Source organism: Candidatus Tisiphia endosymbiont of Nemotelus uliginosus (genome assembly GCF_964264755.1).
In the GTDB taxonomy this organism is placed as follows: Bacteria; Pseudomonadota; Alphaproteobacteria; order Rickettsiales; family Rickettsiaceae; genus Tisiphia.
In genome coordinates, this window is record NZ_OZ183481.1 from 518,706 (window position 1) to 576,376 (window position 57,671).

Annotated in this window: 57 protein-coding genes, 1 tRNA gene and 6 pseudogenes (2 of these 64 cut by a window edge); 30 read left to right on the forward strand and 34 right to left on the reverse strand. The window is 32.9% G+C overall.

Features of this window, described 5'->3' with window-relative positions:
- Together ACFELW_RS02645 and rimM are read left to right on the forward strand one after the other, a co-directional pair.
- Window positions 1-1,291 carry the 3' portion of an MFS transporter gene (locus ACFELW_RS02645; RefSeq protein WP_375330351.1) on the forward strand. 65 nt of this gene lie to the left of the window's left edge, so 1,291 of the gene's 1,356 nt are visible here — the last part of the coding sequence; its start codon lies off the left edge, out of view; its stop codon occupies window positions 1,289-1,291.
- Window positions 1,292-1,304: 13 nt separating this feature from the next.
- Entirely contained in the window at window positions 1,305-1,805 is a 501-nt protein-coding gene (gene rimM / locus ACFELW_RS02650; protein WP_375330352.1) for a ribosome maturation factor RimM, read from the forward strand.
- 139 nt (window positions 1,806-1,944) lie between these two features.
- Here the strand turns inward: rimM and typA are convergent, their stop codons facing one another.
- Window positions 1,945-3,762, reverse strand: a complete 1,818-nt coding sequence (gene typA / locus ACFELW_RS02655) for a translational GTPase TypA (RefSeq protein WP_375330353.1) — start codon at window positions 3,760-3,762, stop codon at window positions 1,945-1,947.
- Window positions 3,763-4,195: 433 nt separating this feature from the next.
- On the opposite strand from typA, the gene ACFELW_RS02660 reads away from it, so the two are divergent.
- On the forward strand, window positions 4,196-4,324 hold the full coding sequence (locus ACFELW_RS02660) for a palindromic element RPE2 domain-containing protein (protein WP_410521018.1): 129 nt from the start codon (window positions 4,196-4,198) through the stop codon (window positions 4,322-4,324).
- Window positions 4,325-4,596: 272 nt separating this feature from the next.
- Here the strand turns inward: ACFELW_RS02660 and tatA are convergent, their stop codons facing one another.
- Complete coding sequence (gene tatA, locus ACFELW_RS02665) at window positions 4,597-4,749, reverse strand: twin-arginine translocase TatA/TatE family subunit (protein ID WP_341758877.1); 153 nt, start codon at window positions 4,747-4,749, stop codon at window positions 4,597-4,599.
- An 86-nt stretch (window positions 4,750-4,835) separates the two neighbouring features.
- Between tatA and ACFELW_RS02670 the strand changes: the two genes are divergently transcribed.
- Window positions 4,836-5,369 carry an aminoglycoside phosphotransferase family protein gene (locus ACFELW_RS02670; protein ID WP_375330354.1) on the forward strand — a complete coding sequence of 178 codons (534 nt, stop codon included), beginning with the start codon at window positions 4,836-4,838 and terminating at the stop codon, window positions 5,367-5,369.
- On the opposite strand, the gene ACFELW_RS02675 is transcribed toward ACFELW_RS02670, so the two are convergent.
- Window positions 5,299-6,062, reverse strand: a protein-coding gene (locus ACFELW_RS02675; protein ID WP_375329687.1) for an IS5 family transposase whose coding sequence is annotated in 2 segments (ribosomal slippage) — window positions 5,299-5,705 and window positions 5,705-6,062 — 765 coding nt in all. Because the reading frame shifts where the segments join, the coding sequence is not laid out codon by codon here. The genes ACFELW_RS02670 and ACFELW_RS02675 overlap by 71 nt on opposite strands.
- Before the next feature lie 103 nt (window positions 6,063-6,165).
- Here ACFELW_RS02675 and ACFELW_RS02680 point away from each other — a divergent pair.
- Complete coding sequence (locus ACFELW_RS02680) at window positions 6,166-6,588, forward strand: aminoglycoside phosphotransferase family protein (RefSeq protein ID WP_375330498.1); 423 nt, start codon at window positions 6,166-6,168, stop codon at window positions 6,586-6,588.
- A gap of 59 nt (window positions 6,589-6,647) precedes the next feature.
- Here ACFELW_RS02680 and ACFELW_RS02685 read toward each other — a convergent pair whose 3' ends face one another.
- Window positions 6,648-8,147, reverse strand: a complete 1,500-nt coding sequence (locus tag ACFELW_RS02685; RefSeq protein WP_375330355.1) for an Npt1/Npt2 family nucleotide transporter — start codon at window positions 8,145-8,147, stop codon at window positions 6,648-6,650.
- Between the two features lie 286 nt (window positions 8,148-8,433).
- Here ACFELW_RS02685 and tgt point away from each other — a divergent pair, with 286 nt between their 5' ends.
- The 5 genes and pseudogenes from tgt (at window position 8,434) to ACFELW_RS02710 (ending at window position 14,008) form a co-directional block, all read left to right on the forward strand.
- Window positions 8,434-9,519: a tRNA guanosine(34) transglycosylase Tgt gene (tgt, locus tag ACFELW_RS02690; protein ID WP_341759861.1), complete on the forward strand. Its 1,086-nt coding sequence runs from the start codon at window positions 8,434-8,436 to the stop codon at window positions 9,517-9,519.
- Window positions 9,520-9,573: 54 nt separating this feature from the next.
- Window positions 9,574-10,656, forward strand: a complete 1,083-nt coding sequence (locus ACFELW_RS02695; protein WP_375330356.1) for an LptF/LptG family permease — start codon at window positions 9,574-9,576, stop codon at window positions 10,654-10,656.
- Complete coding sequence (locus ACFELW_RS02700) at window positions 10,653-12,134, forward strand: UbiD family decarboxylase (protein WP_341758880.1); 1,482 nt, start codon at window positions 10,653-10,655, stop codon at window positions 12,132-12,134. The genes ACFELW_RS02695 and ACFELW_RS02700 overlap by 4 nt, the downstream gene beginning before the upstream one ends.
- Before the next feature lie 270 nt (window positions 12,135-12,404).
- Entirely contained in the window at window positions 12,405-12,920 is a 516-nt protein-coding gene (locus ACFELW_RS02705) for a hypothetical protein (protein WP_375330357.1), read from the forward strand.
- A 324-nt stretch (window positions 12,921-13,244) separates the two neighbouring features.
- Window positions 13,245-14,008, forward strand: a pseudogene (locus ACFELW_RS02710) (IS5 family transposase).
- A gap of 23 nt (window positions 14,009-14,031) precedes the next feature.
- On the opposite strand, the gene ACFELW_RS02715 reads toward ACFELW_RS02710, so the two are convergent.
- From ACFELW_RS02715 to ACFELW_RS02740, 6 genes and pseudogenes are all read right to left on the reverse strand, one after another.
- Complete coding sequence (locus ACFELW_RS02715; RefSeq protein ID WP_341758882.1) at window positions 14,032-14,271, reverse strand: exodeoxyribonuclease VII small subunit; 240 nt, start codon at window positions 14,269-14,271, stop codon at window positions 14,032-14,034.
- 35 nt (window positions 14,272-14,306) lie between these two features.
- A complete protein-coding gene (locus tag ACFELW_RS02720) occupies window positions 14,307-15,497 on the reverse strand; it encodes an acyl-CoA desaturase (protein ID WP_375330358.1) in 1,191 nt (396 codons plus the stop codon).
- Window positions 15,498-15,577: 80 nt separating this feature from the next.
- Entirely contained in the window at window positions 15,578-16,030 is a 453-nt protein-coding gene (locus tag ACFELW_RS02725; protein WP_250311086.1) for a hypothetical protein, read from the reverse strand.
- 789 nt (window positions 16,031-16,819) lie between these two features.
- On the reverse strand, window positions 16,820-18,475 hold the full coding sequence (gene groL / locus ACFELW_RS02730) for a chaperonin GroEL (RefSeq protein ID WP_375330359.1): 1,656 nt from the start codon (window positions 18,473-18,475) through the stop codon (window positions 16,820-16,822).
- Between the two features lie 52 nt (window positions 18,476-18,527).
- Complete coding sequence (locus tag ACFELW_RS02735; RefSeq protein ID WP_341758885.1) at window positions 18,528-18,815, reverse strand: co-chaperone GroES; 288 nt, start codon at window positions 18,813-18,815, stop codon at window positions 18,528-18,530.
- Between the two features lie 182 nt (window positions 18,816-18,997).
- Window positions 18,998-19,195, reverse strand: a pseudogene (locus ACFELW_RS02740) (IS5/IS1182 family transposase); the annotation flags it as partial.
- A gap of 78 nt (window positions 19,196-19,273) precedes the next feature.
- On the opposite strand from ACFELW_RS02740, the gene ACFELW_RS02745 reads away from it, so the two are divergent.
- Complete coding sequence (locus ACFELW_RS02745) at window positions 19,274-19,615, forward strand: IS630 transposase-related protein (protein ID WP_375330360.1); 342 nt, start codon at window positions 19,274-19,276, stop codon at window positions 19,613-19,615.
- Window positions 19,616-19,653: 38 nt separating this feature from the next.
- Here the strand turns inward: ACFELW_RS02745 and ACFELW_RS02750 are convergent, their stop codons facing one another.
- Window positions 19,654-19,821 carry a hypothetical protein gene (locus tag ACFELW_RS02750; RefSeq protein ID WP_341758887.1) on the reverse strand — a complete coding sequence of 56 codons (168 nt, stop codon included), beginning with the start codon at window positions 19,819-19,821 and terminating at the stop codon, window positions 19,654-19,656.
- A 376-nt stretch (window positions 19,822-20,197) separates the two neighbouring features.
- Between ACFELW_RS02750 and ACFELW_RS02755 the strand changes: the two genes are divergently transcribed.
- Window positions 20,198-20,803 (forward strand): OmpH family outer membrane protein, encoded by a 606-nt coding sequence (locus tag ACFELW_RS02755; RefSeq protein ID WP_375330361.1) that lies wholly within the window; start codon window positions 20,198-20,200, stop codon window positions 20,801-20,803.
- An 89-nt stretch (window positions 20,804-20,892) separates the two neighbouring features.
- Here ACFELW_RS02755 and ACFELW_RS02760 read toward each other — a convergent pair whose 3' ends face one another.
- The 6 genes from ACFELW_RS02760 to ACFELW_RS02785 form a co-directional block, all read right to left on the reverse strand.
- Window positions 20,893-21,582 carry an Hsp20/alpha crystallin family protein gene (locus ACFELW_RS02760; RefSeq protein ID WP_375330362.1) on the reverse strand — a complete coding sequence of 230 codons (690 nt, stop codon included), beginning with the start codon at window positions 21,580-21,582 and terminating at the stop codon, window positions 20,893-20,895.
- A gap of 103 nt (window positions 21,583-21,685) precedes the next feature.
- Entirely contained in the window at window positions 21,686-21,922 is a 237-nt protein-coding gene (locus ACFELW_RS02765; protein WP_375330363.1) for a GapR family DNA-binding domain-containing protein, read from the reverse strand.
- A 42-nt stretch (window positions 21,923-21,964) separates the two neighbouring features.
- Window positions 21,965-23,362, reverse strand: coding sequence for a palindromic element RPE1 domain-containing protein (locus tag ACFELW_RS02770; protein ID WP_375330364.1), 1,398 nt, complete (start codon window positions 23,360-23,362; stop codon window positions 21,965-21,967).
- Between the two features lie 77 nt (window positions 23,363-23,439).
- The gene (locus ACFELW_RS02775; RefSeq protein ID WP_341748789.1) at window positions 23,440-23,955 is read right to left on the reverse strand and encodes a pyrimidine dimer DNA glycosylase/endonuclease V; all 516 of its coding nucleotides are present in this window, start codon (window positions 23,953-23,955) and stop codon (window positions 23,440-23,442) included.
- Window positions 23,956-24,075: 120 nt separating this feature from the next.
- Window positions 24,076-24,381 carry an IS4 family transposase gene (locus ACFELW_RS02780; RefSeq protein WP_341758891.1) on the reverse strand — a complete coding sequence of 102 codons (306 nt, stop codon included), beginning with the start codon at window positions 24,379-24,381 and terminating at the stop codon, window positions 24,076-24,078.
- 119 nt (window positions 24,382-24,500) lie between these two features.
- Window positions 24,501-24,689, reverse strand: a complete 189-nt coding sequence (locus ACFELW_RS02785) for a hypothetical protein (RefSeq protein ID WP_375330365.1) — start codon at window positions 24,687-24,689, stop codon at window positions 24,501-24,503.
- Between the two features lie 72 nt (window positions 24,690-24,761).
- Here ACFELW_RS02785 and ACFELW_RS02790 point away from each other — a divergent pair.
- Together ACFELW_RS02790 and ACFELW_RS02795 are read left to right on the forward strand one after the other, a co-directional pair.
- Window positions 24,762-25,525, forward strand: a pseudogene (locus ACFELW_RS02790) (IS5 family transposase).
- Complete coding sequence (locus ACFELW_RS02795; RefSeq protein WP_375330366.1) at window positions 25,522-25,704, forward strand: zinc ribbon domain-containing protein; 183 nt, start codon at window positions 25,522-25,524, stop codon at window positions 25,702-25,704. Before ACFELW_RS02790 ends, ACFELW_RS02795 begins: the two are co-directional and overlap by 4 nt.
- Window positions 25,705-25,813: 109 nt before the next feature.
- On the opposite strand, the gene nudC is transcribed toward ACFELW_RS02795, so the two are convergent.
- The 6 genes and pseudogenes from nudC to rsfS form a co-directional block, all read right to left on the reverse strand.
- Window positions 25,814-26,656 (reverse strand): NAD(+) diphosphatase, encoded by an 843-nt coding sequence (nudC, locus tag ACFELW_RS02800; protein WP_375330367.1) that lies wholly within the window; start codon window positions 26,654-26,656, stop codon window positions 25,814-25,816.
- Between the two features lie 80 nt (window positions 26,657-26,736).
- Window positions 26,737-27,481, reverse strand: a pseudogene (locus ACFELW_RS02805) (IS5 family transposase).
- Window positions 27,482-27,626: 145 nt separating this feature from the next.
- Window positions 27,627-29,183, reverse strand: coding sequence for a patatin-like phospholipase family protein (locus ACFELW_RS02810; protein ID WP_375330368.1), 1,557 nt, complete (start codon window positions 29,181-29,183; stop codon window positions 27,627-27,629).
- Window positions 29,184-29,346: 163 nt separating this feature from the next.
- Entirely contained in the window at window positions 29,347-29,823 is a 477-nt protein-coding gene (locus ACFELW_RS02815; RefSeq protein ID WP_375330499.1) for an SH3 domain-containing protein, read from the reverse strand.
- A gap of 179 nt (window positions 29,824-30,002) precedes the next feature.
- Window positions 30,003-31,742, reverse strand: a complete 1,740-nt coding sequence (locus tag ACFELW_RS02820; RefSeq protein ID WP_375330369.1) for a cation:proton antiporter — start codon at window positions 31,740-31,742, stop codon at window positions 30,003-30,005.
- 78 nt (window positions 31,743-31,820) lie between these two features.
- Window positions 31,821-32,156, reverse strand: coding sequence for a ribosome silencing factor (rsfS, locus tag ACFELW_RS02825; protein WP_341758898.1), 336 nt, complete (start codon window positions 32,154-32,156; stop codon window positions 31,821-31,823).
- Window positions 32,157-32,436: 280 nt separating this feature from the next.
- Here rsfS and ACFELW_RS02830 point away from each other — a divergent pair.
- Window positions 32,437-32,691: pseudogene (locus ACFELW_RS02830) on the forward strand (transposase); the annotation flags it as partial.
- 197 nt (window positions 32,692-32,888) lie between these two features.
- Here ACFELW_RS02830 and thyX read toward each other — a convergent pair.
- The 6 genes from thyX to ACFELW_RS02860 form a co-directional block, all read right to left on the reverse strand.
- Window positions 32,889-33,782: an FAD-dependent thymidylate synthase gene (thyX, locus tag ACFELW_RS02835; protein WP_341758899.1), complete on the reverse strand. Its 894-nt coding sequence runs from the start codon at window positions 33,780-33,782 to the stop codon at window positions 32,889-32,891.
- A 13-nt stretch (window positions 33,783-33,795) separates the two neighbouring features.
- Window positions 33,796-34,764: an FKBP-type peptidyl-prolyl cis-trans isomerase gene (locus ACFELW_RS02840; RefSeq protein ID WP_375330370.1), complete on the reverse strand. Its 969-nt coding sequence runs from the start codon at window positions 34,762-34,764 to the stop codon at window positions 33,796-33,798.
- Between the two features lie 231 nt (window positions 34,765-34,995).
- Complete coding sequence (ruvB, locus tag ACFELW_RS02845; RefSeq protein ID WP_375330371.1) at window positions 34,996-36,000, reverse strand: Holliday junction branch migration DNA helicase RuvB; 1,005 nt, start codon at window positions 35,998-36,000, stop codon at window positions 34,996-34,998.
- Window positions 35,993-36,595, reverse strand: a complete 603-nt coding sequence (gene ruvA / locus ACFELW_RS02850; protein WP_250311340.1) for a Holliday junction branch migration protein RuvA — start codon at window positions 36,593-36,595, stop codon at window positions 35,993-35,995. Before ruvA ends, ruvB begins: the two co-directional genes overlap by 8 nt.
- Before the next feature lie 447 nt (window positions 36,596-37,042).
- Window positions 37,043-37,267 (reverse strand): hypothetical protein, encoded by a 225-nt coding sequence (locus ACFELW_RS02855; RefSeq protein WP_375330372.1) that lies wholly within the window; start codon window positions 37,265-37,267, stop codon window positions 37,043-37,045.
- 133 nt (window positions 37,268-37,400) lie between these two features.
- Window positions 37,401-37,477, reverse strand: a tRNA-Arg gene (locus ACFELW_RS02860).
- 576 nt (window positions 37,478-38,053) lie between these two features.
- Between ACFELW_RS02860 and ACFELW_RS02865 the strand changes: the two genes are divergently transcribed.
- From ACFELW_RS02865 to ACFELW_RS02890, 6 genes are all read left to right on the forward strand, one after another.
- Entirely contained in the window at window positions 38,054-41,551 is a 3,498-nt protein-coding gene (locus ACFELW_RS02865; RefSeq protein WP_375330373.1) for a hypothetical protein, read from the forward strand.
- 219 nt (window positions 41,552-41,770) lie between these two features.
- The gene (locus tag ACFELW_RS02870) at window positions 41,771-41,995 is read left to right on the forward strand and encodes a hypothetical protein (protein ID WP_375330374.1); all 225 of its coding nucleotides are present in this window, start codon (window positions 41,771-41,773) and stop codon (window positions 41,993-41,995) included.
- 289 nt (window positions 41,996-42,284) lie between these two features.
- A complete protein-coding gene (locus tag ACFELW_RS02875; protein ID WP_375330375.1) occupies window positions 42,285-43,391 on the forward strand; it encodes an ISAs1 family transposase in 1,107 nt (368 codons plus the stop codon).
- Between the two features lie 241 nt (window positions 43,392-43,632).
- A complete protein-coding gene (locus ACFELW_RS02880) occupies window positions 43,633-43,887 on the forward strand; it encodes a DUF2608 domain-containing protein (protein WP_375330376.1) in 255 nt (84 codons plus the stop codon).
- Entirely contained in the window at window positions 43,872-44,414 is a 543-nt protein-coding gene (locus ACFELW_RS02885; protein WP_375330377.1) for a DUF2608 domain-containing protein, read from the forward strand. The genes ACFELW_RS02880 and ACFELW_RS02885 overlap by 16 nt, the downstream gene beginning before the upstream one ends.
- Window positions 44,415-44,435: 21 nt before the next feature.
- Window positions 44,436-44,774 (forward strand): 4a-hydroxytetrahydrobiopterin dehydratase, encoded by a 339-nt coding sequence (locus ACFELW_RS02890; RefSeq protein WP_375330378.1) that lies wholly within the window; start codon window positions 44,436-44,438, stop codon window positions 44,772-44,774.
- A gap of 342 nt (window positions 44,775-45,116) precedes the next feature.
- Here the strand turns inward: ACFELW_RS02890 and ACFELW_RS02895 are convergent.
- Window positions 45,117-45,880 (reverse strand): IS5 family transposase gene (locus ACFELW_RS02895; RefSeq protein ID WP_375330379.1). Its coding sequence is split into 2 segments (ribosomal slippage): window positions 45,117-45,545 and window positions 45,548-45,880, totalling 762 coding nucleotides; the frame shifts between segments, so codons are not numbered across the junction.
- A 263-nt stretch (window positions 45,881-46,143) separates the two neighbouring features.
- On the opposite strand from ACFELW_RS02895, the gene ACFELW_RS02900 reads away from it, so the two are divergent.
- The 6 genes from ACFELW_RS02900 to ACFELW_RS02925 all read left to right on the forward strand — a co-directional run bounded on the left by ACFELW_RS02900 (window position 46,144) and on the right by ACFELW_RS02925 (window position 51,091).
- Entirely contained in the window at window positions 46,144-46,755 is a 612-nt protein-coding gene (locus tag ACFELW_RS02900; protein WP_375330380.1) for an outer membrane protein, read from the forward strand.
- Window positions 46,756-46,776: 21 nt separating this feature from the next.
- Window positions 46,777-47,727: an SIS domain-containing protein gene (locus ACFELW_RS02905; protein ID WP_375330381.1), complete on the forward strand. Its 951-nt coding sequence runs from the start codon at window positions 46,777-46,779 to the stop codon at window positions 47,725-47,727.
- On the forward strand, window positions 47,727-48,392 hold the full coding sequence (gene lptC, locus ACFELW_RS02910; protein WP_341758907.1) for an LPS export ABC transporter periplasmic protein LptC: 666 nt from the start codon (window positions 47,727-47,729) through the stop codon (window positions 48,390-48,392). The genes ACFELW_RS02905 and lptC overlap by 1 nt, the downstream gene beginning before the upstream one ends.
- 31 nt (window positions 48,393-48,423) lie before the next feature.
- Window positions 48,424-48,846 (forward strand): LptA/OstA family protein, encoded by a 423-nt coding sequence (locus ACFELW_RS02915; RefSeq protein WP_375330382.1) that lies wholly within the window; start codon window positions 48,424-48,426, stop codon window positions 48,844-48,846.
- 30 nt (window positions 48,847-48,876) lie between these two features.
- Window positions 48,877-49,599, forward strand: a complete 723-nt coding sequence (gene lptB, locus ACFELW_RS02920) for an LPS export ABC transporter ATP-binding protein (RefSeq protein WP_341759863.1) — start codon at window positions 48,877-48,879, stop codon at window positions 49,597-49,599.
- Between the two features lie 226 nt (window positions 49,600-49,825).
- Window positions 49,826-51,091, forward strand: a complete 1,266-nt coding sequence (locus ACFELW_RS02925; protein WP_375330383.1) for a hypothetical protein — start codon at window positions 49,826-49,828, stop codon at window positions 51,089-51,091.
- Window positions 51,092-51,323: 232 nt separating this feature from the next.
- Here ACFELW_RS02925 and ACFELW_RS02930 read toward each other — a convergent pair whose 3' ends face one another.
- Both ACFELW_RS02930 and ACFELW_RS02935 read right to left on the reverse strand, forming a co-directional pair.
- Complete coding sequence (locus ACFELW_RS02930; RefSeq protein WP_341758910.1) at window positions 51,324-52,124, reverse strand: DNA polymerase III subunit delta'; 801 nt, start codon at window positions 52,122-52,124, stop codon at window positions 51,324-51,326.
- A gap of 1 nt (window position 52,125) precedes the next feature.
- A complete protein-coding gene (locus ACFELW_RS02935) occupies window positions 52,126-52,506 on the reverse strand; it encodes a hypothetical protein (RefSeq protein WP_341758911.1) in 381 nt (126 codons plus the stop codon).
- 1,201 nt (window positions 52,507-53,707) lie between these two features.
- Here ACFELW_RS02935 and ACFELW_RS02940 point away from each other — a divergent pair.
- Window positions 53,708-54,280 (forward strand): histidine phosphatase family protein, encoded by a 573-nt coding sequence (locus tag ACFELW_RS02940; protein WP_341758913.1) that lies wholly within the window; start codon window positions 53,708-53,710, stop codon window positions 54,278-54,280.
- A 291-nt stretch (window positions 54,281-54,571) separates the two neighbouring features.
- Here the strand turns inward: ACFELW_RS02940 and ACFELW_RS02945 are convergent.
- Window positions 54,572-55,754, reverse strand: a pseudogene (locus ACFELW_RS02945) (MFS transporter).
- A 525-nt stretch (window positions 55,755-56,279) separates the two neighbouring features.
- Window positions 56,280-57,043 (reverse strand): IS5 family transposase gene (locus tag ACFELW_RS02950; protein WP_375330384.1). Its coding sequence is split into 2 segments (ribosomal slippage): window positions 56,280-56,674 and window positions 56,674-57,043, totalling 765 coding nucleotides; the frame shifts between segments, so codons are not numbered across the junction.
- A 72-nt stretch (window positions 57,044-57,115) separates the two neighbouring features.
- Between ACFELW_RS02950 and ACFELW_RS02955 the strand changes: the two genes are divergently transcribed.
- Both ACFELW_RS02955 and ACFELW_RS02960 read left to right on the forward strand, forming a co-directional pair.
- Window positions 57,116-57,400 (forward strand): hypothetical protein, encoded by a 285-nt coding sequence (locus ACFELW_RS02955; protein ID WP_375330385.1) that lies wholly within the window; start codon window positions 57,116-57,118, stop codon window positions 57,398-57,400.
- 71 nt (window positions 57,401-57,471) lie between these two features.
- Window positions 57,472-57,671, forward strand: partial view of a hypothetical protein gene (locus tag ACFELW_RS02960; RefSeq protein ID WP_375330386.1) — the start only. 505 nt of this gene lie beyond the right edge of the window; the window shows 200 of its 705 coding nt (coding positions 1-200); the start codon lies at window positions 57,472-57,474; its stop codon lies beyond the right edge, outside the window.

The following is a 57,671-nucleotide window of genomic DNA, read 5'->3' on the forward strand; positions in this document are numbered from 1 at the left end:
GGCCGTTTTGTTACTCTCAATCGGTACATTCTTAGAATATTTTGATCTGATGGTATATATACATATGGCGGTAGTTCTTAATGAACTTTTTTTTCCAAAATATGATCCACATGCAGCACAATTACTTTTAGCTTTTACTCTTTGTTCCACATATTTATTGCGACCTATAGGAGGATTAGTTTTTGGATGGATTGGTGATAATATAGGACGTAAAGCAACCGTTATTATCACCACTTTTATGATGGCAATTTCTTGTCTTATCATTGCTAATTTACCAACTTATGCTGAAATAGGTATCACTGCTACTGTGATTTTATCAATATGTCGTATTATGCAAGGTATTACTTCCATGGTAGAAATAGTAGGGGCAGAACTATATTTGACCGAAACTATAAAATCATCACAACAATATTCAGTTATATCACTATTGGTTTTCTTATCTGTATTAGGGGGAACATTTGCTTTGGGAATTGCATCTATTACTATCTATTACAATTGCAATTGGCGTTATGTTTTTTGGTTTGGTACATCAGTTGCGTTAATTGGTTCAGTAGCTAGGACAACTCTACGAGAAACACCAGAATTTGTTGATGCAAAACGTCGAATGAAAAGAATTTTTGTAGACATTAATGAAGCACAAGATATACTAAAAAATGATCCTATTTGGACAAAGAAAGTTAATAAAATCACAGCCTTATCTCTTTTTTTTATAAGATGTGCTGTGCCGGTATATTTTTATTTAACATTTATTCATTGTGGAGAAATTCTTAGAAGTAATTTTGGTTATACAACTGAGCAAGTCATTCATCAAAATTTCTTCGTCTCAGTGGTAGAAATATTAGGAATCTTACCATTAATATATTTAAGTTATTATATATATCCTATAGTGATTTTAAAAATTAAACTAGTAATTTTCTGGATTTTTATTTTGATTTATCCATACTTATTAGATAATGTTAGAACCCCTTTTGATATTTTTTTACTCCAATCATTTATGGTGCTTTTTGAACCTCGTACCATTCCAGCCACACCAATTTTTTACAAATATTTCCCTATCTTTAAACGTTTTACTTATTGTGCTTTTATACATGCTATATCACGTACGGTAATGTATATTATCACATCTTTTGGGGTTATTTATTTAACTAAACATTTAAGTAATTATGGATTGCTGATTATTACAATTCCAATCATGATTGGATATAGTTTTGGCATATTGCATTTTGAAAAATTAGAGAAAGCATCTGGAAATTATCCTAAAAAGAAAAAATGGTTTCTCTTAATGAATTAGGTGTACTCAAATAATGTCTATAAAAGAAGGTTTAATTTTTGTTGGTGTAGTACTATCAGCACAAGGAATAAAGGGCAATGTTATAGTAAAATCTTTTACTATGCCAAATACTAATATCATTAAAATGAATTTAGTTGATGAATTAGGAGAAAAAATTATTCTTAAACTACTTAGTCAAAATTCTAAAGGTGATATAATATGTAGATTTAACCAAGTGAATAATAGAACCTCCGCTGAAGAATTAAAAGGATGTAAGATTTTTTGTCATAGGTCAGATTTTCCTACATTAAGTGAAGACGAATTTTACATTGAAGATTTAAGAGGTTTATTAGTGCTAGATAGCAATTTAGTCGTTATCGGAAAAATTACCAATATCTTTAATTTTAATGCAGGTGATATTATTGAAATTGAGTTTGTTAACAATAAAACATTAGAGTTATTTCCTTTTAACAAACAATTTTTTCCAGTAATTACTAAAGAACATGCTATTCTTACAAAATTCGAGTCATCCTGAAATAAATTCAATTAGAAATGAATTTTCGACCATTACATGGTCTCGCAATGACGTATTATGTACTACAATTATCATTGCGAGGAAGCGTAAGCCGACGAAGCAATCCATTCCCAACCATTTTCAAGATGACCCCAAAAAGTTAGCCCTCGCGTCGTTCCGATCTCTTCCGGTCGTTAGGATTCAACATTGCCTTACGAAGTCTAATTGATTTAGGAGTAACTTCTACCCTTTCATCACTTTCGATATAGCTGATAGATTGTTCTAATGTCATAATGGTTGGTGGGATAAGCCTCATAGCTTCATCCTTACCCGAAGCCCTAACATTTGACAATTGCTTGGCTTTTAGAGGGTTGACCTCTAGATCATTATCCCGATTATGTTCTCCTATAATCATTCCCTGATATACTAGTTCATTAGGGTTTATAAACATTTTTCCACGATCTTCAAGATTCCATAGAGCATAGGCAACAGCTTCACCATCTCCATTAGAAATTAACACTCCATTACGCCTTCCTTCAATAGCTCCTTTATAGGGAGCATAGCTATGGAAAACACGGTTCATAACACCGGTACCCCGAGTTTCAGTTAAGAATTGACCGTGATAGCCAATCAGACCACGTGATGGTCCTAAAAATGTTACTCTAGTTTTACCGTCGCCAGATGGACGCATATCAGTCATTTCTGCTTTACGTATGGCAAGTGATTTAACCACAACTCCAACAAAATCATCATCAACATCAACTTGGATTTCTTCAATTGGTTCTAATCTCTTCCCCTGTTCATCTTCTTTGAATAATACGCATGGTCTGCTGATTGATAGCTCAAAACCTTCACGTCTCATAGTCTCGATTAATATTCCTAATTGTAGCTCACCACGACCTGCAACTTGAAAAGCATCTTTTTCTTCAGTTTGGCTGACCCGTATAGCTACGTTACTTTCAATCTCTCGCATTAATCTATCACCCAGAACTCTTGCTGTAAGCTTTGAACCCTCTCGTCCAGCAAGAGGAGAATCATTTACCCCAAAGGTCATAGATAATGTTGGTGGGTCTATAGGTAAGGATGGCAGTGCTACAGTTATTTCAGGGGTACATATCGTATCCGCTACAGTAGCATCCTGAATTCCAGCAATGGCAATAATATCTCCAGCATATGCAACATCAACAGCTACACGTTCTAGTCCCCGAAATGAGAGTATTTTACTTATTCGAGCATTTTCAATTGCCATATTATCACGATTAAGCACTTTAACATTTTGGTTAGTCTTAATTGTCCCACTATGGATACGACCAGTAAGTACACGACCAAAATATGGGTTATATTCTCTAGTGGTAACAAGCATAGAAAAAGGAGCTTCGCTATCAGCGATAGGAGTAGGCACATGAGATACTATCAAATCAAAAAGTGGAGCAAGGTCTTTTTGCTCATCGTCTAAGTGACGCGATGCCCAACCGCTACGCCCTGAAGCATAGATAATAGGAAAATCTAATTGTTCATCATTTGCCTCTAATGCCATAAATAATTCGAATACTTCATCGACTACTTCACTTACTCTTCTATCAGGACGATCAATTTTATTGATAACAACAATTGGTTTTAAACCAAGTTTCAGAGCTTTTGACAACACAAATTTTGTCTGAGGCATTGTGCCTTCAGAAGAATCAACTAGTAATATGACTCCATCTACCATAGTAAGAATACGTTCTACCTCACCACCAAAATCAGCGTGACCAGGAGTATCAACTATATTGATACGGATATCTTTCCACATCAGGGAGGTGCATTTAGCTAAAATGGTTATACCACGTTCACGTTCCAAGTCATTTGAATCCATAGCACGTTCTGCTACTTCCTGGTTTGCTCGGAAAGTCCCACTTTGCTTGAGCATATTATCAACTAGAGTGGTTTTACCATGATCAACGTGAGCGATAATGGCAATATTGCGAATAGCAGACATCAAAAACCTTTAATATATTTTTTGATTTGCATTATAGAGCATAATAGATCAAAAGGGAATAGAGTTCTTATACTGTTTGTATAGTATTTTAAATTATAGATTCTATATTTGCCATCTTACAACTATTAGCTAACCCATTAATGTTTTAGATAGCTCCTTGTTAATAGACGGAAGTATAGCTAATTGAGTTAACTATATAATTTCATTTGACTTAAATAATTTCACTTGTAAAAGTTTAAAATTTGATTTATTAGATTATGAGTTTTTTGCTTTCCCCAAATTGTTTGAGTATACCCATTGTAAAAATAGCCCGCTTGCACAACTCACTTATGCTGAGGAATTTGAAGGAGACGCTTCACCTCGAACCGCAGCGTACTCTAGCATCATATCTTTGCCCATAAGTTTTTAATGAATTATAGTCAATTCAGGAGAATTGGGTAGCAGGAGCGATGGAGCAACGCCTATAAGTAACAGGCGAGCGACGAGTGACAACGTCACCAACTTCTCATCAATTGACTATATCAGAAAATTGCGATCAAATTTTCTTGAACCGTGTGTTTAATCTCTCATCTCACAAATCTACACATTCTACTTCACTTTCTATCCATTTATTCATACCAATACCAACTTTATGATTTCCTTAGTTGATATTATTACACTATTTTCCCCCTCTTGCAACTTGTGGGCAAAGATATGACATTTGAGTACGCTGCGGTTCGAGGTAAAGCGTCTCCTTCAAATCCTTGCACATAAGCGAGTTTTGCAAGAGGTCTATTATTATCTTTTTAAATCTTTGGACATCTTATCAACTGTTTTTAGGCAATGTCATTAACGTTATTCATCTTTCTTCTTATCATCTTTTATTCCTTCCTTAAAAGCTTTAAGACCTTTAGCAATATCTGACATTACTTGAGGCAATTTACCAGCACCAAACAATACTAAGATAATTAATAAGATCACTAATAAGTGACTGAAGCTCATTCCCATAATATCAATTTTGTAAGTTTTAAGTTAAAGTTATTATAGCAAATATTGTTAATTTTATCTAGTATGAAAGAATCAGATATATCAATATGAAAACATTCAAAACTAATATCATTAATATCTATGGTGATCAAGGTAAAGTTTGGTTAGATGATTTACCAAGAATTGTCGATGAATTGGCTGGAAAGTATGGTTTGTCTGACTTAAAGCCAGTTGAAAATTTGACCTACCACTATGTTCTAGAAGGTTTTCAAGGTAATCAGCCGATCATTTTAAAGTTGGGGCTAGATATTGAAGGGCTTAGGAGAGAATTAGTAGCTTCAAAAGTTTTCTGGGGATTTGGCAGTGTAAAGGTTTTGGCTGAAAACAGTGGTTTATTACTACTTGATAAGGCTATTCCTGGTATATCATTAAAATCCTATTTTCCTACTAAAGATTGTGAGGCTATTCAAATAGCATGTGATGTAATGACAAGATTACACCGAGGATATTTGTTGCCTGTAGAAGGTTTTCCTTGTATTAATGATTGGTTGTCAGTACTAGGGTATGTCGTCACGAGATTTGAGCCCACATTAGTAAAGCCCTTAAACAAAGACCCGCCATGTATGATTTTGTATTTTTAGCATATCTTGTTGCTATACCACGCCATTCTTTAAATTTTTGAAATGTATTTTCAATAATGTGCCTTAGCTTATATAGATATTTATCTATCTCTCTTTGAATCTTCCTGTTTCTTTTTGATGGTATTACAGGAATTATGTTTGCATTCACAGCCGATTCTATTATGGCGTTTGTATCGTAAGCTTTATCAGCCATAAGATGTTGTGCCTCCATATTCTGGATTAACTCACAAGCTTGAGTACAATCATTTCTGGAACCTTCTGTAACAATAATTCTGACCGGCATACCATACGCATCCACGGCCATATGTACCTTTGTATTGAGCCCCCTTTTGTGCGACTAACCGTTTGATTCCCGCCTTTCGCTCCAAGTCCTGCTTTGTGAGTTTTTACAAATGTAGAATCTATCATTAACCATTCAAAATCAGGAGCATTTATAAAAATATTTAGCAAATTCTCCCATATCCCATTATCACGCCATCTACAGAATCTTCTGTGTACATTCTTCCAATTGCCATAATCAGGAGGCAAATCTCTCCATGGAGCTCCCGTTCTAAATATCCACATCACTGCATTTATAAAAGTTCTATTGTCTCTTGCAATACCTCCCCAACAACCTTTCTGACCAGGTAAATTACTTTCTATCTTATTCCAAAGCTCATCGCTTATATCATGTCTTCTATGTGCTAAACTCATTGCTTCTTATCGCCTATTTTTATTACTACAATTATAATAACAAATCACATAAAATTATGCAATCACAATCTCGTGACGACATATCCTAGATAAAGAATGGGATATCCCAACCTATTATTTAGAAAAAGCTCAAAAATTGCGAGATAAGCTACTTAATACATCGTCAAGGTTAGTTTTATTGCATGGCGACTTACATCATGATAATATTCTGCAAAATGGTGATGATTGGGTAGTTATTGATCCTAAAGGGGTTATTGGTGAACAAGCATATGAGGTAGCAGCCTTTATTCGTAATCCTTTTCCTGAAATCCTTGCCTTAAAAGATGTTGAAAGTATTATTGCAAATCGTATCACTAAATTTGCAACTATCTTAGGTTTAGATACTCAACGAATTAGCAATTGGTGTTTTGTTCAAGCTGTACTCTCCTGGGTTTGGGCTTTGGAAGATAGTTGTGATGGGCTTATTTGGGCAGACCTTACAAAAATTTTTGATGATTTGCTTGTTAATATGAAAATCAATCAGTAGATATAGCTCACCTTTTTGGCAGGTGAATTTGGTATAATATTAGTCGGGTTAGCTACAGGTTAGACAATTTTCTTATATTCAAAGTATATTTTTCTTACCGAGTAAATCCATGCAATGCAAACAATGATAAATACTCCCATTAAAAATGGTGAAATAGAACTAAAAGTTGCTGTTGGTACTAATGTAAAAATAACTGACTGTATTAATCCGCTCGAAGATTTACCAACTTTCGAGCTAATAACGTCAACAGCTGCTTTACCTTTGGTTTTTAGCTCCTTATCTAGAGGGATATATAGCATCTCTTTAGAGGTGTCCCAAATTGAATATTTAGTACCTTTCACTAGAATGTTCTGTAAAGCACCAATTGATACCGCAAGAGCCAGTGGTGTCATAAGAATAGCACTGTCAAACAGAGACAATATTTGATGATCAAACACGATTAAAATAAAGAATAATGTACCAGTAACCATCATGATAATTGGCGAAATTACAGCCGAAACAAACCAGCTATGACTACGCATTATATTGTTGCCTATTATAGTCATTATCATGATAGTAACCCCAGTCCAAAGAATATAAAGGCTATTAAATTCTGCATAACTATTAACAGTGGGGTATAATTCTTTTATTTTTGCTTTCCATACAGCTTCTACCAAATTCATTGATAAACCAAAAGCAGCAGAGCAAATTAGCATTAACCATAAATATTTTGATCTTATGATATATCTAAAACTTTCGATTAATCCCATTCCATCTTTAGTCGATCTAGCAGATTTAGCCTTTGCATAAAATGTTGGATTGGTAAAAACATTTTTGCTAATAAATCTTACAAGTAAATATGATATAACAGCTGCAACTACCACGAAACTTGTTGATATTTTTACCAATATAGTTTTGTTGTCCGGTACGGTAAAAAAATACTTAGCTATAGTGTTAGCAGATGATAAGTTTGACATCAAAAAGCCAACAAATATTAAAGCAGAATTACCAAATAATGAAAAAAGAGTGTAAAACCTTTTTGCTTCTTCTGTTGTAGTAAGCTCATTAGCAAACTGCCAAAACAGTAAAACATAAAAGATATTGGGCCAAAGCTCAGATAATGTATAAAAAACCACATAACTCCAATTACCAATTAAAGCTATATACCATTTTAAATGAGGATAATTCCCCATAATTTGTTCCAGCGAATTTGGATTAATGTGGAAAATATGGACATTAGGATAAATGATGAAAGCAAAAACAATAAAGAAACTAATAAAAAAGGTAATTAAATATCCATAAATCTTCTCAAAACTATAATGATTAAGCATCTTAGCATAGATTATAACGAATAGAGCCGCTGCAGGTGTTACACAATAAACTTTAGTGAAACTGACTACTTCAGCACTAATCTCTGAAATTAAAATACTATCTTTTAAAATTCTTAATATATTTTGGTTAAATAAGACACAGAACATCAAACCACACATCGGTATGAATTTCCCGAGTTCATGATTATGGATAGGCCAAAAGATAGTTCTGAATTTGCTGCTAAATGAATTTGACTGTATACTAGTCATAGTAAGGGTTCCCTAAGACAAAAAAAAAACTCAATGCATGTATCAACTTAAAGAGTGATCTTTTAATGAGTTGAAAATATTCAAGAGTTCTTCCTTAATTGCTTAAGGATTATTTGTACAAAATATACAGGTTAGGAACTTATATATTATTAACCTTCATATGTCAAGCTATTTAGATTTATCTTGTATAAAAAATCAAAAATTGCTATACCAATTAGTAATACTTTGTATAGGGGGAGAGCAATAGGGTTAGATATATGTGCAAATTGATTTAGGTAAATTAGCAGTGCAAAAATTTTCATTTGATTTACAATCTCAACATAAAAAAGCCAGAACTGGTATTATAACTACTAAGCATGGTCAAATACGTACTCCAGCTTTTATGCCGGTCGGCACGAAAGGTACGGTAAAAGCCATGTTACCAGAAGCAGTTGAATCTACCGGAGCTGATATAATACTTGGTAATACTTATCATTTAATGTTACAACCAGGGGCTGAAAGAGTTGCCAAGTTTGGCGGTTTACGTAAATTTATGAATTGGTCAAAGCCTGTACTTACCGACTCAGGTGGTTTTCAGGTAATGTCCCTATCAAAACTACGTAAGATTACAGAAGAAGGAGTAATTTTTAACTCGCATATTGATGGTAGTAAGCATATGTTAAGTCCTGAGCGGGCAACAGAGATACAATATCTTCTAGACAGTACCATTACCATGGCGTTTGATGAATGTACCCCATATCCGGCAACATTTGAGCAAGCAAAATCATCGATGGAATTAACATCTAGATGGGGAGTTCGATCGAGAAAAGCATTTGTTCAAAGAGAAGGTTATGGTCAATTTGGTATTGTACAGGGAAATATCTATCAGGAATTACGTGCCGAGTCAGCAAAGAATTTGGTAGAATTAGATTTTGAAGGTTATGCCATTGGAGGGCTGGCAGTAGGTGAGGGACAAGAAATAATGTTTAAAGTGCTAGATTATGCTCCAGATTTATTACCTAAATATAAGCCTAGATACCTTATGGGGGTTGGTAAACCAGATGATATTATTGGGGCAGTTGCCAGGGGAATAGATATGTTTGATTGTGTTATTCCAACGCGTTCTGGTCGAAATGGTCAAGCTTTCACCAAATATGGTGTAGTAAATATTCGCAATAGTCAGTATAAGGATGATCAGGAGCCGCTTGAAGATGATTGCCCATGCCCAACATGTAAGGATTATAATAAAGCTTACTTGCATCATTTGGTAAAGAGCCAAGAGATTTTAGGAGCAGTACTTATGACTTGGCATAATTTGGTGTATTTCCAAGAATTAATGTCAAGAATAAGGCAATATATTCAACAAGGAAAAGACTTTGATTTTATGCATTAGTTATCGATAATTTTGCATGGTATAGATATTTGAAAGACTATAAATGATTACAGAATGTTGATATATAAACGTTATATAATAAGAAATATAGTACCATCCTTGGTAATAATTATTTTCTCAGTCACTAGCCTTGTATGGATTACTCAGATATTAAAGATGTTGTACTTAATTGATAAGGGAATAAAAGCTCAGGATTTCTTAAATTTAATTATTTTAGTTATTCCATCTTTGTTGTTTATTTTATTACCTTTTACAACTGTTATTGCTGTTATTTATACTTATAATGCTTTGAGTGAGAGACGTCAGATAATTATTTTGCAAAATTTGGGATTAAATAATATCCAACTAGCTAGTCCAGCGTTGATTGTAGCTCTGGTAGTTACGTTATTTGCTTATTATATTTCGATTAGTTTATTGCCATTATCTCATAGCAAGCTTAAATCAGATCTTATTTTTATGAGGAATAATTATGCATCCAATATTCTAGATGAGAAGACATTTAATCCAATTTCTAAAGATATAACAGTTTATTTTGATAAAAAATTACCTGATGGCACTATGAAAAATTTGATCATTTTTGATAATCGTAAGCATGATAATCATGCAATCTTGTTTTCTAGATACGGGGTGTTTAAAATATATAATAACAGCTCGTCTTTTCAGTTAAAAGATGGAGTTAGGCAGGTATATGATCATAATGGTAATTTAAATAATTTATTATTTGATGTTCTAATCGTAGAATTAGTTAGTAATAATGGTAAAAAATTGGTGAGGGAGGAATATAGCCGGGAAATCAATGAGTATTATATTGATGAATTATTAAAACCCAACAATATTTTATCAGAGCAAAGGAAGATTAAATTAATTGCTGAGGGACACCAAAGATTGATTTGGCCTATGTATAATTTTGTATTGGTCTTTCTTACATTATCGGTTTTTTTACGACAGCCTTATAATAAAAAATCTAGTTTAAGACAGATTTTAATTACGGCAGTTTCTGCCGTAATTATCACATACTTGCATTTTGTATTACAAAATCTTGCTTCAAAAGATTTAAATTTTATCTTTGCTTGTTATGCTAACATGATTATTGCTATTATTTTAAGTCTATATTTATATTTTCGTAAAATTATATGAGTTTCCAAGATTTACCACAATTTATAAAACTCCTTGAGCAAAATGGACTCCTTAAGCGTATATCCTATCCCGTATCATCTAACCTTGAAATAACAGAAATCAGTAGAAGAATTTTAATACAAGATGGTCCGGCTCTGCTGTTTGAAAATGTTATTAAAAATGATGGAACTAAGTCTAATATGCCAGTTCTAACTAATTTATATGCTAGTACTGAGCGAATCGCCTTGGGGCTTGGTTTGAAACGTAAAGAAGATTTAAGGAAATTCGGAGAATTGCTAGCTTTTCTTAAAGCCCCCGAACTACCTTCTTCCTTTAAAGAAACCTTTGCCATGTTGCCATTGGCAAAAAGAATGTTGGCTATGTCGCCAAAAATATTATCAAAAGCTCCCTGCCAGGAAGTTATAATTGATGATCCTGATGTTAATATATTACCTATACAAACCTGTTGGCCTCTTGATATTTCGCCATTAATCACTTGGCCAATAGTTGTTACTAAAGGACCTAGTCTAGAGAAGGTAGATAATTTTAACCTCGGTATATACCGAATGCAAGTAGTTGGGCGTAACAAACTTATTATGCGATGGCTTAAAATGCGAGGTGGAGCACAACAACATAAACGTTGGCAATCATCAGCAAAAAAAGAGCCTTTCCCTGCTGCAGTGGTTATTGGGGCAAGCCCTGCTGTGACTATGGCGGCTGTTATGCCGCTACCTGATAATATGTCTGAGTATAATTTTGCTGGATTATTAAGAGGCAAGTCAATTGAATTGGTAAATTGTGTTAGTATAGATATGAAAGTGCCAGCTTATAGCGAAATTGTTATAGAGGGGCATGTAAGTTTTGATGAATATCTACCAGAAGGACCATTTGGTGATCATACAGGTTACTATAATGACGTTGAATATTTTCCAGTCTTTAATGTTAAGGCTATTACCATGAAAAAGCAACCTATATATTTAAGCACTTATACTGGTAAAGCTCCAGATGAACCATCGGTACTTGGCGTGGCATTAAATGAAATATTTACTCCGATAATTCAGCAACAATTTCCAGAAATCGTTGATTTTTGGTTACCGCCTGAAGGTTGTTCTTACAGAATTGCCATTGTATCTATCCGCAAGGCTTATCCAGGTCATGCAAAAAGAATAATGATGGGGATTTGGTCGTTTTTAAGACAATTCATGTATACCAAATTTATTATTGTGGTAGATGATGATATAGATATTCGAGATTGGAAGGAAGTAGCTTGGGCAATCTCAACTAGGAGCGATCCTTCTAGAGATAGCACGTTTATTGATAATTCGCCAATAGATTATCTTGATTTTGCATCCCCTGTATCAGGACTTGGTAGTAAAATGGGGATAGATGCAACTAATAAAATATCCCCAGAGACTAATAGAGCTTGGGGAAAGAAAATAGAAATGACTAGTGAAGTCATTGAAAAAATTGATAAAATTTGGGGTATGCTGGGTACCTGAAATATCATTGCGAGGAGTCGCTTTGCGGCGACGCAGCAATCCAAAAAATGACCATGAATGGATTGCTTCGACCATTATATGGTCTCGCAATGACGAGTTATAGATACATGCGTCATTGCGAGAAGGCGTAGCCGACGAAGCAATCCAGGAAAGTGATTAGAAATGGATTGCTTCTTGGTTTATGCCTTCTCGCTAATAGACGTCTTGTACTTTTTGGCAATTTTTAAATTGCTACGAGGTTTATGTGAGTTAATTAATAGAGATATACCAATGAGTAAAAATCGAATAAACAATTCAGTGTTCAATCTTATCTATGATTCCTTCTTTGATTCGTTTACTATAGAATTCTTTAATAAGCTATCAAAAAATTCAGTATTCTCAAATCATTTAGCTAAAGTAACAGGTTCTGTACCACCAGAGTATGATGATCAAGTAAAAAAGATATTATGTGTTTTACATGAAATGAAGTTAAGAAAAATAGGAGATGAATTAGATCATATAAAACATATTATTACTATTCTGCGTAATGAACTATTACCTCTAAAATCTTTACCAGTACTTTATCTTAAGGTAATTAAGGAGGCAAATATAGCTGAGCGTAATGAGATCTTGAGTAAGTGTAAAGATAGTTCTGAACTGTCACAGATAAAGAATTTATTATACCCTATTAATCATGCTATTAACAATACAGACCTTACTACTACTCAGCTTGGACTTATACAGGAAGAAGATGTTGTTGAGATTATAGGAAATAATGATAATCAATGGAATGAAACCTCTGTATAGATTAATCATAAACCTTTGTCAATAATCACTCTGAGTTAGGACTACAATTGCAGTTTAGATATGATCGTTCACGATTTTTTTGCTATTTTTTTGTGATGAGTGAAAAAATCTGATCACCAAGAGTCATTGCGAGGAGCTGCTTTGCGGCGACGCGGCAATCCAAAAAATGACCATGAATGGATTGCTTCGACCATTATATGGTCTCGCAATGACGTTTTTATGCTGTTTATAATACTTAGGGTATGTCGTCACGAGATTGTGATTGCATAATTTTATGTGATTTGTTATTATAATTGTAGTAATAAAAATAGGCGATAAGAAGCAATGAGTTTAGCACATAGAAGACATGATATAAGCGATGAGCTTTGGAATAAGATAGAAAGTAATTTACCTGGTCAGAAAGGTTGTTAGGGAGGTATTGCAAGAGACAATAGAACTTTTATAAATGCAGTGATGTGGATATTTAGAACGGGAGTTCCATGGAGAGATTTGCCTCCTGATTATGGCAATTGGAAGAATGTACACAGAAGATTCTGTAGATGGCGTGATAATGGGATATGGGAGAATTTGCTAAATATTTTTATAAATGCTCTTGATTTTGAATGGTTAATGATAGATTCTACATTTGTAAAAACTCACAAAGCAGGACTTGGAGCGAAAGGCGGGAATCAAACGGTTAGTCGCACAAAAGGGGGCTCAATACAAAGGTACATATGGCCGTGGATGCGTATGGTATGCCGGTCAGAATTATTGTTACAGAAGGTTCCAGAAATGATTGTACTCAAGCTTGTGAGTTAATCCAGAATATGGAGGCACAACATCTTATGGCTGATAAAGCTTACGATACAAACGCCATAATAGAATCGGCTGTGAATGCAAACATAATTCCTGTAATACCATCAAAAAGAAACAGGAAGATTCAAAGAGAGATAGATAAATATCTATATAAGCTAAGGCACATTATTGAAAATACATTTCAAAAATTTAAAGAATGGCGTGGTATAGCAACAAGATATGCTAAAAATACAAAATCATACATGGCGGGTCTTTGTTTAAGGGCTTTACTAATGTGGGCTCAAATCTCGTGACGACATACCCTAGGTACTATAAACTATAGCTCTATCTTTTCTATAATAATAGCCGAATCTGCTTGCTTAGTGATTTTTTCAATCTTCAATCTAGCCGCCTGTAGCTTTTTTTCACAGTGTTCTTTTAGTAACACCCCTCTTTCAAAGCTACTAATCGATGAATCTAAGCTTTCCTCACCAGTATCAATTTTTTTTACAATTTCTTTTAATTCTGCTAAGGCAGCTTCAAAGCTCATATTTTCAATAGATGTCAAGTTTGGCATCGCCCCTCTATTATTATTTGTTGTTTCAATTTTATCTAGTTCCTAACATATTTCCTATCTAGTTCATTATATAATCTATAAATTGCCATCTCACGATCTTTAATTTTTTTACTAGCAATTTTTAGTAATCGCTCTGACGACTCTTCTGTTAACTGAATTGATGAATGTAGTTGTTCAGCAAGCTTTTTCAGTGATTCCTGAATTTCTATAAATGATTTTTGTAATTGCACTTTAATCGATATAGAAGAATTTTCAAGCTCGTTAAGTTTTACATATATTCTTTCTCCCAACTGATTAATTTTATCTTGCAGTAAACTTAATTGTTGATTTCTTCCCTCTATTAGGTACTTACTAGTCTCATTCACCTTCGCTTGTATCCTAACTTCAGGAGTAACTTCTAAATTCCAAGCCAGCCCTAATTTACTCATCACATATATTATCCATTTATGGACATCAAAATGATACCATTTAGCACCATTACGGTAATCTGATGGGAATGCATGATGGAAATTATGCCAATTTTCACCTAATAAGAATAATGCCATCCACCAAATATCCCCGGCAGTACCTTTGTAATATTTCTTGCTACCAACAAAATGACATAGAGAATTAACGCAAAAAGTTGCATGTTGTTGTAATGCTCTACCCATACCAATAAACAAGAACCCAGCATAAGCAGAGATGATAGTACCACCAATCAAATAACCTATTAATGCGGGTACTATAGTGTTCATAAATAGAGAAATTTGCCAATAATGCTTTAATTGCCATCTCAGCAATTTATTTTTACCAAGTTTAACCATAGTAACTCGGTCAATGGACTTATAGCTTCCATCAATTATCATCCATCCAATATGTGACCATAAAAACCCTAAAATTCTATTCTCAAACTTTAATGGGCTATGCGGATCTTGATCTTTATCAGTATAAGTATGATGCTTATAATGATTTGATGCCCAAGATAAAACTGGTCCTTGGAAAGTAGCGGCTGACATCATAACAAGAATAAACTCCACCACCTTATTTGTTTTAAAGGCATGATGCGACCATAGACGATGCAATCCAACACCAACAGCAATATTAGAGCCGTAATAGCCAGCTATGAACAAACTTATCTCAAATAGACCTATCTTATAGCTAGCATAGTATTTTATAACCAAGCATGAAAGTATAATTGGGTATATAATTAGAACAAAGAAAATACTCCAAACGATTCTTTTTAGCATATATCTAATCTTTTAATTAAATAAAATTCTTAGGCAGTATTGTAGCATATTATGTCACAATATACAAATAATATGTTGCATTACATTTTACGTTTCCATAATTTATTAAACATACGCTGTCCGAAATAGAAGCTAATAATGCCAGCAAAAATAGCCTGATCGTCTATATTCCATAAAACATCAAGATATTCCACAAGGATTGCCGTACTTTGTATAGTTTTATATTGCACATATTTGACATAGGCATACATAATAAAAAAACTATATGCCAGAACAGGACGAACTGAACCATTTAAGGCATCAACCCAATTAATGCCTGATTTATATGTTGAATATAAAGTATTATTCTCCGCAATGTCTTTGGAAGTGTTAAGCTCTGAGAGCAGTTTGGTATTCCCTAATTTATGGCTTTCAATTTGCCGATCTAAAAGATTAAGCTCATGTTTTTTATCATTTTGATCCTTTAGAATTTTTAAAATTTCTGGAATAATTGAGCTAATAAAGCCCGTTATTGAAGCAAGTAGTGTAATCATAAAAATCTCATTAATTCTTGTATAATATCATTATACCAAAATTTTTTCTTGCACTAATACCCGTCATCCACTTTTTTAAAAATTCTAATCAAATTATTTGACTATCAAGTATATGCAGGAAATAATACCAAATCACTATCAACTTAGCAGGATATTATCCAATTCCAGAAAGTAATTGATTACAATTTACAGATCATTACATATTTACAGACAGGCTACAAAATTGGGTTTTGAGATGACTAAAATAGAGTTTTTGCCACAAGTTTGTTAAGAGAAATAAAAGAAAAATTCTTCTACAACAAATTATTTCATTCAATGGAGGATGTGTTAAATAGAATGTCGGATGTTATATTAAAATATGAAGCAAGTCCTCAAATTGTTAAATCTATCACTAGTTGGAATTGGATTATTAATTAATTCTGTATTCAAAGATAATTAGTATCAGATTATCACTACAGACCATCAGTATATCTTTTAGTCCTATATTCTTCATCTCAGTAAAATTACCAAACCAAAATTTTGCTCCTTAATTTTCACTGATACATAATCCCAATATATTTTTTCTACCAGATACATCAATAGGGGTGGATAATAAAGCTTATTCGTAGGTAAAAGATAGGAATCTGCCTGCAATAACTAAAATAATTCTATATTTGGCTCTTTTTAGCTGCGAATAAACATGATTTTCTTGAAATAGGTACACTATTCCTTCAAAAATCATATTTATTCTCGCCGAAAAATAGCTCAAAATATAATTAATTAGTTATCGCAGGCAGACTCCTAGTGGTATTAGAAGTCCATACCGCCCATGCCACCCATACCACCGCCCATACCACCACGTGGCATAGCAGATTCATCCTTATCAGCTGGTTCATCAATAATAAATGCTTCGGTAGTAATAATCAAAGAAGCAACTGATGCTGCATCTTGCAAAGCAGTACGCACGACCTTAGTTGGATCGATAATACCAGCTTTAATCATGTCAACATAAGTCATATCTTGAGCATTGAAGCCAAAGTTTTTATCTTTGCTATCAGTAAGTTTCCCAACTACAATAGCTCCATCCATACCAGCATTCTCTGCAATTTGTCTTACTGGAGCTTGCAGAGCCTTCTTAACGATGTTAATACCAGCCTTTTGATCTTCATTAGCACTTTTTAGTGACTCTAAAGCTCTTGCCGCATAGAAAAGAGTAACACCGCCACCAGCAACAACGCCTTCTTCCACGGCAGCTCTAGTAGCATGCAAAGCATCTTCTACACGATCTTTTCTTTCTTTTACTTCAACTTCAGTAGCACCACCAACTTTTAAGACAGCTACGCCACCAGCAAGTTTAGCTAAACGCTCTTGTAATTTTTCTTTATCGTAATCTGAACTAGACTCATCAATTTGCGCTCGAATTTGAGAACAACGAGCTGCGATATCTGCCTTACTACCAGCACCATCAATTATGACAGTATTTTCTTTGGAGATAGTAACTTTTTTAGCAGTACCTAGCATTTTGATATTAACATTTTCAAGCTTCATACCAAGATCTTCACTAATAAGCTTACCACCTGTTAAAATAGAGATATCTTCCATCATGAATTTTTTTCTATCGCCAAATCCAGGAGCTTTAACTGCAGCAACTTTTAACCCACCACGTAATTTGTTCACTACCAGGGTAGCAAGTGCCTCTCCTTCTACATCTTCAGCAATTACTAATAAAGGACGTCCTGATTGCACTACGGCTTCAAGCACTGGTAACATTTGCTGTAAATTTGATAATTTCTTTTCAAATAATAAGATAAAAGGATTTTCTAATTCAGCTACCATCTTTTCGGAATTAGTAACAAAATATGGTGATAGATAACCTCTATCAAACATCATACCTTCAACTACATCTACTTCAAAACTAAAATTCTTAGCTTCTTCAACGGTAATTACCCCTTCTTTACCAACTTTTTCCATTGCTACGGCAATTTTTTCACCAATTTCTTTATCACCATTTGATGAAATAGTACCAACTTGAGCAATCTCCTCTTGGCTGCTGATTTTCTTACTAGCTTTCTTAATTTCTTCAACTATTAAATTAACTGCTGAATCTATACCACGTTTTATATCCATAGGATTCAAGCCAGCTGCTACCGCTCTGTTACCTTCCCTTGCTATTGCTTGAGTTAGAACAGTTGCGGTAGTTGTTCCATCACCAGCAACATCAGATGTTTTACTTGCCACAGATTTTACTAATTGAGCTCCCAAATTTTGGGCTTTGTCTTTTAGTTCAATGGCTTTTGCCACTGTTACACCGTCTTTGGTTAGTCTTGGTGCACCAAATGACTGTTCAATTGCAACATTTCTACCTTTTGGACCTAATGTTACTTTTACGGTATCAGCTAAAATATCAATACCTCTTAGCATTTGTTCACGTGCATTTGAGCCGTGTCTTATTAATTTTGTTGCCATATTATATTCTCCTTACAAATTAAATAATTCTTATAATAATTTAGATAAATTATTAACTAATTATGCCCATGACATCACTTTCTTTCATGATTATCATATCTAAACCATCAACTTTAACTTCAGTACCAGCCCATTTGCCATATAGTACTTTATCGCCTACTTTAACTTCTAATGGGTGGATAGTACCATCCTCCCCTCTCGTTCCTTTTCCTACAGCTATTACTTCCCCCTGCATAGGCTTTTCCTTAGCTGTATCAGGGATAATAATTCCCCCGAGTGTTTTTTCTTCTTGTTGAATTGGTTTTACCGCAATTCTATCATGCAACGGTCTAAAAGACATTCTTACCTCCATAAAATTAATACTTACACATTGTGTATTCTATATATGTTTGGTTTTGTAACAGTTCAAGGGATAAAAGAAAATTTTTTAATTAATTTCAAAGTAATTATACGCTATGTTCAATTTTTTTATACGATACGAGACTTAATTTTAAATAATATTAGGTTCTGTTGACAAAATTTTTAACGTAACCATATTAAAGCTCCAACGAAATTTAAAAAAGCTAAAAAGGTGGTAGGGACTTTATCAAACCTGGAAAATATACGCCTAAAATGTTTGATTTTACCAAAGAAGCATTCAATTAAGTACCGTTCTTTATAAATATGTTTATCATATTCACGTTGTACTTTACGATTAGATTTTGGTGGTATAACAACCTCACACCCCTTATTTTCTAAGCTTCCTACAAACGCACTACTATAGCCAAGTCCTAATAAATAGGATATAATAATGTCATTATGACATATTCAATAGATTTTCGAAAGAAAGCATTTAAGATAAAAGAAGGATTAAGTTTTGCGGAAACATCAAAACTTTTTGGTATAGGGAAGACAACATTAGTTCGTTGGACAAACAGACTAGAGCCTAGGGCAACTCGTAATAAATCTGCCAGCAAAATAGACATGGAATTATTAAAACAAGATATTAAAGAATATCCTAATGCTTACAACTATGAGAGGGCAAAGAGATTGGAAGTAAGTAAGACTGGGATTTGGAGTACTCTTAAACGTTTAAATATTACTTATAAAAAAACTATTGTAAATTGTAATCCTCTTAGACATTGTGCAACCCGTTTTTGACAAACCCCTAGCTCTTTCTAGAAAAAATGATAGCCTTCTTATAATTCTTGTGTATTGTTGTAGTTATCAGTTTTCATGCAAGAAACTACCAAAGATAGAAGTTGACAAGAAGTTTTACTTAATTGTTTACCACAATTATTGGTAAGGTTTTGCCATTCAGGTGGGACAAAATTACCGACTATAAAAGATAGTATTGGAATTTTCAACTAAACCGTCGGAAAAAATTAATGATTCCGTCATATTTCCTCTCCGTGAAAAACGGTTAAAAACAGACCTTTTTGTAGGTCAATTTTGAGGAATTTTGGCAAAAAAAACGCTATAAAAACAATATAGAAGCTTTTTAAGGAATTTATGAAGTATTTGAAACGATAATATATATACGGGGTTGGGAAGAATTTTTTAAACTCCACTCTTCACTCTTGCGAGGAGGTGTAAGCCGACTAAGCAATCCATAAAAATTAATATAATATGGATTGCCGCGTCACCGCAAAGCAGCTCCTCGCTAATAGACGATTAGCGAGCAGATTTTTTATTCGTCATAAGAAAATAGCAAAAAAACAGTGAACGCTCACAATTAAAAATATGAAACATTATATTTGGTTAACAATAATAAGTTGTTTAGTAGTTAACTACTATTCAAATACTCATGCGTCTAATGCAAATGTTGATAGCAGCCTTATGATCCGTAGTCATAGAGGCAATAGCCATATTGACAACAGATTTGCTGCAAGAATTGCTATTGTAGATATACATTCTATTCTAGAACATTCTGTAGCAATCCAGTCTATAAGGAAATCTGCAGACCAGATAGGTAAAAAAATTCGACAAGATTTATCAAAGAAGGATGTAGAACTTAAAGGAATAGATAATCTATTAATGGAAAAACGTAACTCTTTAAGTGAATCAGCCTTTGAACAAGAAGTTGATGCTTTTAACAAAAAAGTAAACATAGTACAAAAAGAAATACAAGATAGGAAAATACGTCTTGAACAGGCTCATTCTGAAGGTTTAGGCAAGGTACACGAAACAACTATAAAAATTATAAATGATTTAGCAGAAAAATATAATCTTGATTTGGTTATACCTAGTACTCAAATTTTATTTGCTAAAAATACCTTAAATATTACGCAAGAAGTGATAATGGAGCTAAATAATCGATTAAAACATGTTGCAATTAAATATGAATAATATAGCTAGTATACGTATATGCATCTCAAGCGTTATTGCGAGGAGGCATAAGCCGACGAAGCAATCCATTATAGAACATAGAATAAAACCTAATTAATAGGAATAGTTTTTACATCTTCTACTTTAATAGGAGTTCTTGGTAAAATAACAGTTAATACTCCATTCTTTAGATTTGATGAAATATTATTTCGGTCTATGTCTTTTGGTAAGAATAATTTCTGATGAAACACATTACGAGCTTGCTGACCAGAATATTTATTATCACCCTTAACCTGATCATTCTGAATTTTTTGAGCAGTAATAACTAAATAATCTCCTTGCAATTCAATTTTTATCTGCTCTTTATCAAAACCTGGTATCTCAATATTCAAAGTATATTGCTTGTCGTTAATATCTAAATAACTATTTAAGCTACTAGTCATAACAATAGGTGAGTCAAAAATAAAGCCATTATGGCGTATAGTAAATCTATTCCATAATTTATCCATTTCTTGCGATAATTGTACAAATGGATTGCCATAAATTTCTGAATAATTATCAGCTTTGTTTTGTTGTTCTGATACTGTAGCAGTAGATGTATCTTGTGATTTTGGCAAAGCTGCATAAGCATTAATATCATACCACAACCCGCTTACCCCACTTGTCACAGATATACCCATTAACAAAGCACCAAGGGTTATCTTTTTCTTAAGCTTATTTACTGATGATAGATTATTAGTATTATTTAATTGAGCATTATCACTCTTAAGTTGATAATTACTTACATAATTGCTTATCATATCTACTCCATATATTCAGTTGTATAATAATATATATAATATCGTGAGTACTAAATTCAATAAGAATAAGCATTTAATTATAGCAATATTTTACAAATAATTATTAAATATTCAATGCTCCACGATATATTTCTATTAGGCTATCTTCTTCAGCAAGAGCGTCTTTATCTTTTTTCTTAAGTTTCAGAACATGCTTAATTATCTTAATATCATAGCCTTTATGTTTAGCTTCTTCATAAGCATCCTTTATTAGATCGGTCAGTTCGGTTTTCTCTTCCTCTAATTTTTCAAGTTTACTGATAGTGTCAATTAAATCTTGTGAATCGATTATCTCTGTCATAATTATAAATATTATAAGTTTAGTAAAATGCCAATTACCAAATTATTTGTTAAAAAATAAATAATTAAAGTAACAAGCTATTCTCTTCAAAAATCCTACTTTGTCAATGGATTCTTTAGCAAGAAGAGCTATTTCTTGCACATCATTGTCAACAGTTACAGTTATTTTACCAACAATATCCCCAACCTTTAAAGGAGCTGAAACAGTTGGCGGTATCGATATTTTTATATCAATTTTTTCTTGGTTAGAACGTGGCACAACCATTGATAACTTTTCTGCTGCTACAAGTTGCACTTTATCCTTTACACCAAGCCATACATCAGTTTCTTCTATTATATCACCTTTAGCATAAAACTTTTTGTGAATAAAGTTTTGCTTAATCCAATCTAATAGCATTAGAGATTCATCCGCTCGCTTTTTCATAGAACTAAGACCGTTAACAACCATAATATAACGACGCCCATCATCTATACATGATGCTACCATACCATAACCCGCATTATCAGTAAAACCAGTTTTAATACCATCGCATCCAATATCTTTGTATAATAAAAGATTACGATTTCCTTGAGTAATAGGTCGACCTTTTTGATCTTTACCAAAAGTAAAATATTTTTTACTATAAATATGATAAAATTCCGGGTGGTTTTTAATAAGAGCCATACTAAGTATGGCAAGATCATAGGCAGTGCTATAGTGATTTTCTGCTGGCCAACCACTAGCATTAACAAAATGAGTATCCTTCATACCTATTTTCTGTGCTTGTAAATTCATAGCCTCAACAAAATTTTCTTCCGTTCCGTACAATCCTTCAGCAGCTACAATACAAGCATCATTTCCTGATTGAACAATAATACCATTTAGAATATCTTCAAGACGTACCATTTCACCTAGAGGCATGAAAGACTTTGACCCTCCCATACGCCAAGCTTTCTCACTTACAATAAAATGCGAATCAAACGACACCTCGCCTTTCTGAATTTTCTCCTCAATAAGATAAGATGTCATTATTTTGGTCATTGATGAGGGAAACATATGCTCATCAGCATTCTTTGCCAACAACACTTTACCTGTAACATAATCTATGACTATTGCTTGCTTTGCTTCAAGGGTTATTGCATTAGTATCAGGATGGCGAGTAATATTATTATTTTCCTCTGTGCTAGATGTCACTGCTTTAACAGGAGACTCTGCCTTAACAGTAACAATAGACCTCTTGCCTAACTCTACTTCTGCTGGTAATTTGGACAATGATGCGGTACTCGAATCCTCACGTACACTTGAGTACGCTGCGGTTCTGCGTTCCGCGTCTCCTTCAAATTCCTCAGCATAAGCGAGTTTTGCAAGAGGTCTAATAGGTAATATTAAGAGACAAATTAATATCAAATATAGTGTAAATATCGGGGTTTTATAAATCTTGTTCATGTAATGCAATGCCATAATTATCAATTTTGTTTAAATATAGCAGATTTTTATGCTCCACTAATAGCTGTTTTCATTATTTTTGCAGTATATAGTCAATTGATGAGAAATAGGGGGTTATACCATAAAGGTGGTTCTCTGTTAATCCATTTCGGTGGTAATTTATCATAGTGCCATTTTGCATTGAGATATTTTCTATAAGCTTCGCAAGGATCGCTAATATGCTTAAAATCCACCTGCATACTTTCTGATTTAGTACAATTAGCAAATGGAGTTATTATGCCATCTTGAATATCAGCCCTATGTTCTAACAAATATGGTAATAACCTTGTAGTCGCATGTTTTTTGTTATAACGAAAACTATATTCTTCGCATAATGCTAAAAAATGCTGAAATAACCAGTCCCAATTGCCAATGTTCAATGCCGCCCAGATAGTACATGGGTGCTTCATGTGAGTTGGTTTGTAGATATGCTGATAAGTAACACCACTATTAATGAATATGGCGGTACTTAACAATTGGGCTGTCTCTAAAACCATTTTAACTACCCGTTTGTTATCCAAGGCTTGGGCAGATATTATAGGACAGTTATTGGTAACAAAAATATTCATAAATTTTATCTATTAAATAACAATATAATTTATTATTAGACTTCTTTCGAAACTCGCTTATGTGAGGAATTTGAAGGAGACGCTTCACCTCGAACCGCAGAGTACTCTAGCGTCATATCTTTACCCATAAGTTTTTAATGAATTAAAAGTTTTGAAAGGCAAAGTAAAGTCCCTTAGCCTTTGGAGTCCTATCCACATAGATTTAATGCCCGGAGCTTTATCACTTTTTCTATTTAAAAACCCACCGAATCCGGCGATTATCTTATTTATTTTACCAATCGAAGGGGCATTATTAGGTGGCGGTTTTTTGTAAGCAATAATATATACCGATTTCCACTCAACTTCTTCATAAAATAATTCACAACTAAGTGACGGATGGTATCTGCCTATATATGTTAAAAATAAAACCCTCCAAGCAATAATCATATAAATTGCTACGCAATTCTATAATCTATTTATATTTTCTAACTGCAATTTTTCAATATTGCAACCACTTTTCAGCGTCTTAAAATATAATTTAATTTGCCCCACAACTGCTTGAGCCATTAATTTTTCCCATAGTTTTTTTCTGATTCCTCATCGCCGCAATCTAAAACTCTATTACTTTTAGCACGAACAATGATATGTGCTTTGCTTTTTTCCTTATCGTATTCCTGCAATAATTCATAAAAATCATCCTCGCGATCAGCTATATTAATAAATAATTTATCAGAGAACCTAGGATATGTCGTCACGAGATTGTGATTGCATAATTTTATGTGATTTGTTATTATAATTGTAGTAATAAAAATAGGCGATAAGAAGCAATGAGTTTAGCACATAGAAGACATGATATAAGCGATGAGCTTTGGAATAAGATAGAAAGTAATTTACCTGGTCAGAAAGGTTGTTAGGGAGGTATTGCAAGAGACAATAGAACTTTTATAAATGCAGTGATGTGGATATTTAGAACGGGAGTTCCATGGAGAGATTTGCCTCCTGATTATGGCAATTGGAAGAATGTACACAGAAGATTCTGTAGATGGCGTGATAATGGGATATGGGAGAATTTGCTAAATATTTTTATAAATGCTCTTGATTTTGAATGGTTAATGATAGATTCTACATTTGTAAAAACTCACAAAGCAGGACTTGGAGCGAAAGGCGGGAATCAAACGGTTAGTCGCACAAAAGGGGGCTCAATACAAAGGTACATATGGCCGTGGATGCGTATGGTATGCCGGTCAGAATTATTGTTACAGAAGGTTCCAGAAATGATTGTACTCAAGCTTGTGAGTTAATCCAGAATATGGAGGCACAACATCTTATGGCTGATAAAGCTTACGATACAAACGCCATAATAGAATCGGCTGTGAATGCAAACATAATTCCTGTAATACCATCAAAAAGAAACAGGAAGATTCAAAGAGAGATAGATAAATATCTATATAAGCTAAGGCACATTATTGAAAATACATTTCAAAAATTTAAAGAATGGCGTGGTATAGCAACAAGATATGCTAAAAATACAAAATCATACATGGCGGGTCTTTGTTTAAGGGCTTTACTAATGTGGGCTCAAATCTCGTGACGACATACCCTAGCAAAATGTGCAGTTCTTGTAATTTTGTTAATGAGCAACTAACGTTAAATGATAGAACTTGGAATTGCCCAAATTGTGAGACTCAATTAGATCGGGATTTGAACGCATCAATAAACATACTAAATCAAGATATAAACAATTTACAGGCGGTAGGAATTACCGTCTAAAAATTGAGGAGCTGCCCGTTTTAACAAGGAGCGTTGAGCCAAGAAACCAAATGGTCTTTAGCCGTTTGGTAGTTCACTTTGTCTTAGCACAATATCCGTTAAAGAGTAATTATCTCATTGACATTTCATTTAAAACAAAATCAATTAATTTTCTTGAAATACTTGCTCTCTCTGGTAATGTAGGAAGTGTATCTACATTAAACCATTGAGCATCTTCTATTTCTTTTTTATCCAATGTAATGTTGCCTGATAAATAATCAGCTTTGAAAGCAATCATAAAACTATCAGGAAATGGCCAAGTTTGACTGCCAACATAAGTTATATTCTTTACTTCAATACCTACTTCTTCTCTAAGCTCGCGCTTAATAGCCATTTCTGCCGTTTCTCCTATATCTACAAATCCAGCAATTGCACTGTACACTTCCATTGGGAATTTAGGTGAGCGTGCAAGGAGAATTTGATTTTTATTCTTTACCAACACAATAATTGCTGGAGAAAATCTAGGAAAAAATGAACGCTTACACATAGTGCATTTTTTCTCAGTTGTTTTAATCATAGATTTGAGTGGATGACCACACTTACCACAAAACTTTGATTTAATATCCCACTGTAACCAATGATATCCCTTCAAAACAAGTTCTTGTAGGTTAGAACTTATAGTTGATAAATAAGGTTTAACTGATAAAACTTCATAATCTAATTCATTAAAATTTTTATCGGAAGATGCCAATTCACAATTAAGTACAACTGTTGAATCAAGTAAGTGAAATGCATTTATTATAGTAATATTAAGTTCTGCTAGTTTTTTTAAAGAAGAGATTGGGGTATTTATTTTTTTGTTTATTAAAATACCATCTTCAGTAAAAAATATAGAAGGATTATCTTGAAATAAAGTCATAAAATATGCCCAATCAGGTTCATTACTTTCAATACTAGTGTATATTGCCACCATTTATTTCTCCTAAAATTTCCCATTGTACTTGTATACTTATCAACAAAGATAAATCCACCTAGGTTCTGTTGACAAAATTTTTAACACAACCATATTAAAGCTCCAACGAAATTTAAAAAAGCTAAAAAGGTGGTTGGGGCTTTATCAAACCTAGAAAATATACGCCTAAAATGTTTGATTTTACCAAAGAACCATTCAATTAAGTACAGTTCTTTATAAATATGTCTATCATATTCACGTTGTACTTTACGATTAGATTTTGGTGGTATAACAACCTCACATCCCTTATTTGCTTCTACAAACGTACTACTATCATATCTTTTATCTCCTATCACTGTCGTATTCTGAACATCTTCTTTAGTAAGATTTTCAGCCTGAGTGATATCACTTCTTTGCCCAGCAGTTAGTATAAACTTCAGTGGGTTACCCAATGCATCAACGAGAGCATGAATTTTAGTACTAAAACCACCTTTGCTTCTACCTAAAGCTGCTTCCTCTTGATTACCTTTAATATATCCAGATGAGCAAGCATGTACTCTTACAATAGTTGCATCAATCATCATTCCATATCCGTATCTATTCTAACATGAGCCATTAAAGCTTCCCATATGCCTTTGTTAACCCATCTCTTAAATCTGCGATAAACACTGTACCACAACCATAATAATCAGGCAGAAGACGCCATTGACAACCTGTTCTAGCAATAAATCATATTGCTTCAATAAACTGTCTTATTTTTTCCTCATTCTTGTTGTGTATAGCTTTTTTTTTCTTAAAAAATGATAAAATTGCTTCCCATGCTTGGTCTTCTATGTAATACTTCATATTGGTAGTTTCTTGGTTTCGATAACTAGAAACTACCATTTCTTCTTACTATTGCAACTTCTTTATTCTCCTCTGATAACTTAACATAAAATTTTGTCAACAGAACCTAGGTAAATCTACTAAAGATAAATGTTCACCTAGTTTTTTATGAGACACAGTCGACTAAGACCTGTTCGTACTGAGGCTCTAATCCTTCAAGTTCCATCATTTCCTGATCACAAGAGGTAGTATAGATACCCTCATAAGAGTCAGAAATTAATGACTTAATATTTTGTAACACACCTGAACGACTCTCTGCATCTAAACTTACGATCCACTGAATAATCTCTTGTACTTCTTCAGGTAATGATTCAATTTCAGCAATATCTAACTCTACAGTAGGATACTTAACATTCTCTAAATACTCTAAATATTGTAAATATTCTGATGTATTTTCATGGTTATGTTTAATCCACTGAATAGCTTTTTGTAGCATTGCTGCGTTAACTGTAGACTCTGTATCCCGGTTAGCTAAGGTACTACCAGGTTCTAACTTAGCACTTACCATTACTGAAACTTTAGGTTCTACAATAGTCTCTTCTATATCAAAGTTTAAGTTGTTATTACTTTCATATCCTTCATCATTATTCTCATCACCTAGCATTGCATTTGAGTTTGTGTTTAAGAGTTTAGATTCCTCAAGATTATCCTGGTAACTAGCCATTAATCTATCACATAAATCCTGTACCAACTTGGAATTATTTGCTAGATATTGTTCAGCGATTATCTTTAATTTTGCTATATTACTTTTACTAGAATCATCTAAATTTTTACATTCTTTGGTAATAGGCAACACTATTTCTGTATTTTGTCCTTCACCTGTTAGATCTAACCTAACCTCAGTTGCATCACCTTCTTCATCATTTTTCATAATTATATCAACTAAGTCGTTAAGCAACCATCCTAATACCCCATCAAAATTAGCTGACGGTATTTGGGCTTTTATTTGTTTATCTACACCAAAATTGATAGAACAAACTGTGGTACGCTCCATAATGTCTGCTTGTTCATGATAGGTATGACCTTCTTTAAGCACCTGTAGTACTATAGCAGCTGGGCGATTAGCCCCAAGACCACCATCCGCAAAAGCATAAGGCTTGCCGGCAGCATAATCATAATCCATTACAGCTTCCTTATTAACAACCGCTTTAAAATAGGTCGGTGCTGCTGTAGTTGCAAGAAGTACATCCTTTGTTCTAATATGTATACTATGTTTATCTTCGCTATCAAAGATTTTTATACTATCTCTTCCCTCATTCAAATCAGCAACTGGTATAATAAGACGACACAGACTATCATCCAACCTGTTATCCCCTAAATGTTTTTCTAACATTTCTTCCAAAGGTTTTTGGCTATATTTGTGTTTTATTATTCCCCAATTAAACCAATTTTTAGGAAAGATTTCAGGAGCAGTGTTTTCAAATAATGCTAAAGCTTCTTTGGCTGAATAACGAGGTTCTGTTGATCCTTCTTCCTTAGGAATTGTTAACAATGCTGCAATTAATCCACCAACACTAGTGCCAGAAATAATATTAAATAATTTAGATATGGGTTGCTGGGTTATTTCTTCTATTTTCTGTAGCACGACTAACTCAGCTATTCCTTTTACTCCACCACCTGAAAGACAAAGAACTTTATTTTGTTCCATTTGATTTGTACTCATCCTAACCTCCATAACATAATTTGAAAATTTCATAATATTAAGTTACTATAAGTTTAATATTATAACAAATAAAAATTTATAACAACACATAAAAGATAAACTTAAAATTTTGTTTACAACCTAGTTATTGCAGGCAGTCTCCTAAAACATTATTGCTTACTCTTTAACACTCATCTTTATAAACTCCCCACAATACTGTTTTAGGTAGCCATCCAGTATAATTTTTACAACATACTTGGCAATAATCTTTTTTGCATTTTTTAAGTAAGCAACGGACATAATTACTTATTCTTGCAACAATTTTATTTTGATCGTTAGGTACTCTAGTAAGAGATACTAATTCTGGACTTACCACAATCACCGACCTTTTACCGGATAATACACTCAAATGTACCCAACCTCCTTCTCCTTTAATATCACGAATTTGCCTCCATTGTTCATATTCTGCAATAATTTCTATCGGTTCCCCTTTTTTTATAAATACCCATTCTATAGGGGCTTTTATCGTAGGACCAACTCTAGCATTTACCTCGTTAGCCTTTATCGAGGCAAATCTTGGTATAGGCAACCTCTGATTATCTGCTTTTGTTAGTAAAGGTATAGTGGTCAAGATAAGTACAATCGAAATATATAGCCCCATATATAGTTTTTGTTGTAATAGTATACTCAAATGATTTGAAGAATTGGAACGTAAAACAAGGGGTGAGCGAGCAGAGCGTAGTAAACCTACGTGAGTACGCGAATACCCCGAAGTTTTACGGAGCCAATTCTTCAAATCATTTGAGTATAAATGTAATTTGATCGCCATGAGTAACACACCTAGTATTTCTCTGAATCATTTTCTTCTAATTCATGCAATGCATCATCTTGCTTAGCTGTTACATAATTACCTGACCTAAATTGCCCTTTGATACGATTTATTTCATATTCACTCAAACCAATAAATTTTAGAATAGTTCCACCAAGCTGTAACCCAGTCTCATAATTTTCTGGGATGATTGTGGTTGCTCCAGCATCATAAAATTCTCTAGCATTTTGTAAATTTTTTAATCTTACAATAACCTCAATATCTGGAAAATTACTTGAGATTGTTCGAAGAGATTTTTTGATAGTAACCTTATTATTCATTGTAAGCACTAGAGCTAAAATCCTTTCTGCTCCTACGGCTTTTAACGTATCAATTTGTGATACATCTCCCCTAAAAACTGGAAATCCATTAGCTGTTTCTTCTTTGACAATTTCGTCATTAACATCTAATGCTATATAATTGATCCCTTCAGCTTCTAGCACTGATGCTACCATCTTACCAACGCTACCAAAACCAGCAATTATTATATGGTTTGTTAAATCTCTTGCCCCAAGTTCTATAATTTGTATTGGAGTTTTTCCAAGCTGCTTATCAAGTTTCTCAGCAAGTTTCCTGCCTAAAATTGCCAGTAGTGGAGTTAGTGCCATAGTACATGTCACCACTAATAAAAGCACATTGGCCGTACTCTCTTCAATAACCCCAGTTTCTTTACCAAGACCAAACAAGATAAAAGCAAACTCCCCACCTTGTGACAACAATAAACCGGCGTGCAATGCCACTCCCCGATTAAAACCAAATAAGATACAAAAGGCGGTGATAATTAATGTTTTTACCATGATCAAGGCAACAGTACAAGTTAGGATAGTTGATATTTGAGCATATATTTCTTGTGCGTCGATATTCATACCAACGCTCATAAAAAATAGTCCTAACAATAAGCTTTTGAAAGGATATATACTCTCCTCAGCTTGCAATCGAAATTCTGTTTCTGCAACCAGAACACCTGCAACAAAAGCTCCTAAAGCAAGTGATAGACCAAAATATTGTGTTGCCCAAGCAGCTGACAAAACTACCAATAAAGTCATGGAAATTGGCAGCTCATTTATATCACCATTATCCGATGAAATGAACCCAAATAAAGGTCTTAGCAATACCCTACCTGCAACAAATATAGCAAGTAGAGCAATGATAGCCTTAAGCAAAGCTATCCCTAGAGCTGATACTAAAGAAATTTTACTATCGCTAGCAAATAGCGGTACAATAACTAGCAGTGGTACAACTGCGAGGTCTTGTAATAACAAAATGGCTAGGGATATACGCCCGAGTTGAGTCGCCTGGCTACGGCTTTCTTCAATCACTTGCATGACAAGTGCCGTCGAGGATAAAGCAAGACCACCCCCAATAATAATTGCAGCACCACTATTACCGCTAATTAGAGCAACAGCGGCAGCAATTATTATAGCAGTTGTTAATACTTGCAGTGAGCCAAGACCAAATACATACCTCCTCATTACCTTTAATCTTTCAAAAGATAATTCCAAACCTATAGCAAAAAGCAAAAAAACTACTCCTAATTCTCCTAAGAATTTTGTCTGATCATAGGTTACGATCCTGAATCCATTATCACCAATTACCGCTCCGGCAATTAAATATCCCAAAACAGGACTGAGATTAAGACGTTTCAGTATTGCTACAACAAATACAGCAGTTCCTATTAAAATTATAATATTGATAAGAATATGTTCTTCCATTTACACCTTTTCTTTAGAAATATTTATACATTATTTTTTAACTACACTAAGTAGTTTTTAGTAAAAAATCTAATATTTTTAATTTATTTTTTTTCTCCACATTTCTTCCAACTTAAAATGTTCTCTAGTTTCTGGGTAGAAAATATTAACTAATATATTTCCAGCATCTATTAATACCCATTCAGACTGTGCAAGTCCTTCAATATTAGTATTGACATTAGCTTGATTCTTTAACTCTAAAGATAAATATTCAGCAATTGCTCCAACATTTTTAGTGGAACGTCCGCTTGCAAAAATAATATATTCAGCTAATGTGGTTTTTTGTTTTATATCTATTACCAGTATATCTTCTGCTTTTTTTTCTTCTAAACATTTAACTACAAACTCTTTTAATAGTTCAATATTTTCTATCATAATTATCCTTTTGTTTTTTTCGAATCGAAAATGATGACATTTTTGGCATAATTCCAAGATATGTTATTATATTGCTAGTTTGCTTTTTATCAATGTTTGTCTTGAAATTCATGATAAAATGATTAAAAAATTGAACAAATGAGAATCTCTGCCGAAAATTGCATATGATAAACAAGATAGGATTGGCTGCAAAGGTGGCAATAAATTTTGGTATACTCAAATGATTTGGAGAATTGGAACGTAAAACAAGGGGTGAGCGAGCGGAGCGTAGTAAATCTACGTGAGCACGCGAATACCCCGAAGTTTTGCGGAGCCAATTCTTCAAAGCAGAAGAGTATATAGTGTAGATATTCAATCTGGATTGATTAATAAAGTTGCTGTAACTCCTGCTAACGTTACAGATGCAAAAGGTTTTGCCCATGTTTTACCAACTAGCGGAGCGGTATATGCTGATAAAGGTTATTGTGTTGCAACAGCAAAGGTTGTTGCTGCTGGTAGGGGAATTCATCTATGTGCCATCAAGAAAAATAATATGAAAGAGAAGAATTTTTATCTTTCAACGATCCCATTATACCATACCTATCTCTTCTTTCAACAGTCCAGTAATATCTCCACTCCATATTTCATTAGCATTAGGTACATGCACAGTTCTATTTGCTCCAGAACTAGCCCAGTATTTATCAAGGAAATAATTATAAGTCTTATAGTTTTTTCAGTCCATTATATCTTAACTTATTTTATAACTTGCATTAATTCATCCCATTCTCTTTTGGTCATACCACTAGACTCTAGCGTTACATCTTCTTTATTAATTAGTCTTTTTATGACAGCCAGTCCTTTTTTAGAAATATTATTACCCTCTAGCCTATATTCCTTAAAGGCATCATAAGTAAAAGGTACCCAAGCTTGTACTATTTCTAGCATTTTTTCTGCATATACTCTGATTTCATATTGGGCATGAGAATCGGCTCGGAGTAGCAGAAAATTTAATAAATTATGCAAATTAATTTTCCAATACCATTCTGTATAATAGTTCAAAGTTAAATTCATTCTTGCCAGTTCCCTAGTAATACCTAAGGTATTTTCATCAATAATATTGCCATGTTCATCCTGATTCATCATTTCAGTATAATGCTGATAGCATATTTTAGCATCTTTTTCTAGTAGCACTAATACTTTATCTGCAATTTTTTCTGGAATTTTTTCATCACTTCTTCCTTGCTTATTTATTGTAGATTGAGCAGCAAGATTCTGTTTCTCTGGTAAATAAAATTCATTTCCTAATATAGAATATCTAGCTGAATATTCATTAACACTAGCAGTTCTATGACGTATCCACTGTCTTGCAACAAAAATAGGTAGTTTAATATGAAATTTGATATCACACATTTCAAATGGTGTGGTATGTTTATGACGCATCAGGTAATTAATTAGCCCCTTATCTTGACTTAGTTGTTTTGTCCCTTTACCATATGATACTCGTGCTGCTTGTACTATGCTACTATCATCCCCCATATAATCAATAACTCTAATGAAACCATGATCTAGTACTTTTATCGGTTCAAATAATAATTGTTCGAGAGCTGGTACAGTTGCTCTTTTAGTATTATAAGTAGTATCGTGCATTTTTTATCCTCAATTAATCTGTTTGAAAATTTGTTAATTCCAGCATTAAATATTCGTCCACAGGAATCTTACTTTGATTAAGCATTTTATTGATATTAGAACCAAGGGCTTTAAATAACTTACCTTTAGCAATTACTGTTCTAGTGCCAACTGGTACTTTACCATGTAGAGCATATGATACAATTAATGGGTAATTAATATCGCCAATTTTTATATCTAGCTTTTTCCCTTCTTGTGCCGAATCATAAAGTACCTGCCCATTCGATAATTTAGTAATTTTTGCGTCAATTCCTACTTTATCTCCACATAATAATGGCATCCTATAAGCTATTTCATCATCAAATATCTTTACTTCATTACTATTAACAAAATTATTAGGTAATATTGAATTTAAGACAATATTAACCCTATAAGGTTTATTTTCTTCGTTAGAAGATGTATATTTTGTAGGAAATATAGCTTGTCTGGTTTGTCCAACCATCATCCCTACTACTACAGAATCAATTCCTGGCATAATCACTCTAGAACCAAGAGTAAAGGTTTTAGTATTTTCGCTAAGTAAATTATTGTTAATATCCAATAATTGGTAATGTAATGTAACTACATGACCACAAGTCGCTGGACCGACAGTCCCATTACCAAAGGTGTTAATCTTAAACATTGGCTGAATTAAATCTCTATTAACCTCTATAGTATATTTACCATCAGCAATAGGTTTGTTAGTTGGTTGTAGTAAATTTTCAAAGAATAGTCGACCTTCTTCTGTTTTAAGAGCATTGATCAAAACTTTTGAAACAGTCTTTTCAAGGAAATTACCAGTTAATGGTATATTTGCTTGCTCAGGGGTATTAGTATTGTTATTACTTTCAGCTTCAGTTGTCTGAACCTTAGGGGCATTTTCCTCAGGCGGAGATTGCATTTTCATTTGTACAATAGAGTAAATAATTGCGGCAGCAATTATAAAAGTTAGAGCTTTTTGCATATAATATTTCTTCTTTAAGTATCTTTTAGTTTGGTTTTATAGCTAACCATGCCTAACATTATTCCGTCATTGCGAGCCACCGTAGGTGGCGTGGCAATCCATAAAAGAGTGGATTGCTTCGTTGGCTTTCGCCTCTTCACAATGACGATTTTAGCTTCCAAGGTCATTGCGAGACTACGTAGTAGTCGAAGCAATCCAAATCATCACTTCTCTGGGTCAACTATATTTCAGTTATTGCAGGCAACCTTCCAGATGGTCAAAAGCATTTTTGGTAATAACTCTGCCTCTTGGGGTACGTTGTAATAACCCTATTTGTATTAGATAGGGTTCGATAGTTTCTTCAACAGCATCGCGTTGTTCTGATAGAGCTGCGGCAATTGTTTCTATACCGACCGGACCCCCATCATAATTATCAGCGATAAACTTTAAATATCTATAATCATTACTGTCTAAACCTATTTTGTCAACTTCTAATCGATTCAGCGAGAGATTGGCAATATTCCTATCAATTTCTAGCTGATCATCGACAGAAGCGAAGTCTCTCACCCGTCTAATTAGCCTAAGGGCAATTCTTGGAGTTCCTCTACTACGCTTTGCTATTTCTTCTAACGCCTCATCGGTTACATTAATTGCCAGCAATTTACTAGCTCTACTCAAAACAAGTTTTAATTCAGCCACATTATAAAAATGTAAAAGTAGTGGTATACCAAATCTATCTCTTAAAGGGTTACTCAATAGACCTAGTCTAGTAGTTGCTCCAACTAAAGTAAAATTGGGTAAATTGATTTTTACTGACCTTGCGGCGGGACCTTCTCCAATAACTATGTCCAGAGCAAAATCTTCCATTGCTTGGTACAATACTTCTTCAATATTGGTGCTAAGACGGTGAATTTCATCAATAAATAACACATCATTATCTTGCAAATTGGTAAGTATAGCAGCTAGATCAGCCGCTTTTGATATAGCAGGTCCTGAAGTAGATTTAAAATTTACTCCCATCTCCTTAGAAATAATTTGGGCAAGAGTGGTTTTACCAAGTCCAGGCGGTCCATAAAATAAGGTATGGTCTAAATGTTCTGACCTATTTTTAGCGGCTTGGATGAAAATAGATAAATTCTCTTTGATCTGTTGTTGCCCAACAAATTCTTTTAAATAGCTAGGTCGTAGAGAGAACTCTTGATCGTTTGGCAATATATCAGCTGATAAAACATTTTTAGAAACTGGGTTTTTAGACATTGGAACTACGGGCCTTTAGTGCGAGTTTAATTAGCTCATTAATAGAGAGATCAGGATCCTTTGCAATAATTTCCTGTACCAAATTATGGGCTTCAGTTCTATTAACCCCAAGTGAGGTTAAAACTAATGTAGCATCAGATGATATCTTAGATAAATCACTATCATTCTTATCGATGGGAAGATTGGTAGTAAGGTTAGTTAAGGCTTTATCCTTTAACTCTATGATAATTCGTTCAGCTAATTTTAGTCCAACACCGGAAACGGCTTTAAAAGCTTCTTTATCCCGCCTAGCTATCGCTGATTGGATTTGCTCAGGTGATAAATTTGATAAAATAGCTAAAGCCATCCTTGTCCCAATACCGTTTACTGATTGTAATAAATTAAAAACAAACTTTTCTTCGAGTGATAAAAAGCCATAAAGATTAATATGATCTTCTCTTACATGCGTTTCGATAAATAATTGACAAAACTCATTAACCACTAATTTATTTAGAGTTTTACTACTACAATACACTAAATACCCAACACCATTAACATCAATAATGACATAATCATTAAAACATGCATCTATTGTGCCTTTTAGTTTACCAATCATAATTTTTTAGTATCAGATTTTGTTTTCAGCTTACAATTTTTCGTACATATATACGTTATCACTGGGGCTGTAGTTACTATCAAAGCCAAAATATAATGTAGTAAGGCTGGAGTTTCGGAGCAGTGACATTGCCCATCATCTGGGAATGTTGATATAAGTATAATTTTTGCGATAATCCAAGTGACCAGCCCATATATAAGCAAGTATACTATACATTTAACTTTTTTACAGATATCTTTCATTGTGGCGTCCTCTTCTATTTAATATAATAACAATAATAGAATATTTGAATAAATGATAGAGAAAGTAAACTCTAACCCAGCAATTCTAATTATTCAATAATACACTAAATATTGCACACACTAATACCAATAATGATATAATAAGTAAAATATTTCATTTATTTTACTTTTTAGTTTGCTAATCATAATTTATTTAATATTTAGACTATATAATTAAAAAAGTTATTGTGTTTGTATTATAAAATATGTTATCTAAGATTTTTAGATTATTCAGAGAACAACCTGGATTGATTAATAAAGTTGCTGTAACTCCTGCTAACGTTACAGATGCAAAAGGTTTCGCCCATGTTTTACCAACTAGCAGAGCGGTATATTCAGAATGCCTAATTAACTTAGTAGAAATGGCTTCCGGAGCGGCAGAAGCTTTCAAAGGTTCGACTACTGAGGGAAAACGTAAATTGGTAAATTTAGTATTTGCGAACCTGGAATTGAAAGACGGGAAGCTAGACTTTAAGCTACGTTCACCATTTGATATGTTCGTAAAATGTACTAAAATCGAAGAATGGTGCACTCGATTGGATTCGAACCAACGACCTCTGCCTTCGGAGGGCAACGCTCTATCCAGCTGAGCTACGAATGCTTAATTTGTTGATATACCTCAAATAAAAAATATACTCGAATAGTTTAAAAAATTATGTCATAAAACAAGGAGTGAACGAGAACAGCTTAGTAAACCTAAGTAAGAACACTAATGCCCCAAAGTTTTACGAAAACAATTCTTCAAAGCAGAAGAGCATACATCTATCATCTAACTACATTATACTATAAAAACTTAGGAAGTGCTAACGAATTTTAAACTTTCAAATGTCAGCTAATTTTTAAGAGAATAGCTTGAATTTCTCTAAACTGTTCCAACAAAAACTATATTCTAATGATTTGGGGAATTGGGCTTGAAAATAAGGGGCGAACAAGCACAGAATTACTTTAGTTATCGCAGGTAACCTCCTAGGCTCTTATATCACATTTTCAAGATATAAGAACCTAAAGTACGATTATTATTGAGGTAATAATATTTTTGTGATTTAATCTTTAATTATGTTGATAGGTTGACAGTGGCTTTGAAATTTGAAGACAACATATATATCTAATGAGGGACGTAAGTGCAAATACTTAACGTTTACTCACTAATAAAATTTAATATGCTTAAGAGGATAGTATGTCTAAAAAAGATGGTGATGATGTTAGCTTAGATTCAGCTTATGGTTCAGATGATGAGAGTATGGCTGTACCTAATAAGGTATCACGAGTGGCTGCGGAAAAAATTAAAGATATAGATGCTTTGATAGGTAGGTTAGGTAAGTATAAAGAAACTTTTAATGTGAAGATTTACGCTGACGAGATATTACAGTTTAATGAAGCATCTATGAGTGTAATAGAAAGTTTGGGAGCAGAAAATTTTCGTACAAGTCTATCAGATGACAAAATACAACAATTTGTTGATACTATTGCCTTAAATTCAGAATTATGCTCTAAATTTATAAGTACTGATCAAGAATTAGATAAACTTAAACTTAAAGTTGCAAAGACTGAAGGTGCCTTAAAAGGTTTTGTTTTGCCACTTGAAGAGCGTAGTGCTTTCGCTGGTAAACTAACAAATTTTGGATTAGGTAGAGAGGAATATAAAATTCCTATGGAAGCTACTAAAGAGGCTTTGCTAAAATTGCAAGGACAGAAGCTTAGCAAGGTTGAATATGCAGATAAAGTTGTTGCTAGAACTATGGAAATTCTTAACCAGGATAAACGAAACTTTCCTGCTGAAAAACTACAGCAGTTTGAAAATTTTGTTCGGCAAGGAAATACATCCTTAAAAGTAAAAAATGGTCAATTGATAGATAGGGATGACAAACTCTCTCAACTTGACCAAGAGGAGATTTCAAGTGCAGCTATTAAATCGGTTGATGCTTTTATCAAGGAATTAGAGACTGAGAATGAAAAATCTAAGAACACTTCTCCGGAGAAGGGTAGACAGCTCGTTTCCCAAAAATCTATGCCTCAACAGGATAACTCGCAAAAAGTTGCTTTGGATATTGGTGAGCAAAAAACAAAAGACTGGCAAGCAGCTAAAGAAATGGTAAGTAGTACAATAGATGAATCTATAAAACAATTAAAGTTAAAGATTTCTGATACAACTGCAAAGAAAATTAAGAAGAATTTATCTCAGGTACTAGATAAATTTGATCCACAATTTCTGCAGAAGAATAAAACAGCTATTATAACAAATATTACCCATGAGATAACACAAGGTAAAACGGCTATCTCTGAATTAAGAAAGGAATTTCACATTGCTAGTGATAAAGTTAAAAAAATAGCTCAGAAAATAACTGAAAAATATGCTGAACGAAATAACCAATTTATTGAAGAAAAAATTAATCCTTTGCTTAATGCAAAGAAAGATGAGTTGGCTCTGAGATTATCAACATTTATACAAGAGAACCAGATTTCTCTTGATTATGTAAATAAAGTACTGGGGGTATCTGAAGAGAATAAAATTACTGGTAATGCAAAATCGCTAAGCTTAACTGACAAACAAGTTGAACATGTTACTGTCGAGCAACTCAAGGGATTAATAAGAGTTAACCCAGTAGGATTTAATAGAAATTTGTTTCAAGAAATACCAGATGAAGTTAAATCTATAAATGTAGAGACTGAAAAAGTTCAACAGCACAGTTTTGAGATGGAGCAACGCCAACAGTTGGAAGACGAAGGATATGTTTCTATGGATGAGGATATTCAGCAGCCAGAAAAAAATATTCTATCGCAAAATATAGTACAACAAGAACAGCAAGACTTAACACAACGAGTACAACGACAAGATATAACAGAGCAAGTACCGCAAGAAGTTACAAACATCTCTGCTGATAATATTAATAAGCAATTTAGTGAGCAACAAGAAATATTGTCAAAAGTAGCTGAAGTAGTAGAAGAGGCTGTTGTAGAAAAATCAACTGCTAGTAAAGAACAATTTCCTATAGAAATTAATCCAGAAATGACTAATGTTAATACTGAGTTAGCAGAAACATTATCAAACTTTATAGAAAATAATGCAGTTACAGTTAATGAGATGAGAATTATTTTAGGTACAGAACCATCGCTGCAAGATGGTAAGATACAATTAACTGCAGAACAAGCCGCCAACATTACAGGAGAACAATGGCAATGGTTTAGAGATATAGCACCAACGAATTTTGAAAAAGAATTTAAGCTTGCAAGAGAAGTCCAGGTCAATAATAGTATAGAGGTAGAGAAATCTACAGGACTAGGGGTTTCAGATAATGTTAAAGAGATGGTATTAAGTACGCAGATAATACATAAAGCTATTAAACTAGTTGAAGAAGGAGGAAAACGAAAATTAGACTATTCACAACGAAACAAAATTATTGAGAAATTATCTGATAAATTATCACAACTTGACGTCGACTATTTAAAAACTGAAGAACAAGCTATTGCCAAAACTATTGCAAAAAATATTAAAAAAGATGCGAGTAAGAGCTTATTTAGTAATAACATTACTGTTAGTGATAAAATATTAACTAAATATGCAGATGACATAAAAAGACTTGACGGTGCTAAAAGTGATAAATTTGTTGCTAAGAAGATTAATGAAGGGATTTATAATCATCAGCTGAAAGATTCGCAGATAGCAGAGAAGTTATCGCAGTTTTTAACAACAATCTTTAATCCAGAGTCTGAACTGGTAAAAAAAATAAAATCCAGTGAACCATCTGAACATACAACAGAAAAAATATTAGACATCAGGAAGTTTAATCCAAAACTATTTGATGAAATTATGTTTCCTAAAGAAAGATTGACAGAAATAGCTCAGAGTAAAGTTACAAGTAAAGCACGGTTTGATGAGCTTACTAAAGAGGGGAATAGCTCAAGAGATAGTAAATCTTTTGCTACAGATATATTAGTAGACGTTATTAACAGTATAACACAGAAAGAAGGAAAACTAAGAGTATCATTAAAACCAAAAGAAAAAGATAAAATTTTTTCTATACTACATTCATCGTTATCAAGTTTGGATCCGCAATACTTAAATGTTAATCGCCAGAAAATTACACAATATATAGCTGATAATATCGCATTTAGTGGCAAAAATGAAGGAAAGGATAAAATTTTTACTATTGATAAGAAAACATTAGATAAAATTGCTGTAAAAGTAATGGTAGCTCATGAAAGAAAAAGCAATGAATTTGCGGCAGAGGAGTTAAAGACAGGAAGTATGGAGATTAATGAGAAACTTGTTGCTCATCAAGTCACTAACAGCATTCTTAAAGAGAGAATATCAAAGCTCCTAGCAACTGGTAACATTAACGAAGCTGCAAATAGATTGGGTGTTTTTAATGATAATAAGACTGTAGATATTAAGAATATCACAGATAAACAATTAACTACTCTTAAGAAAATTGATCCCCAAAATTTTGATGAAACAGTATTTCCAAAAAGCGATATTGCTAAGATTACAACAAAAAAACAAGAACAAAAACAAAAATTATTTCCTGAGATTGACCTTAAAGAGATTGATTTCAAAGGTATAACAATTAAGCATACCATAAAGCATATTATTATGGATGCTGATGATAAAAGGGTGCAAAAAATAACAACAGTAAGAAATAAAGCTAAAGCTATAGAAAATCAAAATCAACGCTGAACAATATACTTACCTAGTACTACAGTTGTAGATTGAATTAATAAGAAAAATAGAATAGGATAAGAGGAGAAAAATATTAAATTTTTATTATACTAATACTAAATCACTATCAATAGAGCAGTATATATGATATAAAAAAACTCTAACAAATGAGAGTGTACAACAATAGCAAGAGGATATCAAAAACTAGAAATAAATCCAGAAGAAGTAAGAGTTCTGATGAATAATAGTAATAGCAAAGATGAATTCAGGCGTTACCAAGCTTTATACCTAAGGGTAAGCGATAAAATGTCTGCCCATCTAATAGCTAAAATTACATGTTTCTCAATAAGCCATATACATAGTATCCATAGCTTTGCTCGCAATAAAGGTATTACTAGCCTTGCAAGTGCTAAAAAAGGAGGTAGGAATCAGGGCGATTTAAAAGTCACAACTAAAGATTAAATATTTGTTGGGGTTATAATCTAATATTAGCTTAAGTTTAGAAAGGAAAGTGATAGAATTGTAGTAATAATATTTGCTCTAAGCTTGAAAAGTTTGGATAATATTTTGCCGTTGTAATGATTATATTGCAAGGATTGTAGCCTGAACGTTAATTATTTCTGGCTAATATGTAGAACGATTAAAAATTTTTAAAAAATGGGATGAAAGTAAAGAAAAATCTAGAATATAATAGATGATAATAGTATAAGTACTCAGTTAAAGATTTTTCAACTATAAATAACGGAGCATTATGAGCATATCTTTATCTCTAGAAAAAGTCAAAGATTTTAGAAAAGCACGTGGTAAGAGATATAGTGCAGCGAGTGTTATAAAACTTATAGTAGTAGGTTTATTAAGTAGTAGAAATAATTTAAAATCTATTTCTAGATTTGCTAAAAATTTTAGCCCAAAAAAATTGGTAATGTTAGGTTTTAATAGGAATAAAGCACCTTGCTATAGTAATTTAACACTAATTATCCGTAAAATTTCTCCAGAGAGTTTAAGGGAAGTGATATTAGAACTAATCCAATATATATGCCAAGTGAAGAACATAGGTTATGATGTTATTCATATTGATGGAAAAACCCTGTGTGGTAGCAATAGCCATGGGAAAGAAGAGCAAAGGCAAATTTTGACTGGGTTTAGTAGCCAGCTTAAAGCTATTACTGGCTTTATAGAAACAGCAAATAAAAACGAGTATGGTTCTATGCTAGAGTTTTTATCAAAATACGATATTAAGGGAAAAATTGTGACAGCAGATGCATCATTTTGTCATGAAGATATATGTGAAGAAGTTGTTAAACAAGGAGGAGAATTTGCTTTTACTCTGAAAAGTAATGAACCTAATTTGCATTATTATAGCAGCAAAGTTTTTGATGAAATAGCAGAAAAAGGGCAAGAAGTCAGGAGTTTTGAAGAAAATACCGATTTACAACATGGGAGAATAGAGAGAAGAAAAATTGAGGTAATTGATATGCCATTTGAATATCTGAACGGCTTTCGACACATCAAACAAATATGTAAAATTAGCCGAGAGCGAGATAAGAAAAATAAAACTAATAGCTGTAAACAAGAGAATGTGTTTATGATAACAAGTCTCGGAAGCAAGTTTAATCCAAAGAGCTTGCTAAAGTTCAATAAGAATCATTGGTCATGTGAGAATAATTTGAATTGGGTCAAAGATACAGTTTTTGGGGAAGATAAGTCAACTATAAGTATAGGAAAGGCTCCCTTGGTAATGTCATTACTCCGGGCAATAACTATTTCTGTAATAACTTTATTTTCAAACAAAATTACTGAAACCAGAGAAAATTTTAATAATTATAGATACAAACTATTTAAAGTTATGGCAACTTAAAGTTGCGACTTTTAAATCGCCCTGATGGCTAGGTCATATTTTAACTCTTGACTATAGTGAAGAAACAAAGCAAATTATTGAGGTGAATCACTTTCTTGCATGGTGTGCAGAAAATTCAATTAAGTCAGAATTACCAAAGAATAAACGAGTATGGAGTTTCTAATAACTAACAATCAAATATATAAAGGATAGAATTTCTATGAAAAGAATTTTATTTATGCTAATTCTGCAACTTTTTGTAATGGAAGCACAATCAAGTGTTGAAAGAATTAAGCTACATTCTTTTGATAACTTAACTGAGATAATCAAAATTGAAAAAGATACACTAATTGTATTTGACATTGATGGAGTCATTCTTTGTCCTAAAGACAGCTATTTAAGCCATAATAATCGAGAAGTACGCCATAAATTTCTTGATGATATTGAAAAATCACAAGGTCTAGCACAGAAAAAAAAATATATGGGCTTATTATCTCGCAAATGGAGTATAAGTTAATTGAACCAAGTCTCGTAAAACATTTTTGGTTTTTAAGATTTAATGGTTCCGATATTATTGCCCTAACATCAATGGGACCAAATAATCCATATTTTGCTCAAGAACAAGATCGTGTTGATGTGCTGAAAGATAAAGGATTAATTTTTGATGAAAAATATAAAGGTATGGTAAAAATTGATGAACAAAGTCGACCTCAACCAGAAGCTATCGAAGGCATTATTTTTGCCAGAGGTTATGAAAAAGGATTAGTGCTTAAAGCATATCTTGATCAACAAAAGGCTAATTATAACAAGATAGTGGTAATAGACGATATGTCTAAAAATTTAGATTCTATTCAAAAATACCTTAAAGGTAAGGTTGATAATATAATTCTAATAGAATATAGCTATGATACAGTTGGAGAGCAAAAATCTATAGAAGAGATATCTAGATTGCAGAAAGATTTCCTTAAATCTCAATCTATTTGGTTAAGTGATAAGCAAGCTGCAGTTTTATTACAAATAATAAATAAAGACAAGGCTAAATAATACAAAATAAAAAGGTAAAACATGAATTGTGAAATTGACTTATCTACTAAAAAATGTATTCCATGTCATGGTGGCATTCCAAAACTTAAACTTATAGAAAGTTTAACATACCTCAAAAAATTAAAAGATGGTTGGCAATTACATGAAAATGTCTTTATCTCTAAGCAATTTGATTTTAAAAATTTTTTAGAAGCCATGAATTTTGCTAATAAAATTACAGAGATTGCTGAATCTGAAAGTCATCACCCTGATCTCATAATCTCTTGGGGAAAATGTATAGTTAAAATTTGGACACATAAGATTGATGGATTAAGCGAAAGTGATTTCATTCTTGCAAGTAAAATAGATATTAAATTTTAGATCAAACTTGGTTATTTGGTCACAAGAGAATTAGAAAGTTATGTTAAAATTGTTGAGCTAAGACTCCAATATTTAAATTCATAATGGAGGCTATTAAAAGTAATAAAATAAATTGTTATGTTAAATAACCTAAAAAAAAACAAATTGATATTTGGTACTGGGATATAGAAAATGAAGATACATCAAACTATGATGATCTCTTAAGCAACAAGGAAAGGATAGTTTATTCAAGTTTTATCAATACAAAAGCAAAAAAAACTTTTTATCTTACAAGATATCTAATAAAAATGGTTTTATCCTCTTATTTAGGGCAAACTATTCCTCAAGAACTAGGGCGTGTCATCAATTAAGTAATATTACAGAAGAAGCCAAATAAATTGCTCCCAGAAAATTCTGAGCTAGTTTATCATAACGCGTAGCAATGCCTCGAGATTGTTTAAGTTTTGCAAAGAAATTTTCAATTAAATGACGATACTTATAAAGCTCTACATCATATTCTACAGGAAATTTACGATTCTTCTTGGATGGAATTACAGGAGTGCAATTCTTATCTTTTATCTTATTCCTCATTCTTGCCTCAGCATCATAAGCCTTATCTGCAATTACGGTATCCGCTTTTGTCAAAGTTTCCATTAAAGCATCAGAACCTTGTAAATCATGCGACTGACCAGGGGTTAAATAAAAAGCTGTCGGATTTCCTAAAGCATCAACAGTTGCATGAATTTTAGTTGATAAACCACCTTTACTACGACCTATTGCTTGGTCATCTACTATGACTTTTTTTTAGCTCCGGCACTATGTTGATGTACTCTAACAATCGTTGAATCAATCATACTATATTCATTATCTGCATCTTGTGCAAGTAGTTCAAAAACCTTCTTCCATACATCTTTTTGGCTCCAACGTGTATGTCTTGTATGAATTACTCTAAAATCTCCAAATCTTTCTGGTAAGTCTCTCCACGGTATACCAGCACGATATCTATATAATACAGCTTCTACGAATAATCTATTATCTTTGGCACTTGCTCCTACGTCTCCTTCTTTTCCAGGTAAAATATCCTTTATCCTTTCCCATTGATCATCTCTTAAAGCATATCTGCACATTGGTCACCTTCTTATTTTTTTACCAATATCTAATTTGCCTCATCCTAATATTTATGTCAACTTAATTGATGACACGCCCTAGTTATTTAATAAATATTATTTCTGAGAAATAAATATATTTGAACCACGTCGTTATTCATTATTTTATTCTACAAAAAAGGGGGCTTTTTAGCCCTTTTTTTTGTTGTGTACTTGGTTATTTTACAAAATAAGCTGGCTAATAAGTATAATTTATAGTAAACTTTAAATAAAAAAATAGAAGCATGAGAAATTTATTATTACTAACGATCACCAGCATTTCACTGTTATTTTCTGTTTCTTCTTGGGCTATTGAAAATCAATTTTATTTGAAAGCCGAAGTTGGGACAAGTAAAATGAATAATGTTAAGTTAAATGATAAAAAATTAAAACATAATATGGCTGGTATTGTTGGCGGAGGAGGTGCAGGTTATTACATTCTAGATAATGTTAGAGCTGATCTTATGCTTAATTTTTTTGCTAATCAGCAATCAAAGTATTTTTTTGCCGGTACAGACTCAAAAATTAAATCCCAAATTACTACTTTAGTGCTTAGTGGTTATGTCGATGTTTTTGATATAAGCATTTGTGAATTCTTTATTGGGCTTGGTGCTGGGGTTGGTCAGCTGAAAAACGAAATTATCGGTAATAATAAGCTTGGTGCTTCAACTTCTACTAACAAAAAAAATAATCTAGTTTACCATCTTACTCTTGGAGTTGCTGCCAAATTAGCTCCTGTGGTAAAAGTTGAGATAGCTTATAGTTGGAAAGATTTTGGTAGCACAAAAGAGAATTATATTAAGTCATTGCCTTATAAAGGTCATAATGTAACGCTTGGTATAAGGCTTGATATATAATTTGTTAGGGTTAGAGTAAAAATGCACTATCATCGTGACGTTGCCAAAAGAGTTGTATTAAAAGAATCTACTGCACTAATTGAATTATCTAATAATATTCCTAGTTGCTTTGACAATGTAGTAGATCATATAATTAATTGTAAAGGCAGGATTATTTTAACTGGTATAGGAAAAAGTGGTTATATAGCCCATAAGATAGCAGCAAGTTTTGCTTCTACTGGTACGGCTGCTTTTTATCTGCACCCAGCTGAGGCTAGCCATGGTGATCTTGGGATGGTAACTGAAGGCGACTTAATTTTCATGTTATCTAATTCAGGAGAGACCAAAGAATTATTTGATATAATGAAATATTGTAAGCGATTTTCTATAAAGATAGTTGCCATGACTATGAATGCCAACTCTACTATAGCAATCAATAGCGATTTCTTATTATTAATACCAAGAATTAATGAAGCATCCTATATTGCAGCTCCGACAACTTCCGCAATAATGATGTTATCTCTTGGAGATGCACTTACCACTTCTATACATGAAGCTCGAGGTTTTTCGGAAGATGATTTTCGGCTATATCATCCTGGAGGAAAGATTGGAAGTAATCTTATCAAGGTGGAAAGTTTAATGAGGGTAAAAGATCAGTTGCCTTTAGTATATGCCGATACTTCATTTACTGATACTATATTAGTTATGAATCAAAAAAGCCTTGGATGTGCTATAGTAGTAGATAAAGATTTAAGTTTGGTTGGTATTATAACAGATGGAGATTTGCGTAGACATATTAACGATAAAATAAATATGAAATATGCATGCGATGTAATGACTGCTAATCCACAACAAATTTCTTCCTCGAAATTAGCAGGAGAGGCCTTAGGTTTCATGAATAGCAAATCAATTACTAGCATACCGGTAACTGAAAATAATATAGTTATTGGTATTGTGCATATCCATGACTTACTTCGGGCAGGAATTAGTTAATGAATGTCCATGATAATGTTGGTAGTATTATGGTTAAAATTCCCTTCATCGATAAAAGTAGTAGTTCGATCATTTCATCTTATAGACGTTCAATTAGTATATCAAAAATCTTATCTTGTTTAGGGCTAGTACTAACCTTATACTTAATTTATATCAATTTTAATCCAATTAATAATAATTTAGAATTAATTGAAAACAATAGTGGGGATAGCTCTTTTACCCCAAGTGATAAAACAAATTATGAAATAAAAATTTCAAATTCAACTTTTAAGGGGTTAAGTAAAAACTTAAATCCTTACCAAATTCAGGCTGTACAAGCGGTTAGGACTTTAGATAATAAATATGCATTAGAAGAAATTAACGCTAAATATAAAATAAATGACAATAAACTATTAGTGATCAATGCAAAAAATGGTATATTGAATGAGAATAGTCATATGTTAGAATTAAGAGATGATGTCCAGTTTTTTTTAGGAGAAAGCATATTAAAAGCACAAGAAGCCCAACTTAATTTACTAAATAAAGAAACATTTAGTAGAACAGGTGTGATATTGTCTTATAAAAATTGTCAAATTACTTCTGATAATTTTAATTCCACAAATGACAATAATATTATAAATTTCAAAGGTAGCGTATCAACGATTATTGATGTATCGGATTTTTAGCATGATTTGTTATATGTTGCTTTTCCTAATAATGAACTCAGCAATAGCTTGTGGAGAACCCCCATACTCAAAACATTCTAGTATGGATAAATTGTATATTAATTCTGATAATTTAGTAATTGATCAGATTAAGCAGCAAGCTTTTTTTACGGGTGAGGTGATTTTATGGTTTGATGATATAATGGTGAAAACGACTAATTTAGAAATCTTTTATAAAATAGTTGATAATAAAAAAACTATTAATTACATATCTATACCGTCAAACTTGACTGCTAAGAGGAATGATGGTCAGGAATTATTAATTGCTACCTCTGCCAAATATTTTGTGGAAAGAAAAGAGCTAGTCCTGCTTGGTGACGTAATAGTACAAAATAAGAATGGTATTATAAAAACCGACAAGCTAGTATATTATACGAAACTTAATAATGTAGATTACAGTAAATCCAAGGATTAATTGGAACAAAGAATTATGTCACCTTTAATAATAGATAAATTACAAGTAAATAGTATTTCAAAATCTTATAATAAGAGGGTGATACTAAACGACGTATCTCTTCAATTAAAAACAGGAGAAATAGTTGGTCTTTTTGGTCCAAACGGTGCAGGTAAAACTACCTGTTTTAGTATTATTATAGGGCTTACCAGACCAGATAGTGGGGCATTATTTTATAACGATCATGATATTACTCATTTACCAATTTATTTACGAGCTAGGTTTGGTTTTAGCTATCTTCCTCAAGAGCCATCAATTTTCCGTGGGTTATCTGTTGGGGATAATATTAGATTAATGCTAGAGGCTTTAGAAAATGATCAAGAAATTATCGAACAAAAAACATTAGATTTGCTTAAAGAATTTTCTATTCTCCATCTAAAAGATATGCCGGCAACAGGATTATCCGGCGGAGAAAGACGTAGGCTAGAAATTGCAAGAGCAATAGCATTAGACCCTAAATTTATTATGCTTGACGAACCACTTGCAGGTATTGATCCACTAGCGATCGAGGATCTTAAAAATTTGATCGTACACTTACGTAACCGTAATATCGGCATCTTAATCACTGATCATAATGTTAGAGATACCCTCAATATAGTGGATAGGGCATACGTTATTTACAACGGAAAAGTCCTATTAGAAGGAACCCCACAAGAAATAGCTACAAGCTATCAAGTAAAGGAAGTATATTTAGGACAATCTTTTTCTCTGTAACAGGCTTTGGTGACGATATAACCATTACTTACTATAAGACGTCATTGCAAGGAGGCGTGGGCCGACGAAGCAATCCACTATTCATTGGATGTTATTTTTTATACAACTTTGAAATTAAATCTTGACTTCATATATGAAAAACCTATTTTATCAATCCAGGTGGTTTCTGTTAACTATCTTGTTAAACTAAATATTAATCAATATTATTAAATCGGAAACAATTTTTATGAAATATTTCTCGCCTTCTTATCTTCTTACCACATCTCTTGTTCTACTTTATACTACAACCTCAACTTTAGCTAGGGCAGTTTCTACAGGTTCAACTTTACCTAAGGTAGTCTTTACAGGAAAAAATACGGGTATAGAAAAAGATAATGATAGTACTTCTGAGCTAGATGTATCATCATCCCTACCGTCTATTTATCAATATCATAATGATCCAGCATTGGTAAAAATAATTAAAGAAGCTACTGAAAAACCTACATACGATGACCCTGTAGATAATTCTGATGTAGCTCTTCATAATAGAAGTAAGCGTGCTGCGGATAAGATCGTAGAAGTAAAGACCCTTACTTTGCCAAATGGTAGCTGTGTGATGGTTGGAAAGGGAGAAGTGTACACTCCTAAGCACTGGCTATTTTCTCCAGAGCGAACTAACTTATATGCCAAGTGTTTAGTGGATGAACCCTGCCAAGATCAGAAATTTACTTCAAGCGAAGAAAGGGAGAAAGTTACTTGGGGAGATTCTTTACGAGAGCTAAGCGTATTAAGCTCTACGGAACCGCAAACAGCACAGATAGTTTTTACATATCAGGAACGTTATGAGAGTGGTCAAAGAAACACTTATGTTGAGAAATACAAATGTGGTTTACCATCTTCATCGCATTATGAACATTTTAAGGAATGCAAAAGTTTGAAGTCTAACGGTAAACATGAGGAAGCTCTAGTAGAATGCACTAAGTCTCTTGAAGCACATCCAAATTTTGCACCAGCCAGGAAATTGTTGGATGAGCTGAACACAATACTAGAACCAGTAGTTACTACCATTGAACCATCTTCTTCTACCTCTTTTATTGAGGAAAACTCTACTATTATAACGGAAGAAACAACTACTTCCGTAGACCCTTCTAATGCTGCATTTAAGGACATTGCCGCTCCTACAGCAACGCCACAGGAACAAACTACTATAGGTCAAGAAGGAAAAGTAATGGGTGCAGTATACGGAGCGATTGCAGTTATTGCTACAGTAGCAGCAGCTGCTACTGCTTATACTTGCAAGAAAGTTAAGGATATTCATTATAAACGTTGTAATGGCGTGCAAAAAGCAATAGTTGCATCAGAAGATATCCTGTCTGATACCGGTGAGATTATGTTATCCCTACTACCTGGGACAGACCTCGCACAAAACGTATTTACAATAGTTGAGAGTGCTGTATATATGGCAGAAGATGTAGTTTCAACGATAGGCAATGGAAGTGAAGCAACAGCGTAGCTGTATAAGTTACCAAAAAAACAGTGAGCGTTCACGGAAAAAAAGTTAAAGTACAAGACGTCATTGCGAGAAGGCCCTTACAACACCGTCATTGCAAGGGGGCGTAAGCCAACGAAGCAATCCAGAAAACGATCAAAAATGGATTGCTTCGACCATTACATGGTCTTGCAATGACTCTAGAATATGGATTGCCACGACCACTACATGGTCTCACTAATAGCGTATGATATATTTAAGTTAATTCTTCTATTAATGCTATGGTACTAGCCCTTAGGTCTAGATCATAATCTATAGTATTATTTATTATTCGCTTAATATTGGCAAATTTTGTTACCAAACAATCAGGTGAATTAGAGGATAATTGATTAAATATTTTATTCTCTAATTCATTGAATTCAATATTGATATTAAGAGATTTCTTAGTAATTCTATTCACTAGATATAGCATACTATAAGCAAAATCTCCCCATAATTCTTTGTTTTTACTGGTAAACTCTGCTATAATATTTAGCCTCGCTTTAGGGTCTGAACAATTGGCAATATATGTAATAAATTTAACATATATCTCACTCCCCACTAAGCGATTTTGTGATTTTATATTAATTTTAGCACATCTAGATCTTATAGTGCTGATTATGCCAGCGGCTCTTGAGGTAATTAAGAAAATAAAACTATCTTTTGGAGTATCTTCTAAAAGTTTAAGGCAAGAATTTGCTGCATTAAGATTCATTAGATCGGCTTGATAAATAACAGCCACTCTATATTTAGATATTGACGATGTTTTATAAAAAAATTGCTGTAAATCTCTAATTTGGTCAACAGATATATCTTTGACATTAGTGGTAACAGAATTATCCCTTGCTACTAACCGATAATCTGGATGATTTTTTAATTGAATTTTATCTTTAAATAAACTGGTTTCTATAAATATTAGTAAATTCTCTAAAGCTTTTGCCGTATCATCCACGTCAATCAGCCAACTATTATAAAGCCTGCCTTGTTTAAATCTATATTCAAGATATTCTTTAATCATTCTATTTAACTCCACTTATCAATTGATCATCCTCATTGTTGCATGCTTTTTCACTCATCCGACACTGCTTCTTAAATTCCCTGATTTCAGTAAGTAACATTTCGATATGTATTTTTATCTCTTCTGAAAAAAATAATCCATGTAATATTTTATCTTCTTTCTTACCATTTATATGAATAAGCTTTTTTAATTCTTGGTATAGTAGTTTTACTTCTTCTATATCCTTGGTAAAAATGCTGGGAAAGTCCTTGCTACTCTCGGCAATATTTTCACTGTTAACCCAAATATTGTAAAGCCACTTAATAGAAATCATGATTAATATTATTTCCATAATGAGCATGCCAACTACTAAGATCATTAATAACTGTATTCTATTATCCATATTAGTTAACCATAAGACTACAAAAAAAATAATGAAGTTTGACTAGTGGAGAAAATTTGTGTATGATCATAGTTACACCTCGATAATGGTTGTAATTTAATAGCAATGCTATTGGATTAATTTCACTAGTAAGTACTTTTTGTCTGTAAAACTTTTGAGTACTTACTAGTTTATAACCTAAATGTAACATTCAAGTTTTAGCTTTATTAATAAGCTAAACGCTTGAGTGTTACACTGGATTTTTTAGTTTGAGATTATAGCTAACCCGATTAGCATTACGCGTCATTGTGAGGAATACAGAGTGAAATTTGCACTTTTGCAACGTTACTATCCCCGTTACCGGGTTGTACTATTAAAACTTTAGTACTCATAAGCTTCTCTCCTCTAATTTCAACTAATATATGATCAATTTATCATGAAAATTGGGGCAAATTCTTAAAAATCTGCTATAAAAACGCTATAAAAACATTATTTTTAAAATCATATTTTTATTAAATTATTACCCTAATATTCAAAAAAATATGTTAATTTGAATACTTAATTGATGACGCACCCTAGATAATTTTTTGATACGGTGTTAAATCCTATTTTCTTTCTACTCTACTCTAGTTTCAAATGAAGTATATTATATGCAACACCAGCTGCGTTCACCCTCTTTACGCTATCTAGAACCTTATATAGCGTAAGTTTTGGGATGACTTCACATCGTGCATGTGTAACATTTTGTTTGGTGCTACTCACAAATTATTGCATAATTACCACTAAATTGAATATCTTCACTAATTTTTATATAAAATACTTTACATATCAAAATATATTATATAATATATAAGCTTTTATAAACAAAGCAATCTCTTAAATTTATCATTTGAGATTTGTAAGCTAAAGAAGTTTATGCGGTAGACAATAATTAATTTGAGATACGAAGATGTCAAAAGATTACATAGATAATAAAGCTCACTTAGGTGAAAATAAAGAGAAGCTCTTATTAAATTATAAGGATATAAGGATATAAGTCTATATGCTTTAGTACCAGAAATACCTTTAATTATTTCACATGGATGTGTGAAATCTGTAATAATGAAATTTATGGGTCTTAATGATGTTAATATTAATTATGGTGAAATTGTATCTTTTCGTTTTTCAGAGCATAAGTGGAGTGTAAATAGCATAGATGAGTATGAATTGACAGGTAATACAAATGACTTTAACTAAAAAATTTATTTTTGTTCGTCACGGTAGCACCGATTGGAATATAGATTTATTACATCTAGGTTTTAAAGATTATCAGTTAAATTTAACTGGAATAAAAGAAGCTAGAAATGCCGCAATTAGTATAAGTGAATATTTAAAAAAAATACATGCCCAAAAAGCAACCATTATCTCTAGTAACTTAAATAGAGCAAAAGAGACGGCTCAAATAATTAGTGACTATAATAATTTACCTATCTTTTATAACAGCAATCTAAATGAAATGTATTTTGGAGACAATAATAAATTGATTGCCCCAGAGGAAGAGGCAAGTTTTGATAAAAGAGTAGCTACGACTATATTAGATATTTTACTAGAGGAACATGATAATTTGATCATTGTCTCTCACTTAGAAGTATTTAAATCCATACAAAAAACACTAATTAATAACTATCTATTAGAATCTATTCAAAAAGGACAAATAATGGTATTTACCTATAATAATTCATCACAATGGAGTTTGGGTTCTATAGTTACTACTATGGGACTGTTGCCAGATGAAGATTCTTTGAATCAGTTTTAGGAGTGGGTACCCGCGACTTATCTTCCAGATAAAAAAGTGCTTGAAACGTCTAAGTAATAGGGTTTGCAGAGATTTTTTTATGAGATTTGTAGTCATGTGAATGATATTTTTTCTTAGCCAGGAAAATTATATTCTTACTTAATGTTAGTTTAATTTATTTTATAGTCACAATTAATCTTAGCCAAAAATATTCCTCGATTGCTGGAATTTGTGTTTATGATTGCTAGCCGATACAGCTAGTAATTATTATCAAACTGGCAATAAGAGTACAGTACAAAAATTTATAGATTCCTACTTTTTTATAGTCAATAGTGAATTTATTTTAAATAATACAAGTAAAGAAGGAATCGTTGTAATAACAATAAATGTAAAAAAGTTTTGCCATCCGAATTGTATGACAATATATCCTGAAAGAGCTGGAAAAATCGATCTCGAAAATCCCATCATAGAAGAGAAAAACGAATGTTGTGTAGCACGAAATTTACCTTGGCAGATTGAAGCAATAAAAGCAATGTAGGCTGTCATAGTCATTCCACCAGTTATACCTTCAAAACCTACAGTGATAAATAATAATGGTAGGTTCTTGCCATAAATCTCTTGCAGAATAAATAAGGTATGTGCTATGGAATGAATTATTCCAAATATTAATAGACTATTCAAGATATTTATTTTTCTCATCATTGCACTGGCTATTAGTCCACCAATTATCGAAGATATGGTACCAAGAAATTTTCCTGTACTAGCTATTTCAAATTCATCATAACCAATATGCATTAAAAATGGGCTAATCATAGTACGAATAAAATTATCCGGTAACCTATATAAGATCAGAAAAATTATTATTAAAAATACTAAAGAAAAAGACCCTACAGGTTTCAATATATTTTGTATAAAATTTGAAATATTTATTTTGTGATTTGAATAATTTTTTTTTATCTAAATCATAATAAGATTCTAATCGTAAAATACTCATAACTAAAATAGTAGAGTGAAGAAGTATAAAAAGAGCAAAAATCTTATATATACTATTCCATTTTAGGTAGCGTGATAGATAGATAGCACCAGAACTTGAAATTAATATACCGATACGATAACCAAAAATATAAATCCCAGAAGCTGCTCCTTGAGATTCTTTTGTAATAATTTCTGTTCTAAGAGCCCCTAAAATAGTATCCTTAGAAGAGCATAAAAATGATATTATTAAACCTACTAATGCAAACAGGGATAAACTATGGTGAGGATTCATGGTACTTAAAAGAAAAACAGTAGCTGCCAACAAAATTTGAATCAGACAAATCCAAGATAATCTATGTCCAAGTAGTTTACTTAACCAACCTAATTTTATAGTATCAAAAATAGGAGTCCATAAAAAATTGATAGAATAAGGTATTAAGATAATAGTAAACATACCAATAGATTGCAGATCAATATTTTCCTTAGCAAGCCAATAGTTTAAAGTATTACCTGGAATCATTAAGGTAAATCCACTAATTAAACCAAATAACTAATAATTTAGAGCAAGTTAACATAAGCCTCTGATTAAAAAATCTAATAATAGAATACAACTTTTTATATATAAATTAAATTTTATATATAAAATATTTATAATATAATAAATAGTAGTAAATAATATGTTAAAATGTATGATTTATACACCTTATTACAACAATAATGTAAGAGGAAGTATTATCTAGTTGCTAAAATTTTGATTTATAGAGATTATTACAATAACAATATAATATTAGGAATATAAATAATGACAGGCAATGGATTCTAAAGTTCAGCTTCGTCTGGGTTGGATTGAGCTATAGCTTAACCAGATAATATGGCGACATCAGCTAATGCTGTCCAAACTGCCTGAAAGAAATCAGAGGAGAGTACGGTGATTATTCTTCCCATTAATATGCCATTTCATAGGAAACAGTTGGAAATAACTAAAATAATTCTATATTTGGCTCTTTTTAGCTGCAAATAAACATGATTCTCTTAGGGTATGTCGTCACGAGATTTGAGCCCACATTAGTAAAGCCCTTAAACAAAGACCCGCCATGTATGATTTTGTATTTTTAGCATATCTTGTTGCTATACCACGCCATTCTTTAAATTTTTGAAATGTATTTTCAATAATGTGCCTTAGCTTATATAGATATTTATCTATCTCTCTTTGAATCTTCCTGTTTCTTTTTGATGGTATTACAGGAATTATGTTTGCATTCACAGCCGATTCTATTATGGCGTTTGTATCGTAAGCTTTATCAGCCATAAGATGTTGTGCCTCCATATTCTGGATTAACTCACAAGCTTGAGTACAATCATTTCTGGAACCTTCTGTAACAATAATTCTGACCGGCATACCATACGCATCCACGGCCATATGTACCTTTGTATTGAGCACCCTTTTGTGCGACTAACCGTTTGATTCCCGCCTTTCGCTCCAAGCCCTGCTTTGTGAATTTTTACAAATGTAGAATCTATCATTAACCATTCAAAATCAGGAGCATTTATAAAAATATTTAGCAAATTCTCCCATATCCCATTATCACGCCATCTACAGAATCTTCTGTGTATATTCTTCCAATTGCCATAATCAGGAGGCAAATCTCTCCATGGAGCTCCCGTTCTAAATATCCACATCACTGCATTTATAAAAGTTCTATTGTCTCTTGCAATACCTCCCCAACAACCTTTCTGACCAGGTAAATTACTTTCTATCTTATTCCAAAGCTCATCGCTTATATCATGTCTTCTATGTGCTAAACTCATTGCTTCTTATCGCCTATTTTTATTACTACAATTATAATAACAAATCACATAAAATTATGCAATCACAATCTCGTGACGACATACCCTAGCAATGATCCATATAAAATGCAAGTAGCAGAGTATAGAATAGGTGGTGAGGTTACCGGATTAATATTACGAACAATAAAGGATAATATTCAAAAGGCTACTGATCAATTGCCAAAGACCAAAGCACTGCTTACAACACCATTTGCCTGTGCAGGAGAGATATTAGGGTACGTAGTTAATCCAGTAGTAAGCTACCTTGATCCTAAGGGGAAGATTAGGCAAGCTATTGATAATATTCCAGATGAAGGAACCAAAACGTTACTGGTATAACGGGAGGAGCTGCTTTAGGAGTAGGAGTTGGTCTTGCGGTTAAGGGTGCGGTTGATACTGCTAAGAAAGTAGTGCTAAAAGCAGCAGGTATTGAGGCAGTTGGTGGTGTGGGTAGTGCTTTAACAGCTACTGAGGGTGCCGCTATTTTAGGCAAGGGTGCAGTGGTTGGTGAAGTTGCTGGAATTGGTGAAAATGCCCTAGTTGGTGATTTGGGATTGGTTGAAGTTGGAGAAGTGAAATTAGGGACATCAAATGTAGCTAGTGATCTATC

Excerpts from the sequence above, each read along its gene's own strand:
- rsfS (WP_341758898.1), bottom strand. The coding sequence starts at position 32,156 with ATGATAGAAAATATTGAACTATTAAAAGAGTTTGTAGTTAAATGTTTA.
- ACFELW_RS02935 (WP_341758911.1), bottom strand. The coding sequence starts at position 52,506 with ATGGATAATAGAATACAGTTATTAATGATCTTAGTAGTTGGCATGCTC.
- ACFELW_RS02780 (WP_341758891.1), bottom strand. The coding sequence starts at position 24,381 with ATGATTATTGCTTGGAGGGTTTTATTTTTAACATATATAGGCAGATAC.
- ACFELW_RS02725 (WP_250311086.1), bottom strand. The coding sequence starts at position 16,030 with ATGATTACACTACTTGCTTCAATAACGGGCTTTATTAGCTCAATTATT.
- ACFELW_RS02705 (WP_375330357.1), top strand. The coding sequence starts at position 12,405 with ATGAGTAAAAATCGAATAAACAATTCAGTGTTCAATCTTATCTATGAT.
- ACFELW_RS02940 (WP_341758913.1), top strand. The coding sequence starts at position 53,708 with ATGACTTTAACTAAAAAATTTATTTTTGTTCGTCACGGTAGCACCGAT.
- ACFELW_RS02810 (WP_375330368.1), bottom strand. The coding sequence starts at position 29,183 with ATGAGTACAAATCAAATGGAACAAAATAAAGTTCTTTGTCTTTCAGGT.
- groL (WP_375330359.1), bottom strand. The coding sequence starts at position 18,475 with ATGGCAACAAAATTAATAAGACACGGCTCAAATGCACGTGAACAAATG.
- ACFELW_RS02925 (WP_375330383.1), top strand. The coding sequence starts at position 49,826 with ATGAAATATTTCTCGCCTTCTTATCTTCTTACCACATCTCTTGTTCTA.
- ACFELW_RS02695 (WP_375330356.1), top strand. The coding sequence starts at position 9,574 with ATGTTGATATATAAACGTTATATAATAAGAAATATAGTACCATCCTTG.
- ACFELW_RS02775 (WP_341748789.1), bottom strand. The coding sequence starts at position 23,955 with ATGAATATTTTTGTTACCAATAACTGTCCTATAATATCTGCCCAAGCC.
- ACFELW_RS02915 (WP_375330382.1), top strand. The coding sequence starts at position 48,424 with ATGAACTCAGCAATAGCTTGTGGAGAACCCCCATACTCAAAACATTCT.
- ACFELW_RS02735 (WP_341758885.1), bottom strand. The coding sequence starts at position 18,815 with ATGTCTTTTAGACCGTTGCATGATAGAATTGCGGTAAAACCAATTCAA.
- ACFELW_RS02875 (WP_375330375.1), top strand. The coding sequence starts at position 42,285 with ATGAGCATATCTTTATCTCTAGAAAAAGTCAAAGATTTTAGAAAAGCA.
- ACFELW_RS02760 (WP_375330362.1), bottom strand. The coding sequence starts at position 21,582 with ATGATAAGCAATTATGTAAGTAATTATCAACTTAAGAGTGATAATGCT.
- ACFELW_RS02840 (WP_375330370.1), bottom strand. The coding sequence starts at position 34,764 with ATGCAAAAAGCTCTAACTTTTATAATTGCTGCCGCAATTATTTACTCT.
- ACFELW_RS02880 (WP_375330376.1), top strand. The coding sequence starts at position 43,633 with ATGGAAGCACAATCAAGTGTTGAAAGAATTAAGCTACATTCTTTTGAT.
- ACFELW_RS02885 (WP_375330377.1), top strand. The coding sequence starts at position 43,872 with ATGGAGTATAAGTTAATTGAACCAAGTCTCGTAAAACATTTTTGGTTT.
- ACFELW_RS02715 (WP_341758882.1), bottom strand. The coding sequence starts at position 14,271 with ATGCCAAACTTGACATCTATTGAAAATATGAGCTTTGAAGCTGCCTTA.
- ACFELW_RS02720 (WP_375330358.1), bottom strand. The coding sequence starts at position 15,497 with ATGCTAAAAAGAATCGTTTGGAGTATTTTCTTTGTTCTAATTATATAC.
- typA (WP_375330353.1), bottom strand. The coding sequence starts at position 3,762 with ATGTCTGCTATTCGCAATATTGCCATTATCGCTCACGTTGATCATGGT.
- ACFELW_RS02765 (WP_375330363.1), bottom strand. The coding sequence starts at position 21,922 with ATGACAGAGATAATCGATTCACAAGATTTAATTGACACTATCAGTAAA.
- ACFELW_RS02890 (WP_375330378.1), top strand. The coding sequence starts at position 44,436 with ATGAATTGTGAAATTGACTTATCTACTAAAAAATGTATTCCATGTCAT.
- ACFELW_RS02770 (WP_375330364.1), bottom strand. The coding sequence starts at position 23,362 with ATGGCATTGCATTACATGAACAAGATTTATAAAACCCCGATATTTACA.
- ACFELW_RS02870 (WP_375330374.1), top strand. The coding sequence starts at position 41,771 with ATGAATAATAGTAATAGCAAAGATGAATTCAGGCGTTACCAAGCTTTA.
- nudC (WP_375330367.1), bottom strand. The coding sequence starts at position 26,656 with ATGGTGGCAATATACACTAGTATTGAAAGTAATGAACCTGATTGGGCA.
- thyX (WP_341758899.1), bottom strand. The coding sequence starts at position 33,782 with ATGCACGATACTACTTATAATACTAAAAGAGCAACTGTACCAGCTCTC.
- ACFELW_RS02815 (WP_375330499.1), bottom strand. The coding sequence starts at position 29,823 with ATGGGGCTATATATTTCGATTGTACTTATCTTGACCACTATACCTTTA.
- ACFELW_RS02700 (WP_341758880.1), top strand. The coding sequence starts at position 10,653 with ATGAGTTTCCAAGATTTACCACAATTTATAAAACTCCTTGAGCAAAAT.
- ACFELW_RS02900 (WP_375330380.1), top strand. The coding sequence starts at position 46,144 with ATGAGAAATTTATTATTACTAACGATCACCAGCATTTCACTGTTATTT.
- ruvB (WP_375330371.1), bottom strand. The coding sequence starts at position 36,000 with ATGTCTAAAAACCCAGTTTCTAAAAATGTTTTATCAGCTGATATATTG.
- rimM (WP_375330352.1), top strand. The coding sequence starts at position 1,305 with ATGTCTATAAAAGAAGGTTTAATTTTTGTTGGTGTAGTACTATCAGCA.
- ACFELW_RS02865 (WP_375330373.1), top strand. The coding sequence starts at position 38,054 with ATGTCTAAAAAAGATGGTGATGATGTTAGCTTAGATTCAGCTTATGGT.
- ACFELW_RS02685 (WP_375330355.1), bottom strand. The coding sequence starts at position 8,147 with ATGACTAGTATACAGTCAAATTCATTTAGCAGCAAATTCAGAACTATC.
- ACFELW_RS02755 (WP_375330361.1), top strand. The coding sequence starts at position 20,198 with ATGAAACATTATATTTGGTTAACAATAATAAGTTGTTTAGTAGTTAAC.
- tatA (WP_341758877.1), bottom strand. The coding sequence starts at position 4,749 with ATGGGAATGAGCTTCAGTCACTTATTAGTGATCTTATTAATTATCTTA.
- ACFELW_RS02905 (WP_375330381.1), top strand. The coding sequence starts at position 46,777 with ATGCACTATCATCGTGACGTTGCCAAAAGAGTTGTATTAAAAGAATCT.
- ACFELW_RS02670 (WP_375330354.1), top strand. The coding sequence starts at position 4,836 with ATGAAAACATTCAAAACTAATATCATTAATATCTATGGTGATCAAGGT.
- ACFELW_RS02745 (WP_375330360.1), top strand. The coding sequence starts at position 19,274 with ATGACATATTCAATAGATTTTCGAAAGAAAGCATTTAAGATAAAAGAA.
- lptC (WP_341758907.1), top strand. The coding sequence starts at position 47,727 with ATGAATGTCCATGATAATGTTGGTAGTATTATGGTTAAAATTCCCTTC.
- ACFELW_RS02820 (WP_375330369.1), bottom strand. The coding sequence starts at position 31,742 with ATGGAAGAACATATTCTTATCAATATTATAATTTTAATAGGAACTGCT.
- ACFELW_RS02930 (WP_341758910.1), bottom strand. The coding sequence starts at position 52,124 with ATGATTAAAGAATATCTTGAATATAGATTTAAACAAGGCAGGCTTTAT.
- ruvA (WP_250311340.1), bottom strand. The coding sequence starts at position 36,595 with ATGATTGGTAAACTAAAAGGCACAATAGATGCATGTTTTAATGATTAT.